This window comes from Microbispora rosea, from assembly GCF_044460045.1.
GTDB classification, from domain to species: Bacteria; Actinomycetota; Actinomycetes; order Streptosporangiales; family Streptosporangiaceae; genus Microbispora; species Microbispora rosea.
Map to the genome: position 1 here is coordinate 1 of NZ_JBITJO010000004.1, position 56869 is coordinate 56869.

Genomic DNA, 56869 nt, shown 5'->3' on the forward strand with positions numbered 1-56869 from the left:
CACCGGTAGACGGGGTCATGCATGATTTCATGCACTGGCTTTTAGCACACTGTTGAGTTCTCAAGAAACGGACGCGACCACCATCACCCGAAACCTCAGAAGGTCCCACGCTCCGGGGCGTTTCACCGTTTGTTTTTCTTTTGTCTTGCTGGTCTTAATTCTTCCCGACCGGCTCTTTCGTGTCAAATCCGCCCCACCGGGACTTCTTGACCCGAAACCCGCCGACCGACAGGAATTTCGACCCCCCGTTTCCGGGGCAACCCCTCTAACTTACCCGAACCCCCACCCCGGCGCAAAACCACCGAGAACCAGAAGATCGAAAAGTACGAGAAGCTCACCGGCAACCGCCGCGCACACACAAGACAACCACCGAAGTGATCGAAGAGGAGTGCGCCGAACCGCGCCGACACCACAAGATTACCAGGGCCTGCCGACGACTTGGCCCGGGTAGGCTCCAACGCACCCGCGCGGAAACCTATTCCCACAGGTCATCCTGTGGATGGAAGTTCCGCACGAATCCAACGGCGTCCGGCCCGGCTTCATTCCCGTCACGACTCGCCCGCGCGGACAAGGGTAGGGGCCAGGGCGTGCTACGACTGATCCACCTTGCACAGCCTTTCCACCAGGAGAAGGGGTAGGAACGGACGTGACTCGACAGGGGTTACCTCGCGCCCTGATCGTGCTGGTCTGTGCCGCGGCCGCGGTGATCACCCTTGCCGGCGTTCAAGCCGTGGGCTCGATCGTCGGCCCGGTCGTCCTGGCGCTGACCCTCGTCATCGCCGTCGCCCCGATACGCGGCTGGCTGGCCCGCCACAACTCTCCGGTGTGGTTGCAGGTGGCCGTTCCCCTCGCGGTGGTGCTGCTGGTCCTGCTCGGCATGGTCGCGGTGCTCAGCCTCGCCGCCGCACAGCTCGCCATCCTTGCTCCCACGTACGCGGTGCAGTTCAACGCGATGGTGGCCGACCTCCAGCACTGGGCGGCGGGTCTCGGCTACGGAAGTGAACAGCTCAACAAGGCGCTGTCGTCACTCGATTTCGGCAAGTTGATCGGCCTCGCCCAGAGCGTGTTGAGCAGCCTTCTGGGAGTGCTGTCGAGTCTGTTCCTGATCGTCGTGCTGCTGCTGGCCATGAGCCTCGACGCCCCCGTTTTCGCTCGGATCGTGGACGCCGCGTCGGCCGAACGGCCCGCCCTCGCCCGTGCGCTCAAGACCTTCACGTACAGGACTCGCCGCTACCTGATCGTTTCGACCGTCTTCGGCCTCATCTGCTCGATCCTGGACGTCATCGTGTTGTACGTGCTGAGCGTGCCGCTCCCACTGCTGTGGGGAGTGCTCGCCCTCATCACGAACTACATCCCGAACATCGGGTTCATTCTGGGCCTCATCCCGCCGGCGCTGCTCGGGCTGCTGGAAGGCGGGCCCAAGACGATGCTGCTGGTGATCGTCGCCTACATCGCCATCAACGTGGTGATCCAGTCGTTCATCCAGCCGAAGTTCCTGGGTGACGCCGTGGGGCTGTCCACCACGGCCACCTTCCTCTCGCTGATCGTCTGGGCGTGGGTGCTCGGCCCGCTGGGCGCGCTGCTGGCGATCCCGCTGAGCCTGCTCGTCCGCGCCCTGCTCGTCGACAGCGATCCGGACGGCGCCTGGGCCGCCGCGCTCATCTCGGGACGGTTACCGGAGCGCTCCCCCGGGTCCCGCCCCGACTCCCAGCCGGAACAGCCGGAACAGCCCGAACCTCGGTGACATCGTCCGTCCGGGTCGGCCCGACAGCCGTTCGACGCCGCGGAGCAGTCGGGCCGTTGTGCCCCTCCTCCAAGTGACCACACCTGCGGAGGGAGACGCTGATGGCCGTGGCCGACATTTCGGGTGGACGGCACGGAGCGTCTGCTGAGTGCGCCGCCGCGCTCCGGCTTAGGGTCTGATCATGCGGCGATGGGACAACGACGAGCGCTTCACCGGGATCGCGGACGCCTCGGCGATGGAGCCACAGGTCTCCGCCCTGCTGGGCGCGATGGCACGAGACGGGTGGGTGGCGGAGGAGCCCGAGGCGCATCTGCTCCCCCACCTGCGCCGGGCGTGCGGGTCGGAGTGGCTGCTGACCGGTGAGCACCTGCTCGATGACGGCGTGTACGAGGTGACGGTCTCGCTGGCCGGCGACAGGGAGGGCGTCCACGTGCAGCGCGACGTGATCCGGCTCCTGTCGGCGATCGCCGAGACCGTCTTCTTCGTACGGCAGGCCGCGCCGGGCGTGTTCGAGTGCGTGACCGGGATGCTCGACGGCGACACCGGCTTCGCGAGCCACGGCCACATGGTCCGCCTCATCGTGACCTGAGACCGGCAGGGGCCCGCCTCAGGCGGTGCGGATGCTCTCCCTCTCCCCCGGAAGCGACTCCGGCGTGATCTCCACGTACCTGCGCCGCCACGGGATCGCCGCGATCAGCACCGGGAACAGCACCAGCGAACCGATCGCCCAGGGCGCGTGCAGCTCGCCCCACTTGGGTCCGTGGAACTGGGTGAGCACGATGTATCCGATCGCCGACCAGAGCGAGCTGCCGATGATCGCCGGCCAGGCCCAGCGGGTGGGCCGGGCGACCAGGAACGGCATGAACCACAGCAGGTACTGCGCGCCGAGGCGCGGCGTGAAGATCATGAAAGAGAGCAGGATCGCGATCGTGACGTCGACCGGATCGGCCTTGCGCCACCAGACGAGGCAGGCGACGATCGCAGCGTAGATCATGTACTGGCCGATCCTCGCCGGGGTCGGATCGAGGTTCCAGTTGCCGCCGCTCACCAGGGCGGTCCAGCCCCAGTCACCCGTGATCGGGCGGACGTCGCTGGGCCGCAGCCCGATGGTGTTGAGCACCTCGGGCAGCTGCCGCCACTCCGTCCAGCCGCCGATCGGGAGCGTCAGCAGGAAGAACACCGGCGCGACGCCGGTCGCGACCAGCGTGACCAGGCGGCTGCGCAGCCCCGGCAGGAACATCAGCAGCGCCGGCACGAGGATCACCGGCCAGCTCTTCGCGCAGAGCGCGAGCCCCATGAGCAGACCCGCCCACACGGCCCGGCCGGTCGCCGCGCGGTCCTCCTCCGACGGGTGGACGACGCGCCGCACGATCTCGCCCGGCGAAATCCAGGGCAGCGGCAGGTCACGGTTCGCGAGCCGCATGTGGGCCCACGGCAGGGGGTCGGGCCGCCGCCAGTCTCCCGGGCCGCGCGCCACGACGTACGCCGCGACCCCGAAGACCAGGGAGACCGGCTCGACCTGGCCGTGCACGGAGGCGACGAGGATCGCGAGGGGGTTGCAGGCGTACTGGAAGGCGCGCAGCTTCTCGGTCCGCGACCCGGCCAGCTTGCCGACCAGCGGGATCAGCACGATGTCGGCGACCACGGTGACGATGCGACCGGCGTACTCCCAGGGGATGCCCAGCCACAGCAGCAGGCCGTACATGTACGGGATCGTCGGCAGGAAGTGCCATCCGCCGTTGCTCTCGAGCACCGGATCACGGTGGTCGAGGATCGCCACGCCGGCGGGCTGGAAGCTGTTGACGTAGTCGACGGGCTGCCAATGGGTGTCCCGGGCCGACAGAACCATGATCAGCACGCGTACGGCGACGCCGAGCGTGAGCGTGACGGCCAGGGACGGCCGCCAGCCCTTCCATTGGGCGACGATGGCGAGCACGACGCCCGCGACGAGGACGATGCTGGTGGGGATCGCGTATTCCATGACGTGCCAAGCCTGCCTGACGAATGGCGAACAGGCGACTTGTTCCCCGATTCGAGGCACCGGCCGTCGCGGTCCGTCACAATTCGGGGTATTGTGACCACGGAGCGTTACATCCGGGAGACTTCGATGAAAATTCGCCTGTGGATCACCGTAGCCGTGGCCGTGATCGTCGGGATGTTGATCGGCCTGCTCGCCCCCACGAACGGGGGCGACCGGCACGGCGGGTAAGGGGGGTCGTCCCCGCCGGGCCGGCCGCCTGCTCATGGGCGCCGGACTCGCATCGGTCCGCACTCACATCGGTCCGAGCTCGCATCTGGCCGAGCTCACATCGATCCGAGCTCGCATCGATCCGAGCTCGCATCTGAGCGAGCTCACATCGCGCGGGCGGCGAGGGATCCGGTCCGGCGGGCCGTGCCCGGATCCCTCTTGCCCTCGACGGGTGGACGGGTCAGAAGCCCGCGGTGATCCTCGTGAAGTCCCAGTCGTTCTGGGCGATGCCGCTGCAGTTCGACACCACGCCGCCGCCCGCGCAGCCGCGGTCGCGGTTGACCGCCCAGAAGGCGAGCCGGCCCAGGCCCTTGGACTTGGCCCAGTCGCGGATCTGGGTCCAGGTGGCCACAGAGGTGAGCTCCTGCTGGTCGGACAGGCCGTTCATGCCGGAGATGCCCATGTGCGCGTACGCCTGGGCGTCGGTCCAGCCCCAGGCCGCCTTGAGCGCGTTCTTCAGCCCCTCGGCCGCGTTGACGGTGTTCTGGTACATGTTCGCGCCGCCGCCGAAGTCGAACGGCATGATCGTGTAGTTGTCGATGTTCACGCCCAGCGCCTTGGACTGGTTGATCAGCCGGGTGCCCCACCAGCTCGGGCCGGTCGTGCTGGTGCCGAAGGTGACGACGACCTTGACGTTCGGGTTGTTCTGCTTGACGATCTTCAGTCCGCCGAGGATGCGGTCCTGGACGGCCTCGTTCTCGAACTCGTCGCTGTTCTCGATGTCGAAGTCGACCGCGGCCGGGTTGTAGGCGTTGATGACCTGCTGGACGGCCGAGGCGAAGGCGGACGAGCTGGAGCAGTTGGGGCCGAGCTTGTTGCCCGACCAGCCGCCGAAGGAGATCTGGACGTTGCCGCCCGCGGCCTTGATCTGCGAGATCGCGCTGGCGTCGGCGCTGCCGGACAGCGGGCGGGAGCCGTCCCAGGCCGGGGTGCAGCCGCCGCCGGAGAGCATGAAGGCCATCGTGAACTGCCTGACCCCGGTGGCGTTCATCACCGTCGCCGGGTTCGGCGGGTTGCCCCAGCCCTCGTACAGGTAGGGCGCGCCGGGGAGCTTCCCGCCGCTCGCGGGACAGCCCGTGGTGGTGCCGGTCACCGAGCCGCTCGCCGCGGACTCGCCGTTCGAGTTGTACGCCTTGACGGTGTACGTGTGGGTGGTGCAGGTGCCGAGGCCGGAGACCGTGGTGCTGGTGCCGCCGACGGTCGCCTTGACCGAGGTGCCCTCGTAGACGCGGTAGCCGGTCACCGTCCCGCTCGACGCGCCCCAGGACAGCGAGATCGACGAGTTCGTGGTGCCGGTGACCGACGGGTTACCGGGCTTGCCGGGCGCGCCCGACGGAGGCGTCGGCGACGGGCTCGGGGACGGGTTGCCGCCGCCGCTGACCGGCTTCCACAGGGCCGGGACGTTCGGCGGCTCCCAGCCGGTCAGGGACGTGTGCGCCTGGATGCACTCGTAGTCGACGCCGTTGTAGGTCACCCGGGCGCCGATGGCGTACCAGGTGTTCGGGGCCCATGCCGGGTAGGCCAGCATGACCACGCTGTTCGGGGCCGCCGAGGCGGACGCGGCCGTACCCGCGACCAGTCCGGCGACGGCCAGGAGGAGGGAGGCGAGCAGAGCGAGGGCCGTCCTCGCGCGCCGGCCCGTACCGAAGCGAAGCTGCATTTCTCCTCGCAAGGGGTGGGGGGTGGGTGGGGGATCACTTCAGGGCGTCGAGATACGCCCTGTGGGAACGGGAGAATTCGGAGCCCGAGTACCTGTCCCAGTTGACGGACCAGGCCATGAGGCCGCGCAGGCCGGGAAAGGTTCCGTGCGGCCGGTAGGAGCCGCAGCCCGTCCCCTTCGCCAGGCAGCCGAAGGCGCTCTGCACCTCGGCCGTGCTCGTGTAGCCGTTGCCGGCGTACGGCGCGGCCGGCAGGCCGATCGCGACCTGGTCGGGACGCAGCGGCGGGAAGGTTGCGCCACCGGCCACGGGGAAGCCGGTGAGCAGCATGTCGGTCATGGCGACGTGGAAGTCGGCCACGCCCATCGTGTGGTACTGGTTGTCGAGGCCCATGATCGGCCCGGAGTTGTAGTCCTGGACGTGCAGCAGCGTGAGGTCGTCACGCAGTGCGTGGATCACGGGCAGGTACGCCCCGGAGCGGGCGTCGGCCGTGCCGTTCCGGCCCGGGCCGTAGAACTGGTAGCCGAGCTGGACGAAGAACGTCTCCGGGGCCATGGTGAGCGTGAACGTCGCGCCGTACCTGGCCTTGAGCGCCTTGATCGCGGAGATGAGGTTCACGACCACCGGGGTGGTCGGGTTCCGGAAGTCGGTGTCGCCGGGGTTCAGCGACAGCGAGTGGCCCTCGAAGTCGATGTCGAGACCGTCCAGGCCGTATCTGTCGATGATCGCGGCGACCGACTGGACGAATTTGTCCCGGGCGGCGGTGGTGGTGAGCTGGACGACGCCGTTCTGACCGCCGATCGAGATCAGCACCTTCTTGCCGGCCGCCTGTTTGGCGCGGATGGCCGCGACGAACTCGGCGTCGCTCTCGACGTTCGGGCACTCGGTGGCCGGACAACGGGTGAACCGGACGTCGCCGGAGGTGGGCGAGGTCGGCTCGCCGAACGCCAGGTCGATGATGTCCCACGCGTCGGGGACGTCGGCCATCCGCACGTAGCCGGACCCGTTGGCGAACGAGGCGTGCAGGTAGCCGGCCATCAGCCGTTTGCCGCCCGGCGGCGGCGGGCTCGGCGAAGCCGAGGGTGAGGGCGACGGGGACGGTGATGGGGACGGCCTCGGGCTCGGGCTCACCGACGGGCTCACCGACGGCGACGCCGATGGAGAGGGCGAGGGCGAGGGCGGGGTGCCGGGGCCGTCGAGGACGATGTCGTCGGCGTAGTAGGCGCCCTGGCCGTACCAGCCGTTGACGTAGATCGTCACACTCGTCGTGGACGATCCCGTGGTGAACGACGTCGACAACTGTGACCACGACGAGCCCGGCGACCCCCACGTCTGGGTGTTCACCCCCGCGCCGGTCGCCCCGAGGAACACGTAGTTCCCCCGTACCCACGCCGACAGCGCGTACGTCGTGGACGGCTTGACGCTGATCGTCTGCTCACACCGGGCGTAGTCGCTGCCGGCCGGGGTCGCGGACAGAGCCCGGGACCCGCCGTGGACCGGGCTCGACACCGCCTGCGCCGTGGACGCGCACGTCCAGCCCGACAGACCCGACTCGAACCCCGCGTTGGCCGCGATGTTGGCGGCGAGGGCCGGGCCGGTGAATGTGGCCGTGAGCAGGCCGGCGAAGGCGACGGACGCCGCCGCGCCCAGGCCGATGAGCTTCTTCATGTGCCTCATCCCGTGTACGAAGCGAAGATCTTGGAGAACTCGTAGGGCGACTGGGCGATGTTGGTGCAGGAGTAGAGCGCGCCGGTGCAGGCGTTGCGGTCGCGGGTCGTCTCCCAGAAGGCCAGCAGCCCGAGGTGCTTGTCCTTGGCGAAGGCGACGAGTTGACGGGCGTCGTCCTGGTTGTAGATCCGGCCGTCGTCGTTCTGGCCGAGCATCGGCGTGACCCCGGCCATCCGCCACACCTGGGCGTCGGACAGGCTCGGATAAAGGCTCTTGAGCTGCGCGAATGTGCTGTTCGCCGCCTGGACCGCCGCGTCGCCGTAGTCGACGGACTGGTAGTAGTCCATGGCCATGACGTTGACGACGTCGAGCCTGACCCCGGCGTCGCGGGCCGACCGCACCACGTTGAGGCCGTCGGCGGTCAGGCCGCTCGGCAGCACGGGCAGCGTGAGCGAGATCTTCAGGTCGGGGTGGGCCTGCTGCAGCCGGGCGAGCGCCTGGGAGCGGCGGGCGATGGACGCGGGCTCGGCCGCCGCGGATCCCTCGATGTCGAGGTCGATGTATTTCAGGTCGTAGGCGGTGACGACGGCGTCGTACTCGCCGGTGAGCGCGTTCACGTCGGTGCACGCCTGGGCGAGCTCGATGCCGGTCGCGCCGCCGAAGGACACCTTGACGTCCCCGCCGCCGGCCCGGATCGCGTCGATCTGGTCCTTCGCCCACTTCTGCCGCGGGTCGTACGCGTTGAACCACATCGCCTTGCAGCCCGAGGCGGTGACGAACGCGAGGGTGAAGCTCTTCAGGCCGGAGGCCGAGGCCATCGCGCTCAGGCTCGGCGTGGGCCAGGCGCCCATGTCCACGTACGGCGCGGCGCGCAGGGCCCCGGGCGCGGGCGGCGGCGAACTCGGAGACGGGCTCGCGGATGTGCTGGAGGACGCGCTCGGCGAGGGGGACGGCGAGGTCGTCGCGCCGTCGCACGGGCCGCCGTTCAGGCGGCAGGCGACCGGCCTCCCGGGTCCGCCGTTCACCCAGCCGAACGTCGTCGAGGCGCCCGGAGCAAGGCCGCCGTTGTACTCGCGGTTCCTGAACGTGTAGTGGTCGCCGGAACGCGTCATGAGCGCGTCCCAGTAGGACCCGACCGTCGAGCCTGCGGGAAGGTCGAACTCGACCGTCCAGCCGGAGATCACGGCGGTCCCGGTGTTGGTGAGGGTGTAGCGGCCCTGGTAGCCGGAGCCCCAGTCGGAGTCGGCCGAGAAGACGGCCTTGACCGTGGCGGCCTCGGCGGGCAGCGCGACGAGAGCGAGCGCGAGTGCGGCCATCGCGGCGAGCGCACGCCAGACATGCCTGATCTGCATGGACACAACCTCAGTGGGGGGTGAACGGGGAGGTCATGGGAATCCGTACGGCCGGCGCCTGACGGAGGCGGCCGATCGGAACAGCACCGGCCGTACGGCACTCAAGGGCGTCTGGTGACGGGACGCGAGACGAGAACGCTAGGGGTGAGGAAGGGCCATTTTCGGCTCCCGATGTTACTTCTTTTAGGAAAGTTTCCTAAGAGTTGTACGGATCGTAGCTTCGCGGTCGCTGGTTCACAAGACCCAATTCGACAGCGTTCCTAACGAACCGTGTCATCGCCGGTCGAGGCGCGGGGCCGGGTTATGCGCGTGTTAAGGACCTACTTCTCGTCCCTTGAGGCGGGCACGTTGTGGCGGCTCAGCGCGCTCCGGCGAAGCGGGCCCGGCTCGGTGTGGCCTCGCTCGGTGTCGCCTGGCTTGGTGTTGGCGGCTTTCGAGGTGGGTGGCTCAGCGCAGGATCGCGCCCTCGCGGACGGCGTGCCGGCCGTCACGCTGCACGTTGACGAAGTCGACGAGGCCGACCAGCTTCTCCAGGTCGAACCCGGCGTCGATGCGATCGGCGTCGGCGGGGAGGTAGACCGTGAGCAGATAGTGGCGGCCGGTGGCCGCGCCGAGCGCGTCGAGTTGCACGCGGAACTCGGTCAGCAGGGCCGTCAGGTTCCGCCTGTCGCCGGCACCGGTGTGGTTGCCCAGGTGGCCCTCGCCACCGGGCCATTCCCAGTCGACGTCGATGCCGTCGAAGACGCCCACCGCGCTGCCCGGGCCGCCCCTGCCCCCGGCGCCCGGCAGGTCACCCCTGATGTAGGTGTCGAGACATGACTTCACGAACCTCTGCCGGGTGGCGGCGGTCCGCGCGACGTCCGAGAAGTATTTGGAGTAGGTCCAGCCGCCGATCGAGATGAGCGCCTTCAGGCCGGGATGCCGGGCCTTGAGCTTCTTGAGCTGGTTGAAGTTGCCGGCGAGCGGAGCGTCCGGAGGGTCGGCGACGCCGTCCAACGACTCGGCCGCCGTGAAACCGCGCTGGTAGTCGGCCCAGGCGTCGCCCGCGCCGTCGCCCTGGTCGGGGTCGTTGGGGTCGGGCGCGGGCGGCCGGGTGACCCCGCTGAGACAGGCCGGCGACTCGGGATCGATGTTCGCGAAGGCGTAGAGGACGTGGGTCAGCCTGCCCGCCAGCCCGCTGGCGTCGAGGTCGCGCACGGTGGACGTGGCGCCGTACGCGCCGCGCTGCGAGACGTAGCCGACCCGGATGCGGCCCGGCGAGGGGGACGGCGACGGCGTGACGGTGACGGTGACCGTGACCGTCACCTCGGGCACGGCAGCGGGAGCGACCGCATGTACCGGTGCCGCGTGTGCGGGAGCGACGGCCTGTACGGGAGCGGCCGCCTGCGCGGGAGCGACCGCGGCCCGCACCGGTGCGGGCTGTGCCGGTGCGGCGGCCCTGCGCACCACGACACGTGACCGGGCCTGCGTCTGGCCGACGGCCGTGGCGCCGGTCTCGGTGGCGCGGGCCGGGCCGTACCAGACCACGAACAATGAGGACAGCACGGCGCTCAGGACCACGACGGCGAAAGCGCCACGCATGATCGCTCCCATGGTGGCTCCGAACAGAGACGAGCCTCCGCGACGGGGCGCGGAGGCGTGAAGAGGAATGCCGCGGGAGCGTAGTGACGTCATCGCCGGACGGACAAGCGGCGCAGTCTTAAGCCCGGATTATGCGTGACTCATGTCGCAGGTGGGCGCGTTCCAGCGGCCCAGCCTGCGGTTACCCATGGTGCCGCCCTTCCCTGCAAGTTTCACCTTCGCCGCGATCAGCGAGACCGCCGGTCCCCTGCCGCGCCATGCGCTCCCGTGCCCTCCCATGCTCTCCCTTGCCAGCCCGCGCCCTCCCATGCGCTCCCTTGCCAGCACCGTGCCAGCGCTGCGCCAGCCCCCTGCCAGCGCGGGCGGAGACCGTCGGAGCATGACGTACGCGATTGAGGTCCGCGGCCTCGTGAAGAGATACGGCGACAAGGCCGCGCTGGCGGGGGTCGACTTCGCCGCGCCGCCGGGCACGGTGCTCGGCGTGCTCGGCCCGAACGGCGCGGGCAAGACCACCGCGGTCCGGATTCTCGCCACGCTCGTCTCCCCCGACGAAGGCCGCGCGGCGGTCGGCGGGCACGACGTGGTGAAGGCGCCGGCGGAGGTACGGAAGCTGATCGGGTTGACCGGCCAGTACGCGTCGGTGGACGAGAAGCTGACCGGGCGGCAGAACCTGGTGATGTGCGGGCGGCTGCTCGGCATGGGCCGGGCCGCGGCCCGGGGCAGGGCGGCGGCGCTGCTCGGGGAGTTCGGCCTGGAGGACGCCGCCGACCGGGCGGCGGGGTCCTACTCGGGTGGCATGCGGCGGCGGCTCGACCTGGCCGTCAGCCTCGTCGGCCGGCCGTCGATCGTCTTCATGGACGAGCCGACGACCGGGCTCGACCCGCGGGCCAGGGCGGACCTGTGGCGCATCGTGCGCGAGCAGGTGGCGGGCGGGGCGACCGTGCTGCTCACGACGCAGTACCTGGAAGAGGCCGACCAGCTCGCCGACGAGATCGTGCTCATCGACCACGGCGCGGTGGCCGCGAGGGGAACGCCGGGCGAGCTGAAGGCCAAGGCGGGCGACCGGCGCCTGGAGATACGGCCCGAGCACGACGTGGAGAAGGCGGAACTGATCCTCGCCGAGGTCACCGGGCTGACCCCGCACCGTGGCGAGAACGGCCTGCTCAGCGTGCCGCTGCTCAACCCGGCGATGAGCCTGGCCGTGTTCCTGCGGCTGGAGGATGCCGGTGTCTCCCTCGCCGAGCACGCCGTCCGCCGGCCCACGCTCGACGAGGCGTTCCTCGCCCTCACCGACACCACGACCTCCGGAAGGACGCCTTGACCGCCGCACCCACGACACGAGTGAGACCGACCGACGACAGCGGGGAGAACGCGATGACCGCCGTACCGTCCACGACCGGGCACCGGGGCGCGCTCGCGCAGGGCATGACCCTCGCCTGGCGGAGCCTGGTGCCGCTGCGGAACGAGCCCGGCCGGCTTGTCCAGCTCCTGCTTCAGCCGGTCTTCATGGTCGTGGTCTTCGTCCTGATGTTCGGGGCCATGTCCGGCGACACCGAGCACGCCGCGCGCTATCTGTTGCCCGGCGTGCTCACGCAGGTGGCCCTCATCTCGACGAACACCACGGGCATGAACCTCGCCGAGGACATCGTGAACGGCGTGTTCGACCGGTTCCGGAGCATGCCGATCGCCCGCTCGGCCCCGCTGATCGGGCGGGTGGCCGCGGACGCGCTGACGACGACGGTGATCATCGTGGTGGCCCTGGCCGCCGGGGTAGCGGCCGGGTTCCGGATCACCGCTTCACCCCTGGAGGCGCTGGCCGGCCTGGCCCTGCTGCTGCTGTTCACGCTGGCCCTGAGCTGGGTGTCGGCCTGGCTCGGGCTGAAGGCCAAGTCCGTCGCCTCGATGCAGGGAATGGCGACCGCCGTCCTGCTGCCACTGACGTTCGGCAGCAGCGCGTTCATCCCCCCGGCCAACCTGCCGGGCGTGCTGCGCTGGTGGTCGTCGCTCAACCCGATCTCGCACCTGGCCGACGCCGTCCGCGCGCTGCTCACCGGCACTCCCGTGGGACCGCACGTCTGGGTCACCCTGGCCTGGGCCGCCGCGGTCACCGCGTGTTTCGTCCCGCTCGCCGTACGCGCCTACGCCCGGAAGATCCGGTGAACGCCGTCCCCGTGCCGGCCTGGGCCGGTGACCTCCCCGACGGCCGGGACGTGTGGACCCGCATGCGCGACGGCGCACGGCTCGCCGCGACCGTCTGGCTGCCCGCGCCCAGTGGGCGGCACCCCGTCCTGCTGGCCCGGACCCCGTACGGCAGGGGGCCCTACGGCCCGGGCCTGCGGCTCGACGTCGCCCGGCTGCTGTCCGCGGGTTACGCGGTGATGGTGCAGGACGTCCGCGGCACCGGCGAGTCGGAGGGCGACCTGCGGTTCCTCACCGGCGAGGCCGCCGACGGATACGACACGGTGACCTGGGCCGCGCGCCAACTGTGGTGCGACGGGCAGGTCGGCATGTTCGGCGACTCCTATCTCGGCATCGCGCAGCTTCTCACCGCGAGCGAGCGGCCGGACGGACTGCGGGCCATCGCGCCCTCGGTCTCCCCCGCCGGGCTGCACGACGTGGTGTACGCCGGCGGCGTCCTCAGGCTGGGCATCGTCCTGCCGGTCCTGGCGGCCGTCATCGCGCCCCTGCACCTGGCACGCCGCGCCCGGCGCGGTCCCTGGGAAAACGGTCCTCCGGCCGCCCCGGCGGCCCGTCTCGGCGAGATGCTCCGGCGCCTGCCCGTCGGGGACCAGCCGGAGATCGCGGACCTCTTCCCCTTCTACGCCGACTGGCTCGCGCATCCCGATCCGTCCCACGAGCTGTGGCGGGACGCCGACCTGGGGGCGCGCTACGACAAGATCGAGGTGCCCGCGCTGCTGTCGACCGGGTGGTACGACTACTTCCGCGACAGCACCATCCACACCTACCGGGCTCTGCGCGACAGTGCCCGTCTCAGGGCCCGCCTCGTCGTCGGCCCGTGGACCCACGCGTTCCGCGAGCGGACGCTGGCCGGGCGCGACCACGGCCCGCACGCGAGCGGGGAGGCCCTCGACTGGACGGGCCTCCACCTCGACTGGTTCGGCCACTGGATGCGCGGCACGCCGCTGGGGGACGACGCGAGGGTCCGGGTGTTCGTCACCGGCACCTGCGAGTGGCGCGCGATGGGCGACTGGCCGCCGGAGGAGAGCGAGGCCGTCCGCTACCACCTGGGTGACGGCGGCACGCTCGGGCCCGAGGCGGCCCGCACACTCGTGCCCGAGGCAACGTTGCGGGTCTGCTTCCTGTCCGACCCCGGCGACCCCGTCCCGACGACGGGCGGCGACGTGATCGAGTTCCTCCCTCCTGGGCCGGGGCCCGTGGACCAGCGGCCGCTCGCCGGCCGGGCCGACGTGCTGCGCTACACGACCGCGCCGCTGCCGGCGCCGCTGGAGGTCATAGGTGCGGCCGAACTGGTGGTGACCGCCGAGTCAGACGCGAGGTGTTTCACGGTGACGGGCAAACTCGTGGACGTGCACCCCGACGGCCGGGAGGAGATCCTCGTGGACGGCATCGCCCGGGTCGAAGGCGGCGGCGCCCAGCCGGAGAGGGTGCGTGTCCTCCTCGGCAATCTGGCCCACGCCTTCGGGGCGGGACACCGGGTGCGGCTGGAGGTGGCGGGGTCGAACTTCCCCAAGTACGCCCGGCACCCGAGCTCGGCGCGGGTCACGATCAGCGCGCCGTCCTACCTGCTGCTCCCGGTGGCGGGCAGGCCGAGGTCCTCGGGCGACGCCGTGCGGCCGCGTTCGTAGGCGGCGTCGAAGTCCGGGCCCGCCGCCTCGCGCGCCGCCGTGAGCGCCTCGGCGGCCTCGGCGTCCGCCCGCCAGCCCTGGTGGGCGGCGTCGGCCGCGCCGAAGAGCGCCGCGGAACGCACAGCGTCGCCCCCGGCCAGGGCGATCATGGCCAGCCCGGCCAGCACGGTCGAGAGGACCGGCGGGTTGGGGGCGCCGCCGAGGGCGTCCAGCGCCTGGTGATGGCGCGCGAGCGCGCCGCCGAGGTCGCCCCTGGCCAGCAGCGTCCTGCCGTACTCGGCGTACGCCGACGCGAGCAGCTGCGGGATGGTGAGGTGTTCCCGCAGCACGGCCAGGGCCTTCTCGTACGCCGCCACCGCGCCGTCGAGATCGCCCCCGCTCCGCGCCACCTTCGCCTCGCCCATGCTCACCTGCACCAGCGCGTACGGCGAGACGCCGGCGGCCACGTGGGAGCGGGCGGCCGCCACGTCCGCCGCCGCGCCCTCGGCGTCGCCCGCCTGGAGGCGCAGCCCGGCCAGGCGGGTCAGCGTGGAGATCATGTCGTCCGCGCTGACCCATCCGGCGGTCAGCCCGGCGATCTCGCCGATCAGGTCGGTCGTCGGCGCGCCCCGGCGGGCGCGGAGGGCGGCCAGCGTGAGCAGCGCCTCGCTCAGCCCCCAACGCTCCCCCAGCGCCCGGAACCTGCGCACCGCCTCCGCGACGTCCTGTTCGCTGCCGCCGGGCGAGCCGAGCGACCCGCCCCTGATCATGAGCGCCGAGCCGGCCAGCCAGGGATCGTCCGAGCCGGCGTACGCGTCGAGCATCGCGGCCGCCTCCTCCCTGCGCCCGGCCATCGCCGTCACGACCGCCCGCAGGATCGGCAGCATCGGATGCACCCGGCCCTCGCGGAGGGCCTCCTCGATGAGGTCGCCGAGCTCCCGGCGGATCTCCTCGACCCGGACGGGCTCCGTCCAGATCGCGCCGAGCCGGGTGACCGTGACCGCGAACCGGCACCCGGCGTAGGCGCGCACCAGCCCGGCGGGCGGGCCCTCGGGGACGAGTTCGAGAACCTGCCCGGCCCAGGCGGCCGCCTGCCCGCGATGTCCGCGCAGCCACCAATACCAGCTCAGCGTGCCGCACAGGCGCAGCGCGGTCTCCGCCTCCCGGGAGTCGACGGCCCAGCGCAGGGCGGCGTTCAGGTTGTCCTGCTCGGCGGTCAGCCTGGCCATCCACTCCAGCTGCCCGGCTCCGCGCAGGCGCGGCTCGGCATCCTCGGCCAGCCGCAGGAAATGCGCCGCGTGCCGGCGCCGGTAGCGGTCGAGCTCACCGCTGTCCGTCAGCCGTCGCAGCGCGTACGCCCGGATCGTCTCCAGCATCCGGAACCGGCCGTCGCCCGGCGTCTCCAGCAGGGACTTGTCGACCAGGGACGGCAGCACCGCCACCACGTCGAGGCCGTCGCCCCCGCAGACCAGCTCCGCGTCGTCCAGCGTGGCGCCGCCGGCGAACACCGCGAGCCGCTCCGCCAGCGTCCTCTCCTCGGGCGCGAGCAGGTCCCAGCTCCACTCGACCACCGCGCTCAGCGTCCGGTGCCGCGGCAGGGCCGTACGGCTCCCGCCGGTCAGCAGGCGGAACCGGTCGTCGATGCGGGCCGCGAGCCGCTCGGGGCCGAGCGCCCTGATCCGTGCCGCGGCCAGTTCGATGGCCAGCGGCATCCCGTCGAGGCGGCGGCAGATCGTGACGACGTGCGGGGTCGTGTGCTCGTCGAGGGCGAAGCCGGGACTCACCGCGCGGGCGCGGTCCACGAGGAGGCGTACGGCGGGATACTCGCCCGCCTCGCGGGGGGTGACGCTGGTGACGCCCTCCGGGGGCAGGCCGAGGGGCGGGATCGGGGCGAGCGTCTCCCCCGGCACGCCGAGCGGCTCGCGGCTGGTGGCCAGCACGCGCACTCCCGGGCAGCGGCGCAGCACGAGCTCGGCCAGGCCCGCCGCGGCGTCGATCACGTGCTCGCAGTTGTCGAGGATGAGCAGCGGCTCGCGCCCGGAGAGGGCGGCGACCAGTCGTTCCGCCGGGTCCTGCGGGTCGCGCCGCCAGTCCCCGCCCACCCGCGGCTCGGCGTCGGCGCCCAGCGTTTCGAGCACGGCCCGCACGACGTCCGCGGGGTCCGTCAGAGGGGCCAGCTCGGCCAGCCACGCCCCCTCGCCCGTGAGGTCGGCGGCGCGCAGGGCGGTCTCGACCGCAAGGCGCGTCTTGCCCGCCCCGCCGGGGCCGACGACCGTGACCAGCCGGGAGTCGCGCAGCAGGGCCGCGAGACGGGTGACCTCCTCCTCGCGGCCCACGAACGTCGTCGGCGGCGCCCACACCCTGCCCGCCCGTGTGCCCGGGACGCCCGTGCCGGGGATGCCGGGGGTGCCGGGGATGCGCTTCAGCGGCGGGCTTGGCGCGATCGGATCCTGCTGCCCGCGCAGCACGTCGAGATGGGCGGCCCGCAGCTCCGGACCCGGATCGACGCCGAGTTCGTCCGCGAGCGCCCTTCGGACCCGCTCGTACAGGGCAAGGGCCGCTGCCTGCCTGCCCGAGTGGGCGAGCGCGCGCATCGCCAGGGCGGACAGCCGCTCGCGCAGCGGATGGGCGGCCACCTCGGCCGACAGGTCCACCTCACGGCCGAGCGCGAGGTGCGCGGCGGCGCGGGCCTCGACAGCGGCCAGCCGCCGCTCCTCCAGTCGCGCCGCCGCGGCCGCCAGATAGGACACCGCACGCAGATCGGCCAGGGCGGGTCCGCGCCACAACGCCAGCGCCTCGTCCAGTTCCGCGCACGCGTCGTCCAGCTCCGCGCCGGGAACCTCGCCGTCCGCCATCCGGTCCGGCAGCGCGCCCGTCGCGTACGGCAGGGTCAGTGCGGTGAACACGTGGGAGTCGACCTGCGCGGGCTCGACGCCGAGCACATAGCCGCCGTCGCGCCACAGCACCGCGCCCGGGCGCCCGAGCGCCGCGCGCAGGCGTTTCACCAGCGTCTGCAGCGCGTTCGAGGCGTTGGCGGGTGGGTCGTCCTCCCACAGCGCGTCCACGAGCCGGTCGGCCAGGACGAGGCGGCCGGGCCGCAGGGCCAGCACGGCCAGCAACGCGCGCACGCGCGTGCCCGCGACGGCGACCGGAGCCCCGTCGTCGTCGAGGACCTCGAGCGCGCCGAGGAGACGAACCCGCACGCCGGTCTATCCTGCCAGCCACCGGGCGGCCCGCGTCGCCCGCCCGTCGCGCGGTCGCTCAGACGGCGCCCACGAGGGTGACGACGCCGGCTCCCACCAGGGCGAACGCCCACATCCTGTCGAGGTTGAACCAGGCCCGGCGCAGGACGGCGACGCCGAGGAACTCGTACACCACGACGGCGACGACGGTCGCCGTGAGGAACATCGCGAGCGTGTGCACCCCGGCGACGAGCATGCCGCCCGACAGGGCGTGCCCGTGGTGGCTCGCCGGCATGCGGGTCAGCACGGGCAGCAGCATCAGGCCCGCGCCGTGCACCGACGACATCAGGAACGACCAGGCGGCCAGTTGCGGCAGCGACAGCCGCATGCCCACCCAGCGGAAGTGCCGCCGGGAGAGCAGGTGCCACAGGCCGAACCCGACGAGCACGACGCCCGCCCCGATCGAGAGGGCCGTGGCCGTCACGATCGACCCGGTCGCCGACACGGCGAGCACCACGAGGGCCACCGACGCGAGGTGGCCCAGCGCGATGACCGGCAGGGACTGCAGCAGCAGGTCGCGGCTGCGCTCCTGCAACCCACGGGCGACGGCGAACAGCCAGCCCATCGCGGGGTTGATCCCGTGGAAGGCGCCGAGCAGGATCACCGCGGTCAGTGTCACGGGTAGCAGTAGGAGTCGGAGGACGCGTCGCCGCCCTGCAGCCGGACCTGGTGCGGGCGCAGGCCGCGGAAGTCGTCGCCGTGCGGGAAGAACCCCTCGTCCAGCGTGAACGGCTCGGCGTCGATCTTCGCCATCCAGGCGCCTACACCGTCGGGGTAGAACTGGTCGTCCCAGGCGCCGTACAGCGAGTTGGTGACGTAGATCCGGCGGCCGTCGCGGCTCACCTCGACCATCTGCGGGCCGCCGGAGAGCCGCTCGTCCGGCGCGGCCGGGTGCGCCTGCCGCCGCACGATGCCGCCGAGACGGACCGAGCCGATCTCGACCGGTTTGAACGGGTCGGACACGTCATACTGCTTGAGCTCTCCGGTGCCCCAGCACGACACGTACAGGCGCTGGTCGTCCACCGACAGGTCGATGTCGGTCACCAGCGGCGGCACCGCGCCGAACGGCTTGAGCACGTCGGGCAGGTCGTCGGGCGAGGCGGGCTCGGCCGGGATGGTGATCACCTTCTGGGCCGCCCAGCGGGAGCCGTCCCCGTGCCTGACATCTCTGTGCCACACCCACACGGAGGCCGACAGGTCCTCGACGTTGGTCACGACGCCCACGAAGCCGTACGTCTTGGTCGGGTCGTGCGCGGGGCGGAGCTCCAGCGTCATCTGGTGCTGGTCGCCGAGGTCCACCTCCTGGACGTGCCTGCGCTTGCGCAGGTCCCAGAAGTGGATCTTGTGACCGTACCTGCGGCCGAGCAGCAGCTCGCCGACCACCCCGTTCTCGATCATGGACGGCGTGCCCCACTCGGATGTGATCATCACGTCGTGGTTGATGTGCCACCAGAAGTCGTACGCGAGGTACTGCGGGCCGCGGTCCACCTCCCACCGGCCCAGGACCTCGAAGGAGTTGTGGTCGAGGATCGCGATGCCGCCGGGCCCGTCGTCGCCGTAGCCGCCGAGCGCGCTGACGTACAGGCCCTCGGGACCGCAGTGCACGGTGTGCGGGCGGGAGTAGCCGGCCCGCTTGCCCAGCTCCTCGGCCTCGATGACCTTCACGAGCTCCGGGCTGACCCGATCCTTGGTGTCGTAGACGTAGATCCGCGACGACCGCAGGCCGGGGACGATGAGGTAGCGCCGCTCGACGTGGGGGTGCGGCGCGTACGGGCACAGCGCGCTGCTGCACGCGTTCCAGCCGAAGTGGTGCAGCTCGTCCCCCGTGTACGGCAGGTCGGTCCAGCCGACCACGGTCCCGTACGACGGGGAGCCGGGGTCGGTGTCGAGCACGGCGAGCGCGTCGGGCCGCTGGGCCGACCGGTCGAAGGCGGCGACATAGGCCAGCTTCTCCGGCGGCGCCTCGGCGGCGTCCCTGGGCGAGGGATAGAACGTGGGGTCAGGCTTCCACAACGTCATGCACCCCAGGATTCTCCCGAGTTCCCTACCAAGTCAATAGGAATCTACTGACTGTGACCGGCGCCTGGATAGGGCTATAACAGGACATGCGATTTCGTGACGGGAGCGAGCATGTTCTTCGGGATCACCAATATCTGGACCTACATCGCAGGATCGTTCCTGATCATCCTGCTGCCCGGGCCGAACTCGCTGTTCGTGCTGTCCACCGCGGCGCAGCGCGGCGTGCGGCAGGGCTACCGGGCGGCGGCCGGGGTCTTCGCCGGCGACTCGGTCCTCATGTTCCTGTCGGCCGCCGGGGTGGCGTCGCTGCTGAAGTCGACGCCCGTCCTGTTCTCGATCGTGAAGTACTCGGGCGCGATCTATCTGGCGTGGATCGGCTTCGGCATGCTCCGCGGCGCCTGGCGCTCCCTGCGCGCCTCCCGCGACGGGACCGCGGCCTCCCCGATGACGGAGGCGGCCCAGGTCACGGAGACGGCCCAGGCCACGGATGTGGCACAGGCCTACGAGCCGACAGAGGCCCCCGGGCCGGCACAGGTCGCCCCGGCGCCGGTGGGCAACCCGTTCCGGAAGGCGTTCACGATCAGTCTGCTCAACCCCAAGGCCATCTTGTTCTTCGTGGCGTTCTTCGTGCAGTTCGTGGACCCGTCGTACGGCGCGCCCGCGCTGTCGTTCCTGATCCTGGCGCTGATCGTGCAGGTCTTCAGCGTGACCTACCTGAGCACGCTCATCTTCGGCGGCACGTTGCTCGCGACCCACTTCCGGCGCCGTCGCAAACTGGCCGCCGGGCTCACCTCGGGGGTCGGCGCGCTCTTCCTCGGCTTCGGCGCCAAGCTGGCGACCGCGACGCTGACCTGACGCTTCCCGCGTCGCCGGCCGTGCTCATTCGCCGCGCATGTCGGCGAGGGCGTTCTCGAAGGCGTCCATCGACCGCTGGATCCGGTCCCAGCCGGCCGACGGCAGCCAGGCCATGACCCGGACGACCCCGGCCTTCTCGCACTGCTCCAGGGCGCCGGGGTCGGCCGGTGCGGACAGCATCACGACCTCGACGTCCCTGCCCGCCTCCTCGGCCCGCCGGAACAGCTCGGGGACGCGCTCCAGGATTCCGGGACCGTAGTTGGGGAGCCACCCGTCCCCGTAGGAGAGCACGCGGTCGAAGACACGCGGCCCGGCGCCGCCCACCAGGACCGGCGGGTAGGGCTTCTGCGCCGGTTTGGGCCACGACCAGACCGGGCCGAAGGACACGAAGTCGCCGTGGAACTCGGCCTCGTCATGGGTCCAGATCTCCTGCATCGCTCGCACGTGCTCCCGCATCACGGCGAAGCGCCGGGCCGGGTCGACACCGTGGTGGCGCAGTTCCTCGCGGTTCCATCCGGCGCCGATGCCGAACTCGAACCGCCCGCCGGTCAGGTTGTCCACGCTCGCCACCGTCTTCGCCAGGCCGAGGGGCTCGTGCTCGGGGACCAGGCAGATGCCCGTGCCCACACGCAGCCGGGTCGTCGCCGCGCCCGCGGCCATGGAGGCGACGAACGGGTCGTAGCTGTGCCAGTAGCGCCGGGGCAGTTCGCCTCCCCACTCGTCCTTCGGCGTCTGGCCGGCGGGCGGCACCGGGATGTGCGTGTGCTCGGTGAACAGCAGGGCCGTGTGGCCGCGCCGCTCGACGAGCCGGGCCAAGACATCAGGACGAACCGCATCATCCGTTGCGAAGTAGCCGAAACCCGAGTCCATGCCTCAACGTAACCCGCGCCCACCGCCCTCCGGGTAAAGCGCTCAGCAGCCTCCGGTAAAGCGCTGACCAGGGGTTTCCCATCCGCCGGGACGCCTGCGAGAGGTATGCCGTACCGTTATGAGGCGCGGGGGCGGTTCGCGCATTCGGCCCCCGCGGGCGTGACGGTCAGGTACGGTAAGCCACCGACGATGCCGCCCAGCCCGGGGGTTTCCACCCACTATGTCCGGGTAGGCGCGTTGCCCAACTACAGCGTCGGTCTCCCCCACCGGCCCGTTGGAGTCGCCATGAATCACACACCCTTCGCCTTGCCACGGCTCACCGCGCTGATCAAGCAGGCGGTGCCCAGGCTCCTCGAAGGCGTGGTGGCCCCCCTCGTGGTCTTCTACGCGGCCCTCGCGGTGCTCGGCCTGCGCGGCGCGCTGATGGCCGCGGTGTCGTGGGTCTACCTGGGCGTCCTGTGGCGGATCATCCGGCGTCAGCCGGTGCCGGGGACGATGATCATGGCGACGATCGCGATCACCTTCCGCACCGTGATCGGGTTGTGGACCGGCAGCCCCGTCCTCTACTTCATCCAGCCGGAGCTCGGCACGATCTGCATCAGCATGGTGCTCCTGGCGTCGGTGCGGATGCGCCGCCCGCTGGTCCAGCGGCTCACACTCGACTACATCCACCTGCCGTCGTTCGTGCTGCGGCACGAGCGCGTCCGCACCTTCTTCGCCCGGATCACCCTGCTGTGGGCGTTCGTCCTCCTGGCCAACTCGGCCATGAGCATCTGGCTGCTGCTGCACGAGTCGATCGGCGACTACCTGATCATCCGCACCGCCGCCGTCGCCGTCGTCACCGGGCTGGCCTTCGTGGCGTCCATCTGGGCGTTCCGCCGGGTCCTGCGGCGACTGCACACCGAGGTCCCGGCGATCACCCGTTAGCTGTCCAGCCGGTGCGTGCGCACCGCCTCGTCGCCGCGGGTGTGCCGGGCGTCGAACGCGAAGGCCGTCACCTTCCACCCCTCGGCCTGCCGTACGAGCCGGAGCCGGTAGACGCCCCACACCTCGAACATGCCGCCGCCGAGCGCCGCGTCGAGCAGGTTGTAGGAGTAGCCCTTGGTGGTCACGTGCGCCTCGGCGCCGTCCACCGTCACGGCGAAGTTGCTCACGGTGTGGAAGCTCTGCTTGCGGGCGTGCAGGCCGGTGCGCCACCCGTCCACGAGGGCGTCGGCGCTGATCCTGGCCGGTTCCCCGCCGTTGAGGCTGGTGAAGTCGGCGTCCACCTCGTCGTCGAACAGCTCCCGGCACACCGGCCAGTTCTTGGCGTCCACGGTGTCGAAGACGGCCGTGACGACGTCCACGATCTCGGCCCGGTCCACCAGAGCGGCGATCTCATCCATGCGCCCCATCCTGCCCTACGCGATCTGTGATAGGCACGCATGTCATGGGTACCGCACTGGTTACCGGCGCCTCACGAGGTCTGGGCGCCGTCATCGCCGAACGGCTCGCCGCGGACGGCTGGCACGTCGCCGTCAACTACGCCAACGACACGGCCGGGGCCTCCGCCGTCGTCGGCCGCATCACCGCCGCAGGCGGCTCGGCCGGCCTGGCCCGGTTCGACGTCACGGACGAGGAGTCCGTACGGGAGGGAGTGGCCGCGCTCGGGCAGGTCGGCGTGGTCGTCAACAACGCCACCGGCCCACAGCCGCTGATGCCGGTGGAGAAGCAGACCTGGGAGGACCACCTCGGCCAGCTCCGCTTCTTCGTCAAGGCCCCGCTGCTGATCCTGCAGGCCGTGCTGCCCGGCATGCGCGAGGCCGGTTCCGGCCGGATCGTCAACGTGGGCAGCGAGGTCGCCGACCTCGGCAACCCGGAGTTCGGGCACTACGTCGCCGCCAAGGCCGCGATGCACGGGCTCACCCGGTCGTGGGCCCGGGAGCTGGGGCCGTACGGGATCACGGTGAACACCGTCGAGCCCGGCTGGATCCCGGTGGAGCGGCACGCGGACGTCCCCCCGGAGGACTACACCGGCTACCTGCGCGACGTCCCGCTGGGGCACATGGGCGTGCCGATGGACGTGGCCGAGACGGTGGCGTTCCTCGCCTCCCCCGGCGCCCGGTTCGTCACCGGGCAGCGGCTCGCGGTCAACGGCGGCAAGACGATGAGTTGACCCCGCGCGGTCCGCCGTACGTTAAGAATCATGTGATTCGCGAGCTCTTTCGGCAAAAAATCGGTTAATGTCCGTTCATGTCCGGCGCATATTTTCCCCGTATCCAGACTGTCACGGGCGCCGTCCCCGTCTCCGAGATCGACGGGCCCGTGCTGCCGTACGAGCACCTGCGCACCGACACCCGCTGGGGGATCGGCGTGGACTCCGATCCCCATCGGTGGCTGGACGAGGAGCGATATGTGCTGGCCGAGGTCAAGCACCTCGGCAGGGAGCAGGCGCTGGGGCTCGTCGTGGAGCACAGCTGCATCGGGATGGCCCGCGACCCCGCGGCGCTCGCCCGGATCTCGATGGCCGCGCGGGTCCTCATCGTGGCCGCCACCGGCTTCGCCGCGCAGCCGTTCGCGGGTGAGGCCGTCACCCGCTATGGCGTGGAGGACCTGACCGCCGACCTGCTGCACGAGATCGGCGCCGGACTCGACGGGACGGGCGCGCGGCCGGGCGTCATCGTCGCCGCCGCGTGGGACGAGACGCCCACTCCCGCCGAGGAGCGGGCCGTCACCGCCGCCGCCCGCGCCTCGCTGCGCACCGACCTGCCGGTGGCGGCGGGCGGCCTGGAAGTGCTGGAACTCCTGCTCTCGCAGAACGTCCCCGCCCGGCGTCTGGCCGCCCGCGCGGGCGACCCGCTGGTCCAGCGCAAGATCGCCGAGACCGGCGCGTACGTGAGCGTGGACGACGCCGAGGACGTCCTCACCCTCCTCGACGGCGGGCACGCCGAGCGCGTCCTGGTCAGCAGCGGCGTACGGCTGCGGGAGCACCTGTCCGGCTACGGCGGGCAGGGCTACGGCCGGCTGTTCTCCACGGTCCTCCCCGCCCTGCGGGAGGCCGGCGTGGACGGCGACACCCTGCGTCTCATCACCCACGACAACCCCCTTCGCTGGCTCACCGCCTGACGAAACGGGCTCAGATCTTGGCGATCTCCACACCGTCACCGCAGAGCGGAGCGAGGTCCCCGGGATTGGAGGTCAGGACCGTGACGGGGCGGGCGGCCCGGCGCGCGCTCGCCGCCAGGACCGCGTCGATCGCGTGCTTGTGCCCGCGGAGGCGGTGGTCCCGCAGGAGTGCCGCCGCCTCGGCGGCCAGAGCCCGGGTGACGTCGAGGACGTCGATGCGCGAAAGAACCCAGCGGACACGTGCCGGATGCACCCGCTCGTCGTCGGCCTCCAGAGTGGTCATCACCGTCGTGACGACACGTACGCCCTCCTCCGCCGCCGCCGCGACGAGCGCGGTCGCGCCGCGGTCCTTGCGGTAGAGCCGGGACAGCCCCTCGCTGTCCAGCACAAGGGTGCCCGGCATCAGGCTGCCGCCCCACCGGTGCTCCGATCGTCACGGCGCAGGAGGGCCCGCGCCGCGTCGATCTCCTCCCGCGTCAGCGGATCGTTGTCGGTTTCGAAGTCGGCCACGATCTCGCGGAGCCTGTCCATAGCCATCCGCTGCTCCAGGGCCTCCGTCACGTAGGCGGAGAAACCGCCCGGCCCCACCTGCGCGCGGATGGCCTCGGCGAGCTGCTCGGGCAGGCTGACCGAGTACTTCTTACTACCGCTCATGCCCCGAATCCTACCGTTAGTAGCATCGCATGTCGTCCAGCGCCTCGCGTTGGATCACCGGCATGCCGTGGACCACGTCGTGATCCCGGCGTGCGGTCCGTTCAGGAGTCGAAGCCGACGCCGAAGGCGTCGAGGGTGCGCAGCCAGGCGTTGCGGCGGCCCTCGTGCTCGTCGGCCCGGGCGATGGCCCAGCGGGTGAGCTGGATGACGCCCGACCGCACCGGCTCCGGCGGGAAGGGCACCGGCTTCTGCCGCACCATGCGCAGGTCCGTACGCTCGGTCACCCGGCCCTGCAGCAGGTCGAGCATGACGTTGCCCCCGAAGCGGGTGGCGCCCACGCCGAGGCCGGTGTATCCGGCGGCGTAGGCGAGGCGTGAGCCGTACGCGGTGCCGAAGAAGGCGCTGAACCGGCTGCAGGTGTCGATGACCCCGCCCCACCTGTGCGTGAAGCGCAGGCCGTGGAGCTGCGGGAACGTCTCGAAGAAGTGCGTGGCGAGCTTCTCGAAGGTGGCGTCGCGCTGGTCGTACTCCTGCCTGACCAGGCCGCCGTTGTGATAGACGGCGTCGTAGCCGCCCCACAGGATCCGGTTGTCGTCGGTCAGGCGGTAGTAGTGGAACCGGTTGGCCGAGTCGCCGATGCCCTGGCGGTTCCGCCAGCCGATCTCCGCCAGCAGGGCGTCCGGCACCGGCTCGGTCATCAGCGCGTAGTCGTACACCGGCACGAGGAAGTGCCTGAGCCGGCGCAGCAGCGGAGGGAAGGCGCCGGTGCCGAGCGCCACCCGCCCGGCCCTGACCCGCCCCTTCGGCGTCTCCAGTTCGAGCGCGACGCCGTCGTCGTGCAGGGAGCGCACCGGCGTGTGCTCGAAGACGCGCACGCCGAGCCGCACGCAGACGTCGCGCAGCCCCCACGCCAGCCGCGCCGGGTCGACCATGGCGACGCCGTCGCGGTCCCACACGCCGCCGAGGTACGTCGGCGAGTCCACCTCGGCCCGCACCTGCTCGCGGTCGAGCCGCTCCAGCCTGAGGCCGAGCGAGGCCGCCCCGCCCACCTCGTCGTCGAGCCCGGCGAGCTGCCACTCCTCGGTGGCCACCCGCAGCTCGCCGGTCCGCTCGAATGAGCAGTCGACGCCATGGCGGGCGAGGGTCGCCTCGATCTCGTCGAGGTTCTCCCGGCCGAGCCGTTCCAGCGTCGCGATCTCCGCCGGCCAGCGGTCCTGCCCGTTGCCGAGCCCGTGGGTCAGGCTCGCGGCGCAGAACCCGCCGTTGCGGCCGGAGGCGGCCCACCCGACCGCGCGGCCCTCCAGGAGGACCACGTCGAGCGAGGGGTCGCGCTCCTTGGCCATCAGCGCGGTCCACAGGCCGGTGAACCCGCCGCCGACCACCGCCAGGTCCGCCGTGGCGTCTCCCGTCAGCGGGGGCAGCGGCTCGGGCGCGATCGGCCGGTCCAGCCAGTACGGCTTGCGCTCCGCGTCGGCGAGCGCCTTCGACGGAACCACGGTCTCACTTCCTCACGCGTTGGCGCGGCGGCGGGCCAGGAGGGCGTTGACCACGGCGATCAGCACACCGGCCGCGAAGATCAGCGTTCCCATGACGTTCACCTGCGGCGGGAGGCCCACGCGGGTGGCGCCCCAGATCCACAGCGGGAACGTCATGGTGCCGCCGGAGTTGAAGTTGGTGATGACGAAGTCGTCGATCGACAGCGCGAAGGCCAGCATCGAGCCCGCCATCACACCGGGAAAGATCATCGGCAGGGTGACCAGCCGGAACGTCGTCCACGGTCCCGCGCCGAGGTCGCGGGCGGCCTCTTCGAGGGAGGAGTCGAGCGTCATCACCCGGGCCCGCACGGTCACGGCCACGAACGAGATCGAGAACATGACGTGCGAGATCAGGATCGTCCAGAAGCCGAGCGGCACGGCGAGCGTGACGAACAGCGACAGCAGCGAAGCGCCCATCACGATCTCGGCGCAGGAGATCGCCGCGAACATCACGAGGTTCATCGCCCCGGAGCCGCGGAAGCGGTAGCGGCCGAGCGCCAGCCCGATCAGCGACCCGAGCACCCCGGCGATCAGCATCGTCAGCACGGCGATGAGCAGCGAGTTCACCAGCGCCTGGGTGAGGTCGCCGATCTCGAACAGCTTGCCGTACCACTTGAACGTGAAGCCCTGCCAGGCCGTGTTGTATCGGCCATGGGTGTCGTTGAAGCCGAACAGGATCATCACGGCGATCGGCAGCACGAGCCACGCGATCACCAGCCAGGTGTAGATCTGCAGGCCGCGGCCCCGCAGCAGGCCACCCTTCATCGGGCCGCCACCTCCAGCACGTCCTCGGTGCCGAGCGCCTTGGCGTACGCGAAGATGCCCACGAGCAGCAGGGCCATCAGCGTGAACGACAGCGCCGAGGCGGTCGGATAGTCCTGGTTGACCAGGAACTGGTTCTGGATGACGTTGCCGATCATCGTGTTGCTGGTGCCGCCGAGCACGGAGGCGTTGACGTAGTCCGACGTGGCCGGGACGAACGTCATCAGCACGCCGGCGAACACGCCCGGCAGCGACAGCGGCAGCACCACGCGCAGGAAGGTCTGCACCTTGCTGGCGTAGAGGTCCTGCGCGGCCTCCAGGACGCGCGGGTCGATCCGCTCCAGCGCCACGTACATCGGCAGGATCATGAACGGCAGGAAGTTGTAGGCCAGGCCGCCGATCACCGCCGCGCTCGTGGCGAGGATGTGGAAGTCCTGCGGCACCACGCCCAGTGACTTCAGCGGCCCGAGCAGCAGGCCGTTGTCGGACAGGAAGAACTGCCACGAGATGGTGCGCAGCACGAACGACACCAGGAAGGGCAGCAGCAGGAGGAACAGGTAGATCGACTTGCGGGTGCCGCCCTTGAAGGCGATCCAGTACGCCACGGGGAACCCGATGACGATCTGGATCACCGTCGAGACCAGGCCGTACACCAGGGACCTGACGATCTGGTCGTGGTAGGTGCTGATCCCGTCGACGTAGCTGTGCCAGTTGAAGGTGAACGCGTAGCCGTTGACGACGTCGCCCGACTGCAGCGACAGCGACAGCATGACGACCGTCGGGACGACGAAGAAGATCGCCAGCCAGAGCGTGCCGGGGAAGAGCAGCAGGTATGGCGTCAGCGCAGCCCTGAGCCTGCTCATGACGTCGTGATCGCCTGGAAGATGGACTCGAACTTCTTCTGCTCCTCCGGCGTCTTGCCGTTCACGTAGTTGCGGAGCCTGGCGGAGTCCTGCTCGCTCGGGAACACCAGCGGGCTGCTCGCCACCTCCTCGAGGAGCTTCTTGTCGTCGCCCGTGGCCTTGGCGGCGTCGGCGGCGATGACGTCCTTGGCGGCCGGGACCGGGGTCACGTAGTTGATGTACTCCGCGAGGTGCGCCGCGACGTTCACGTCGTAGAAGAAGTCCATCAGCATGATCGCGTCGACCGGGTTGGTCGCGGTCTTCGGGATCGTCATGTTGTCGGTCCAGATGGTGCCGCCCTCCTGCGGGACCACGAACTTGAGGTCCGTCCCGTCGGAGACGTTCTTCTGGAAGACGTCGCCCGACCACGCCATCGTGAGCCAGATGTCACCCTTGGCGAGCGGGTCGGTGTACGCCTGGTCGTAGTACTTGCGCACGATGCCGGCGTCGCGCTGCTCCTGGAGCTTGGCCGCGGCCTTCTCCCAGTCCGCCTCGGTGGACTTGTCGGGGTCCACGCCGATCGCGAACAGGCCGAAGTTGGCGATCTCCTGCGAGTCGGACATCATGCCGACCTTGCCCTTGTACTTGGGGTTCCACAGGTCGGCCATGCTGGTCGGCGGGGTGTCGACGTACTTCGGGTTGTACGCGATGCCGGTGATGCCGGAGGCCCACGGGATGCTGTAGACGTTGCCGGGGTCGAACGACTCCTGCTTGTACTCCGGCGCCGCGTTGGCCGCGAAGTTCGGCAGCTTGGAGTGATCGAGCGGCGCCAGGTAGCCGAGCTGCACGAGCCGCTGGAAGTGGAGGCCGTTGGTGACGACCATGAGGTCGTAGTCGATCGACTGCCCGGCGGCGAGCTGCGGCTGGATCTTGGCGAACCAGCTCGGCATCTCGAGGATGACCTCTTTGTAGTTCACCGTGATGCCGGTCTGCTGGGTGAACTGCTTGAGCTCGGGCAGCTTGGGGTCCATGTAGAGCGGCCAGTTGGCGAAGTCCACGTGGCCGTTCTTCGTCTTGCCGGACCAGAACTTCTCCACCTCGGACTGGGCCTGCGCGGAGGAGGACGGCCTGGCCGTGCCCTTGCCCTGCACGCCGCAGGCCGCCAGAGCGAGCCCGGCGGCCGACAGGCCCGCGAGCCGGAAGGCGTCGCGCCTGCCGAGCCGGCGCTGGGTCATGCCGCGGAGGAGGGCGGGGTCCTGCCTGTATGGGTCGTTCATAGGAGTTCGTGCTCCGGGTTCGCTGTACCGGGTTCGCTGTACCGGGTTCGCTGTACAGGGGGTTCGGGGATTCGTGGCGGGAATGCGTCGAGGGGATGCGTGGCGGGGATGTCGACGGATGGAGCAGGCGCGGGGATCTACCGCAGCGCGTAGGAGTGCCAGGGCTGCCAGGAGAGCCAGACCGCGTCGCCTCGCTCGGCGGTGATCGTGCTGTCGTTGGCGTTCTGCTCGAACACCGTGATCTCGGCGCCGTCGCCGAGCCTCACGACGTAGCTGTTGTAGGTGCCGAGGTAGACGACCTCGGAGACCGTCCCCCGCACCACGCTGAGGTCGCCTTCCGGCTGGTCCTTAGCGATCTTGATCTTCTCGGGCCGGACCGTGAGGTCGACCGAGGCGCCGGCCGCGAGCGCGCCGTCGGCGGGGACGAGGATCCGGTCGCTCGCGCCGAGCGCGAGCACGGCGGTGTCGCCGGTGATCTGCTGGACGGTGCCGCTCAGCAGGTTGGACGTGCCGATGAACCCCGCCACGAACTTGCTGGCGGGCCGCTCGTAGATCTCGCGCGGTTCCGCGAGCTGCTCCACGAGGCCGTCGTTCATGACCGCGATGCGGTCGCTCATCGTCAGCGCCTCGCTCTGGTCGTGCGTCACGTAGACGAACGTGATGCCGACCTCCCGCTGGATGCGCTTGAGCTCGATCTGCATGGCCTGGCGGAGCTTGAGGTCGAGCGCGCCGAGCGGCTCGTCGAGCAGGAGCGCGCGGGGCCGGTTGACCAGGGCCCGGGCGAGGGCGACGCGCTGCTGCTGACCTCCCGACATCTCCTTCGGCCGGCGCTTCTCGCGGCCGACCAGGTCCACGACCTCCAGGATCTCGCCGACGCGGCGCTTGATCTCCGCGTCGGGGACCTTCTTGCGCTTGAGCCCGAACGCGACGTTGTCCCAGACGTTCATGTGCGGGAACAGCGCGTAGGACTGGAACACCATGTTGATGTCACGCTTGTTCGGCGGGACGCTCGTGACGTCCTCCCCGTGGAGCCTGACGACCCCCTGTGTGGGGTCCTCGAACCCGGCGATCATCCGCATGCTGGTGGTTTTGCCACAGCCTGAGGGGCCGAGGAGGGAGAAGAACTCCCCCTCCGCAATGGCGAGGCTCACGCCCTTGACCGCCCGTACGACCTCGCCGTGCGAGACGTACTCCTTGACCACGTGGTCGAGTTCGATGGCGGGCACGTCTCCTGATACGGGGGCAGCCGCGACGGCTGCCCCCGGGCCCGCCTGGATCTCTGTCATTCCAGGCTTATCCCTCTTTTTCGCTAGGTACCCGGCCGGAGCCGGGAGCACCTATTCGCCGATGTAGTGCATGACGTGCTTGACTCGGGTGTAGTCGTGCAGGCCGAAGACGGACAGGTCCTTGCCGTAGCCCGAGTGCTTGAAGCCGCCGTGCGGCATCTCGGACACGAACGGGATGTGGGTGTTGACCCAGACGACGCCGAAGTCGAGCCGCTTGGACATCCGCATCGCGCGGCCGTGGTCGGAGGTCCACACCGAACCGGACAGGCCGTAGCGGACGCCGTTGGCCTTGGCCAGCGCGTCGGCCTCGTCGGTGAACGTCTGGACGGTCATGACAGGACCGAAGATCTCGTCCTGGACCATCTCGTCGTCCTGCTTCAGCCCGTCCACCACGGTCGGGGCGAAGAAGAAGCCCTTGTCGCCGACGCGGGCGCCGCCGGTGAGGACCTTCGCGTGCTCGGGCAGCCGCTGGAAGAAGCCCTCGACCCGGGTGAGCTGGTTCGCGTTGTTCAGCGGCCCGAAGTAGGCGTCCTCCACGTCGAGACCGCCCAGCTTGGTGGCGGCGGCGGCCTCGGCGAGCGCGGCGGCGAACTCGTCGTGGATGCTCTCCTGCACGAGCACGCGGCAGGCGGCGGTGCAGTCCTGGCCGGCGTTGTAGAGGCCCGCACCGGCGACGGCCTCGGCGACGGCCTTGATGTCCTTGACGTCCTCGAAGATCACGACCGGGGCCTTGCCGCCCAGCTCCAGGTGGACCCGCTTGACGTCGTCGGCGGCGGTCCTCGCGACCGCCATGCCCGCGCCCACCGAACCGGTGATCGCCACCATGCTCGCCGACGGGTGGCCGACGACCAGTGAGCCGGTCTCCCGGTCGCCGGTCACGACGTTGAAGACGCCGGCGGGCAGGACCTCACCGAGGATCTCGGCCATCTTCAGCGTGGAGGCCGGGGTGGTGTCGGACGGCTTGAGCACGATCGTGTTGCCGGCCGCGAGAGCGGGGGCGATCTTCCACACCGCCATCATCATCGGGTAGTTCCACGGCGTGACCTGGCCGATGACGCCGATCGGCTCGTGCCGGATCACCGAGGTGTGGTCGGCGAGGAACTCACCGGCGGTGGGACCCTCGAGTGTGCGGGCCGCACCGGCGAAGAACCGGAAGTGGTCGGCGGCGACCGGGGTCTCGTCCTCGGCCATGCGGGCGCGGGGCTTGCCGGTGTTGCGGCACTCGGCCTCGTTGATCTCGTCCGCGCGGGCCTCGATCGCGTCGGCGACCTTCAGCAGCAGCGCGGCGCGCTCACCCGGCGTCGTCTGTCCCCACGTCTCGAAGGCGGCCGTCGCGGCGGCGTACGCGGCGTCGACGTCCTCCTGGCCCGACACCGGCGCCTGGGCGTAGACCTCGCCCGTCGTAGGGTCTACGACATCGGAGAAACGGCCGCTCGCGGCGTCGACGAACTTCCCGTTCACGAAGTTCTGGAGACGGGTGGTCACCGTTGACCTCCTGGTGGTGGCTGAGTTGTCGCGACTCTGACAGAGGAAGGAGCCTACGACAAGGGATTTCGTCGCTAAGATACCAAATTGCTACGAAATCGCTTGACGCAAGCGATGGAGCTGACACCATGTCAGACCACGATCGCAACATGTCAAAAACGATGCTGTAACACCAGGTCGCTACGGCGATCGAAGCCCGCCAAGAGAGGACACCCCCCGAGGATGACGACTCCGCCTAAGGCTCGCGCGGCTGCCGCGAAGGGTGGGCCGGTGGTGCTCGACGAGATCTCCAAGCAGATCATCGAGCAGCTTCAGATGGACGGGCGAAAGCCGTACGCCGCCATCGGCAAGGCGGTGGGGCTGTCGGAGGCCGCCGTGCGCCAGCGCGTGCAGCGCCTGCTCGACCTCGGCGTCATGCAGATCGTCGCCGTCACCGACCCGCTCACCCTGGGCTTCCCCCGCCAGGCCATGATCGGCATCAAGTGCGAGGGCGACCTGGAGCAGGTCGCCGACGAACTGTCGCAGATCCCCGAGATCGACTACGTGGTGCTCACGGCCGGCTCGGTCGACATCATGGTCGAGGTGGTCTGCGAGGGCGACACCCACCTGCTGGAGATCCTGGGCAAGATCCGGGCGATCTCCAGCGTGCGTGCGACCGAGACGTTCGTCTATCTCAAGCTGCACAAGCAGACCTACTCCTGGGGCACCCACTAACGACGGCCACCGGCCCCGGACTTCCGGGGCCGACGCCCTCGCTCTCCAGCAGACTCAGCTCTCCAGCAGACGGCCCCCGGACAGCTCCAGCCACCGGTCGACCCCGACCTCCGTGAGGAAACGCTCGTCGTGGCTGACCACCACGAACGCCCCCTCGTACGCGGCGAGCGCGCTCTCCAACTGCCCCACGCTGACCAGGTCGAGGTTGTTGGTCGGCTCGTCGAGCAGCAGGAGCTGGGGTGCCGGTTCGGCGCACAGCACACAGGCCAGCGTGGCGCGCAGCCGCTCGCCGCCCGACAGCACGCCCACCGGCAGGTGCGCACGCGCGCCGCGGAACAGGAAGCGGGCGAGCAGGTTCATCCGCTCCGCCTCCTGCATGCCGGGGGCGAAGGCCGCCAGGTTCTCCGCCACCGTGCGATCCACGTCGAGCAGGTCGAGCCGCTGCGACAGGTAGGCGACCCTGCCGTCGACCCGCCTGGTCGTGCCGGCGTCCGGCTCCAGTTCTCCGCCGATCAGACGCAGCAGGGTGGACTTGCCCGCGCCGTTGGGGCCGGTCAGCGCGATGCGCTCGGGGCCGCGGATCGCCAGGTCGATGCCCGGCTCGGCGAACAGGCCACGGGCCCGCAGTCCCTCGCCGAGGAAGACCGTCCGCCCGGCGGGCACGTTCGTCCCCGGCAGCTCCAGCGTGATCTTCTGGTCGTCGCGTAGCGCCCGGCCGGCCTCGTCGAGCCTGGCCTTGGCGTCGCTGACGCGGGCGGCGTGCATCTGGCCCGCCCGACCGGCCGACTCCTGGGCGCCCCGCTTCATGTTCCCGGCGAAGATCCGCGCCAGTCCGGCGTTCTTGAGATTGCGTGCGGCGTTGCCCGCGCGGCGCTCGGCCCGCTCGCGCGCCTGCTGCATCTCCCGCTTCTCGCGCTTGAGCTCCTGCTCGGCGCTGCGCACGCTCCGTTCCGCGGCCTCCTGCTCCGCGCGTACGGCCGCCTCGTAGGCGGTGAAGCCGCCGCCGTAGAAGCGGACCTCCCCCCGGTCGAGCTCGGCGATGCGGTCCATGCGGTCGAGCAGGGCCCGGTCGTGGCTGACCACCAGCAGGCAGCCGTTCCAGTCCCCGAGCACGTCGTAGAGCCTGCGGCGCGCGCCGAGGTCGAGATTGTTCGTCGGCTCGTCCAGCAGCAGGACGTCCGGCCGTTTGAGGAGCTGGGCGGCCAGGCCGAGCGAGACGACCTGCCCGCCGCTCAGCGTGCCCAGTATGCGGCCGAACGCGAGGTCGCCGAGCCCGAGCCGGTCGAGCTGGGCACGGGTGCGTTCCTCGATGTCCCAGTCGTTGCCGATCGTGGCGAAGTGCTCCTCGGCGGCGTCGCCCGACTCGATGGCGTCGAGCGCGGCGATCACCGGGGCGATCCCGAGAACCTCGGCCACGGTCAGGTCGCCGGTGAGAGGCAGGCTCTGCGGCAGATAACCGAGCACGCCGCCGACGGACACGCTCCCGCCGCGGGGCCGGTACTCGCCGGCGATCAGCTTGAGCAGCGTGCTCTTGCCCGCACCGTTCGGAGCGACAAGGCCCGTACGGCCACCGCCCACGGTGAAGGACAGGTCGCTGAAGACGGGCGTGTCGTCAGGCCAGGAGAAGGACAGGCTGGAACAGATGATGAACGCATCGGACATGCGAGAGACCTCGTACGTGATCCGGGCGCAGCGGAGCGGCCCGGCAAGGGGACAGGGATCAGGGGACGACCGAGAGGGCCACATCGGCGGCGGTCATACGCGCCTGCCGGGGCCGGTCAACCTCCGGTATCACCCGGAGATGTCGTCCTCACCTGCCACGTCTGGTCTCCTAGCCTCGAATCACGAGCGCCCGACACCATAGCAGTTCGACGCCGCCGCCTGTCAATCCGAGGCGTTGGCCGAGGTCAGCCGATCCGGGCGACGGCACGCACGGGAGACCCGTCGGCGCCGTGGAGGCGCAGCGGCAGCAGGGAGACCTCGATCGGGCGGCCGGCGGCCTGGGCCTCCAGCAGCGGGCCGAGGTTGCGCAGGTTCTCCGCGATGACGGCCTGAGCCCCGCACAACACGCGGTGCGCCGGCAGATCGGCGGGAGCCGGGGTGGGGTCGACGCTGAGCGCGTCGACGCCGACGGTGCGCACGCCCGCGGCGACGATCAGGCGGGCGGTCTCGGCGTCCAGGTAAGGGTGGGCCAGGTATTCCGGAGTTCCCCAGTGCTCGTCCCAGCCGGTCGCGACCAGCAGGACGGTCCCCGGCCGCAGCAGTGCGGCCACCGGCTCCAGCATGGAGGGGCTGACCGGCGAGCGCGGCGGCAGGCCCCGGGCGTCGAGGACCGCCGCCGGACCGAGGAAGCGTTCCAGCGGCAGGTCGTCCAGCGTCGGCAGCGTGTCGTCGATGTGGAACGGCGCGTCCACGTGGGTGCCGGACTGCGACCCGAGGTGCAGGCCGAGGACGTTGACGCCCTCGGCCGCCACCGTGAGGGCGGGCGCGATCTCCACCTCCGGGTCGCCGGGGTAGACGGGCATGCCGCTCACGACCGGCACCGACAGGTCGACGATCACGGCTTCTCCCTCTGGCGTCAGGCCTTCCCCAGCGCGAGCAGGCCGATCAGATCGTAGGCCACGTGTGAGGCCGCGACCGAAGTGATCTCCGCGTGGTCGTACGCCGGGGCGACCTCGACCACGTCCGCGCCGACGATGTCGCACCCGGCCAGGCCGCGCAGGATCTCCAGCAGTTCCCGGCTGGTCAGGCCGCCGGCCTCGGGGGTGCCGGTGCCGGGCGCGTGCGCCGGGTCGAGCACGTCGATGTCGATCGACAGGTAGAGCGGCCGGCCGCCGATGCGCTGCCGCAACGCGTCGGCGACCTCGTCCACGCCCCGGCGCATCACATCCGCGCTGGTCACGATGCCGAAACCCAGCCGGCGATCGTCCTCCAGGTCCCTCTTGCCGTACAGCGGGCCGCGGGTGCCGACGTGGCAGACTGCCTCGGTGTCGAGGATGCCCTCCTCGACCGCTCGGCGGAACGGCGTGCCGTGCGTGTACTCGGCCCCGAAGTAGGTGTCCCAGGTGTCGAGGTGCGCGTCGAAGTGCAGCAGCGCGACCGGGCCGTGCCGCCGTGCGGCGGCACGCAGCAGCGGCAGCGCGATCGTGTGGTCGCCGCCGACGGTGACGAGCTTCGTGCCGTCCTCCATGAGGCCGGAGGCGGCCTCGTCCACGGTCTCGACGGCGTCGCGGATGTCGAACGGGTTGCACGCGATGTCCCCGGCGTCCGCCACCTGCATCTGCGCGAACGGCGAGACGTCCAGGCCCGGGTGGTACGGCCGGAGCAGACGGCTGGCCTCCCGGACGGCCGCGGGGCCGAACCGGGCGCCGGGACGGTAGGAGACCCCGCTGTCGAACGGCACCCCCACCACCGCGACGTCGGCGTGCCCGACCTCGTCCAGCCGCGGCAGCCGCGCGAAGGTTGCCGGTCCGGCGAATCGCGGGATCCGGGAGGAGTCGACGGGTCCCCGGGGCTCTGTCATGACGTGCGCTCTTCCTTCCAGTAGAGGTCGGTCCGCCGGTCACGATGGACGTCGTTGCGAGGGCCGCTGGCCTTGTCCCGCGCGTGCGTGAGGTCGCAGTCGGCGACCAGCACGGCGGGCCCGTCCCGCAGCACGGGACCCGCCAGAGGGTATCCGTCGGGACCGATCAGGGAGGTGCCGCGGACCCAGTCGACGCCGCGCTCCGCTCCGCACCTGTCGGCGACGGCGACGAACATGTGGTTGGCCGCAGCGGCGATCTGGGCGTAGGCGACCAGCACCGGGCGCTCCCCCTCCGGGACAGGAGAGGCGGGCCAGTTGGTGGAGACGGCGAGCAGGTCGGCCCCGGCGAGGCCCACGGACCGCACCCACTCGGGAAACTCCAGGTCGTAGCAGACCATCATGCCGATGCGGCCGAGCGCGGTCCCGACGACCGGGGCCGGCCCGTCGCCGGGGGTGAACACGTCCTGCTCGTCGTGCCACAGGTGGGCCTTGCGGTAGACGGCCCTGGTGCCGGTGGCGTCGACCATGACCTGGCTGTTGCGTACGGCCCCGCCGGCCAGCTCGCAGAACCCGCCGACGATCACGAGGTCGCGGTCGCGGGCCAGCCGCCGCCATGCGGTCACGGTCGGGCCGTCGGCGGGCTCGGCGAGGCTCCTGGCCTCCTCGGCGCCGGTGAAGACGTAGCCGCTGTTGACCAGCTCGGGCAGCACCACCAGCCGGGCGCCGGCCTCGGCCGCTTCCCTGATCGCCGCCTCGGCGGCGGCGCGGTTCGCCTCCGGCTCGCCCACCCGCAGCGGGAGCTGGGCCACGGCGACCCGCGTCACGGCCGCACCCCCGCGTTCGTCCCCGCGTTCGCCCTCGGGTTCGCCCCCACGTGCGCCCCCGGCCGCACCACCGTGCGCAGGCCGGTGCCGGCCCGCAGGCCGGCGAAGGCCGCGGGCAGGTCGGCGAGTCCGGCCTCGGCGCCGACCAGCCGGTCGAGCGGCAGGCGCCCGGACAGGTAGAGGCGGGCCAGCCGGGGGAAGTCGACCGCGGGCACGCTGGAGCCGTAGTTGCAGCCGAGGATGTTCTTGCCCTGGTCGGCGAGGTCGAACGGGTCGAAGGAGACCCGCGTGCCCAGCGCGGTCATGCCGACGAGGACCGCGTTGCCGCCCGCGCGCAGCAGCCCGGGCAGCGCCTCGATCGTGGCGGCCCGGCCGATGGCCTCGAACGCGTGATGCGCCCCGCCGGTGATCTCCAGCACCTTCTCCGCCAGCGCCGGGTCGTCGCCGCGCAGGGTGTGCGTGGCGCCGAGTTCCGCGGCCAGGTCGAGCCGCCGGTCCGACAGGTCGACGGCGACGACCGGCTGGGCGCCGGCCAGACCGAGGCCGAGCACGACCGCCTGCCCGACGCCGCCGCATCCGATGACGACGGCCGACTCCCCCGGCCGCACCCCCGCCGTGCGCACGGCGGCCCCGACCCCGGTCGTCACCGCGCACCCGATCAGCGCCCCCACCGGAAACGGCACCTCGTCGGGAACGACGATCGCTGCGGTCTCGGGCACCACGGCGTACTCGGAGAACGTGCCGAGCCCGAGGAAGGGCAGCACGGGCGTGCCGTCCTCGTCGGACAGCGGGGTCGAGCCGTCCGGCAGCGTGTTGGACACGGCCTTGGTGTTCGAGCACAGCCAGGCGCGGCCGGCGGCGCACGCCTCGCAGCGGCGGCACGGCGCGAACCACGACAGCACGACGTGGTCGCCGGGCTTGACGTCGCGCACGGCAGGGCCGACGGCCTCGACCACGCCCGCGCCCTCGTGTCCCAGGACGATCGGCTCCTCCACCGGCCAGTCCCCGTCGAGGACGTGCAGGTCGGAGTGGCAGACACCGCTCGCCTCGATGCGGACGAGAACCTGGTCGTCCCGGGGGCCGGCCAGGCGCAGCGCCCGGGTTCGCAGTCCCTGCCCCGGCACGAGGACGGCCGCGTTGGTGACGGTCATGTGATTCCTTCCTCAGGCGACACCCGGGGGTTCAGGACGCGACGAGCTCACGCTCACTGGCTACCACGACGTCCTCCTCGGACGAGACGTCGAGCGTGCGGCACAGCAGCAGGTAGACGCCGCCTCCCACGATCAGCCCGACGGCGAACGCGATGTCGACGCCGCCCATGGCCTCGGCCACCGGGCCGGTGAAGAAGCTGAGCACCACGAAGGGGACCATCGCGGCCAGGCCCAGCAGGTACGAGACCAGCCCGCGCCACGCCCACATGCCGTAGATGCCGTCCTTGCGGAACAGGTGCGTGATGGCGTAGTGGCCGCGCCGTACGAAGAAGTAGTCGACCAGGTTGACGGCCGTCCACGGCACGAGCACGTACAGCATGATCAGCTGCACGTTGGTGAAGGCGGTGGAGAAGTCGCCGATGAGCAGCATCCCCACGAGTGCCCACACCACGGCCAGCACGAGGACGGTGACGATCCTGATCGAGCGGGTCGGCCGCACCGGCCGCAGGGTGTCGACGGCGGTGACGACGGTCAGCATGCCGCTGTAGGCGTTGAGACCCATGGTCGCGACCAGCACGAGCACGGACACGACGGTGAGCACGCTGCCGAGGCCGGTGAACACGTTCTCACCCGCGTCGTGGATGCCGACGAGCGTGTCAGTGACGCCGAGCCGGGTGGCCATCCACGCACCGATCGGGATCAGCCACAGCGGCGCGGCCGAGGCGCCGCAGAAGACCGACCACACGATGTGCGAGGTCTTGGTGCGCCGGGGCAGGTAGCGCGAGTAGTCCGAGACGTACGGCGCGTACGTGATGTTGTACGAGGCAGCGACCGCGAACTGGACCATGAAGGCGACCCAGGTGAAGCCGCCGGAGGCGGGGGCCGCCTGCCCGCCCGCGCCCCCGAACAGGATGGCGGCGGTCAGCACGAGCCACAGCGGCAGCGAGATCCAGAACAGCACCTGGAACGCCCGGTGGAGCCAGTCGTAGCCGTAGATGGCCAGCACCGCGGCCACCACGGTGATGACGAGCCCGATCACCGGCTTGCCCCAGCCGAACACCGCGTTCAGGCCGTTGTCGATGATGACCGTGTCGATGACGTTGAAGCCGACGTACGTGAAGAGCGTGCCGCCGAGCGCCACGATGACGCCGCGATAGCCGAGCTGGGCCCGCGACTGCACCATCTGGGGCAGCCCGAGCCACGGGCCCTGCGAGGCGTGGAAGGCCATGAAGAAGGTGCCGAACAGAATGCCGAGCGCGCTCGCCAGCGAGGTCCAGCCGAGCGACAGCCCCATCGCCGGGCCGATGAAACCGATCGCGACGGTGTACGGCTGGAAGTTGCCGCAGAACCAGAACGGGCCCTGGTGCCAGACCTTGCCGTGCCGCTCGCTCTCGGGGACGTAGTCGATCGAGCGGACCTCGATGGCGCCGGTCGAGGCGGAGGGGGCAGCCGTCGTCATACATTCCTCCAGGTCAAGGGGGAGACGGCTTGAGTGTGCCTAATGGCTCCAAATCAGAACAATTGGGTCAATCACCGGAAATAGGCTAGGCGTTGTGGACGGGCACAACACGGTCGAGGACCTGCTGCGCTCCCCCGCGCTGCAGTTGCAAGTGCTGGCGGGCGAACGCGGGCTCGGCAGGTCGGTGTCCTGGGCCCACGTCAGCGAGCTGGAGGACCCCACGCCCTGGCTGCTCGGGGCCGAGGTCATCATGACGACCGGCATCGGGGTCCCGCGCGCCGCCGCCGCCCAGCGCGCGTACCTGGAGCGGCTCGACGACGCCGGGGTGGCCGCGCTCGCGCTCAGCGCGGGCCTGCACGTCCCCCCGCTGCGCCGGGCCTTCCTCGACGCAGCCGAGGACCGCGGATTCCCCGTGCTGGAGGTGCCGCTGGCCGTGCCGTTCATCGCGATCGCGCAGGAGGTCGCGGCCGCGGTCCAGGCGGACGCCCGGCAGCGGCTCGGGGCACAGCTGCAGGTGTTCGGCGCGCTGCGCTGGCTCGCCTCGGAGGGCCTGGACACGGCCGGACTGTTCCGGCGGCTCGAACGGCTGTCGGGCTACGAGATCTACCTGACCACGCCGCAGGGCCGCCCGCTGCTGCCCGGCGTGGCGGCGCCCCCGCCGGGCGTACGCCTGCCCGCCTCGATGGACGCCCCTCCGACGATCCCCGGCGGATTCGCGCTCCCGGTCCCCGCTCCCGGCGGCCCTGCCGGGTTCCTGGTCGCCTTCGAGCGGGAGGGCGCCAGGCCCGCCGGGCTCGCCGTCGTCCAGCACATCGCGACCGTCGCCGCCCTGCGGGTGGCCATGGTGCGCAGCGAACGCGAGACGCTGCGGCGGCAGGGCGCGGAGACACTGGCCGAGCTGCTGCAGGACGTGCTCGACCCGGAGACCGCGCGGCGCAGGCTCGCCCTGGCGGGCCTGGCGGCCGACCGTGACGTCGTGCTGCTCGTGGTGCGCGACGCCGCCGACGACGCCGTCGTACGGGCCCTCGGCGAGCATCCGCACCTCATGCTCCGCCGCCACCGGGACCTGTACGTGCTGACGGCGGCGGACGCCGGCACGGCGGAACTGGAGGCGGTGCCGGGGATCGCGGCCGGCGTCAGCCGCGCTCTCGCACCCGGGTCGTCGCTGCGCGTCGCCCAGCGCGAGGCGCTGTGGGCGGCCTCTCGCGCCGCCGAATCGGGCCGGCCGCTGGTCGCCTACGGCGCGGACACCACCGGCCGGTGGCTGCCCGGCGACGTGGGCGTGCTGGCCGCCCTCGTCGAGCACGTGCTCGGCGACGTCCTGCGGTATGACGCCGAGCACGGATCCGAACTGGTCACGTCGGTGCGGACCTGGATGGAGCGGGACCGCCGCGTCGACGACGCCGCGCGGGCCCTGCACGTGCACCCCAACACGCTGGCGTACCGGCTGCGCCGGTTCGGGGCGCTCACCGGGCGCGACCTGTCGGCGACAGGCGACTTCGCCGAGGTGTGGCTGGCCATCCGCGCGGCGTCCCAGCTCGGCGGCCTTTGACCTCCCGGGCGAGCGCGTGGGTCAGGGACACCGCTCCAGCACGCTCGCCATCTCGGCCAGGAAGCCGTCCACCTCGCCGATCGCGTAGCCGGGCCGGAACACGACGGTCGCGAACGTGGCCTTCCTGACCTGCTCCGCCGTGAGCGGCTCGGCCGCCGTCCCGCGCAGCGTCGCCACCATCCGGTCGAGGAAGACGTCGACCTCCTCCTCCCGGTAGCCCATGCCGAGCCGCCCGGGGCGGAAGGCCACGCGCTCCACCCGCGCCGCCTGCGCCTCCAGCCAGCTCGGGGACCCCGGCTCCGGCGGCGGCGCGGCCCGGGCGGTGACATGGGCGGAGGTGGCACGGGCGGAGGTGGCACGGGCAGGTGCGGACGGGGCGATCGTGCCGGCGGCGCCGCCGGACCCCGGCCGGCCCGTGCTCGGCGCACGGTCATCGAAGCGCTTCGCCTCGGGCGCTCCCGCCGGGTCCTTCGTGGCCACGAGCCCGTCGGACGCTCCCGCGGCGGCCTGGCCGCCCCTGGCCTCGACCGCCACGATGAACGCGTCGAGCGCGAAGTCCACCGCCGTCTCGTTGTAACCCCCGAGCTTGACGGCGAACCTGGCGTTCCTGATCTCGTCGGCGGTCACCGGCGGCCCGTCGAGCGGGCCGAGCCCGAGCGTCCGCTCGATCCTGCGCACGAAGGCGTCGACCTGGCCGGGGTCATAGCCCAGGCGCACGGCCATGACGTGGGGAAAGCGGTTCACACCACACCTCCCTGCCCGTTGCCGACGCCCGTCCATTTTGGCGGGAGTCCCAACAGAAAGGCGAGACCCAAAGATCGCCCGATGCTCGCACGCAGGGAGGAACATCCCGATAGGCTCAGAAAACTATGCGGATCGCCAGCCTCTCCTTCCGATATGGACGGCGGGACCCCTGGATCCTGTCCGACGCCGGCCTGGTCCTGAACGCCGGAGACGTGATCGAGGTCACCGGGCCCAACGGCACCGGCAAGTCGACCCTCCTGCGACTGGTCGCCGGACTGCTCCGGCCCGTACGCGGAAGCGTCGAGGACCGCCCCCGGGTCGTCGGCTACGCCCCCGAGCGGTTCCCCGCCGACCAGCCGTTCACCGTGGCCTCCTACCTGCGGCACATGGCGGCGGTCCGGAGGGTGGGCACGGAGTCGATCGGCCGATGGAGCGAGCGGCTCGGCATGGACCACCTGCTCGGGCAGCGTCTGCCCGACCTGTCCAAGGGCAGCGCCCACAAGGTGGGTCTCGCGCAGGCGCTGCTCGCCGAGCCGGGGCTGCTCGTGCTCGACGAGCCCTTCGCCGGTCTCGACACCGCCACCCGGGCCGAACTCCCCAGGATCATCGGGGAGATCAGCGCGCGCGGCGGCATCGTCGTGGTGAGCGACCACCAGGGTGATCTGCGTTCCTTCCCGGGCCTGCGCCGCTGCGAGGTCCGCGACCGGGCCCTGCGGGAAGTCGACCCGGTCGAGGAGACCGGCGAGGCGGCCCTGACCGTGCTGGAGGTGACGGTGGCCGCGTCGAGGGCCTCGGACCTGGCCGACCGCCTGCGCGCCGAGGGCTGCACGGTGAATATCACGGGACACACCACGGCCCGCTTCGCCGGGGAGGCCGCCGAATGACACCAGTGATCGCGCTGGCGAGGTTCCGCCTGGCCGGGTACGTCGCCTCACACCGGGCGCTGCAACCGCTGATCGCGTTGCTGGCACTGCTGGCGGTCCTCTACGCCGGTGCCATTCCCGCCGGTCAGGAGATCGGGGCCACCGCGGACTCGGCGGCCATGCTCGTGCCGGTGCTCGCCTGGGCCGCGCGCGGCCTGCTCGACACCGAACCCGACGAGCAGCGCAGCGTCGCCCTGTCCGCGCTGGGGGCGAAGGAGCTGCTGAGCGGCCTCCTGGCGGCGTTCGCGTCGCTGCTCGTCCTGGCCGCGATCGCCGAGGCCGCGCTGCTCCTCCGCCTCGCCGCCTCCCCCACCCTCACCGTGCTGCTGGTCGGCGTGTGGCTGCACCTGCTGTCCGCGACGGCGGGCCTCGCGCTCGGGGCGCTGACGAGCCGCCCCATCCTGCCCTCCCCGGCGGTGTCCACGATCGCCCTGATCCTCGGCTACCTGTCGATGCTGGTGCTCAGCATGGCCGGCGCCCACTGGCTCACCGTGCCGGTGATGGGCTGGATGCGGGACGCGCATCACGGGGTGCTGCTGTCCGGGCTGCCCCTGATCACCGTGCAGTCGCTGCTGTGGCCCGCGATCGGCCTGGCGGCCTACACGTGGCTGCGCCGCACGCGACCCTAGGACACCACTGCGCCGGTTGGCGACGCGCCGATGGTCGGCGCGCCGGTCATCGGAAGGCCGGTTTTGGGAAGGCTAGTTATTGGGGCGCCGCGGCGAGCTGCCCGCACGCCCCGTCGATCTCCCGCCCCCGGGTGTCCCGTACGGTGACGGCGACGCCGTGCGACTCCAGGCGGCGTACGAACGCCCGCTCGTCCTCCGGACGCGAAGCGGTCCACTTCGAGCCGGGCGTAGGGTTGAGCGGGATCAGGTTGACGTGCACGAGCTTGTTCTTGAGCAGGCGGCCGAGCAGGTCGGCCCGCCACTCCTGGTCGTTGATGTCCTTGATCAGGGCGTACTCGATGGACACGCGGCGCTTGGTCTTGGCCGCGTAGCTCCAGGCCGCGTCGAGCACCTCGGAGACCTTCCACCGGGTGTTGATCGGCACGAGCGTGTCCCTGAGCTCGTCGTCCGGGGCGTGCAGGGAGACCGCGAGCGTCACCGGCAGGCCCTCGTCGGCGAGCTTGCCGATCGCCGGCACCAGGCCGACCGTCGAGACCGTGATCCCACGCGCCGAGATGCCCAGACCCTCCGGCGCGGGGTCGACCAGGCGGCGGACGGCGCCGATGACGGCCTTGTAGTTGGCCATCGGCTCGCCCATGCCCATGAAGACCACGTTGGTCACCCGCCCGGGCCCGCCGGGGACCTCGCCGCGCGCCAGCGCCCGCGCGCCAGCGACGACCTGCTCGACGATCTCGGCGGTGGACATGTTGCGGGTGAGCCCGGCCTGGCCCGTCGCACAGAACGGGCAGTTCATGCCACATCCGGCCTGGGAGGAGACGCACATGGTGACGCGGTCGGGGTAACGCATCAGGACCGACTCGACCAGCGAGCCGTCGAACAGCTTCCACAGCGTCTTGCGCGTCGTGCCGCCGTCACAGGTGATCTCGCGTACGGAGGTCAGCAGCGGAGGCATGAGCTGCTCGATCAGCCGCTCGCGCAGCGCGCCCGGCAGGTCGGTCATCTGCTCGGGAGAGCCGGTCAGCCGGGTGAAGTAGTGGCGGGAGAGCTGGTCGGCGCGGAACGGCTTCTCCCCCAGCTCCGCCACCGCCGCCCTGCGTTCGGCCATGGTCAGGTCGGCGAGGTGGCGCTGCGGCTTGGCCCTGCGGGGCGCCACGAAGGTCAGCTGCCCGGTCTTCGGCTGCTCGCTCACGCAAAACCCTTTCCATCATCCGCGGCAGTGGTCTTAACGACTGGCGCGCGCGGCTTTACATTCTGTCTGGCGGTCGAATCCCGGAGGCGTACGAGAGGTGAGGTGTGGACACCACTGTCGTGCTCACCAGCACCAACCCCTACGGGAGCCGCACACTGACGATCGAAGCCGACCGGACCTCCTCCGTAGCTTACCTTCGTGACGCGAAGGGGATCGTCCACGGAGCGGTCTGGCTGGCCAACCACGTCCCCGCACCCGCCGAGGCCGATGTGGGCCGGGCGACCTCCGGGCTGCCGCCGGTGATGCCCGAGGCGCACACCGCGCGCCCCTCCGGCCGGCCGCCCCTGCACGCGGAGTCGCTGTCGGTGCTGTGGTTCGAGGAGGGCGACGGCGTCGCCCTGTACGAGAACGACGCGCTTCTGGCGGTCATTCCGGCGTGGGCCGACCTGGAGCGGGGCATGCCCGGATACGCGCGGGACGCCGTCGGGGAGTCGCCCTATGCCTGGCCGCTCGGCGAGGCGCTGGAGGGCCTGTCCCCCCGGGTTGCCAAGGCCCGCGCGTACTGGCAGTGGCGGCAGGCGGACGGCAGCTGGGCCACCTACCAGCAGTTCGTGCTCGGGCATCTGGACAGCAGGCTCGGGCCGCCCGGCCGTTACTGGGACGTCTCCGGCGACCGGTTCCCGCTGGTGGGCGTCAGCGAGCGCCCGCCCACGTTCACCCGGGACTACACCGTGCTGTCCACGGTCGGCATGAGCTGCCAGCGAATGCCCGCCGCGGAGATGTACGACACGGCGTGCCGGGTGGAACTCGCGCTGGCGACCAGGCAGGATCCGAGGACCGCCGCACGACTGTTCGCCTGGCTGGGGCAGTATCCGTGGCGGTCGGTCACCTGGCTGGGGCACGGGCACACGGCCCGCTGGTTCCAGAACCCGGTCACGTTTCCCCTGGACGGCGGGCACCAGGGCGTGCTCATGCTGATGGACCCGCCCGGACTACCGGACATGTCGGGATTCACCTTCGGCGGCGACGCCGTACGGTGGCTGTGGCTGCTTCCGCTCACCGAGTCGGAACTCCGGCTCGTGGCCGATCATGGCCATCGTGCGATCAGCGAGCGGTTGGCGATGACCAGCCGGATCTGACGCGTTCCGCGCGCTGGGCCGGGAACGCGGACCGGGAACGCGGGCCGGGCGGCGGTCAGGCGACCGGGACCAGGAGCGTGAGCAGCAGCCACACGGGGACGAGCGTGAACAGCAGCGAGTCGAGGCGGTCCATGGCCCCGCCGTGCCCCGGCAGCAGCGTGCCCATGTCCTTGACGCCGATGTCACGTTTGATCACCGACTCGACCAGGTCGCCGAGCGTCGCGCACACGACTCCGGCCAGGCCGACGACGGCGCCCTCCCAGTACTCGCCCTGCAGCAGGAAGTGGACCAGTAACGCGCCGCCCACGACGCAGGCGAGGGTGGACCCGGCGAAGCCCTCCCAGGTCTTCTTCGGGCTGATGAGCGGCGACATCCGGTGCTTGCCGAAGAAGATCCCCGCGAAGTATCCGCCGATGTCGCTGCAGACGGTGACCGCGACGAAGACGATCACACGATCCGGCCCGTCCTCGGGGGCCAGCAGCAACGGCACGAACCCCGCGAGCAGCGCCGGGTAGACCGCGACGAACACCGCGGCGGTCGCGTCCCTGACGAAGCCTTCCGCGCCCTGGAACATGCGCCAGGCCAGCAGCACCATCACGGTCACGCCGAACGCGCCGACCAGGAACGTCGTGCCGCCCCAGAACGGTCCGAGCACCATGGCCGCCATTCCGGCCAGCAGAGGCGGCAGCGGCACCCGGATGCCGAACCCGTCGAACGCCTTGACGATCTCGTGGATGCCGACGCCGACGGCCACCAGGACCACGACGAGGAAGGCGACCTTGACAAAGTAGAGCGAGCCGATGACCACCGCGCCGAGCGCGACGCCGACCCCCACCGCGGCGGGGAGGTTGCGGCCCGTGCGGCCCGAGGGCTTCTTGGCGGCATCGCCGGACGCGCCGCCAGGGGCGCCGGTGCCCGCCGGGTTCCGGTCGCCGGCGGCAGCAGTTCCGTCCACAGCGTCCCACTCTCTATATGCGTGTGATCCTTGCGCCGTCCCGCTCTCGCGGGTGCGGCGCAAGGATCACGGTCGTGCCGTACGGCCCGCTTTCCGGGCCGCGACGTCAGACCTCGAGCAGCTCGGCTTCCTTGTGCTTCAGCAGCTCGTCGATCTTCGCGACGTGCTTCTGGGTGAGGTCGTCGAGCTCCTTGACCGCACGATGGACCTCGTCCTCGCCGGCCTCGCCGTCCTTGACGAGCTTGTCGAGGATCTCCTTGGCGTGCCGGCGGATGTTCCGCACGGACACCCGGCCGTGCTCCGCCTTGTTGCGGGCGACCTTGATGTACTCCTTGCGGCGCTCCTCCGACAGCTCGGGGAACACCACGCGGATCACGATGCCGTCGTTGCTCGGGTTGACGCCGAGGTCGCTGTCGCGGATGGCCCTCTCGACCGCGCTCAGCGAGCCCTTGTCGTACGGCTGCACGAGCACCATGCGCGCCTCGGGGACGTGGAACGACGCGAGCTGCTGGATCGGCGTCTGCGATCCGTAGTAGTCAACGCTGATCTTGTTGAACATCGAGGGCGTCACACGGCCGGTGCGGATGCTCGCGAAGTCGTCCTTGGCGACCGTCACCGCCTTGTCCATCTTCTCCTCGGCCTCGAGGAGGGTTTCGTCGATCACTGCGGCTCCCTACTTCCCTGCCGGACTCACCAGCGTGCCGATCTTCTCACCACGGACCGCCCGGAGGATGTTGCCCTCGCCCATGAGATCGAAGACCACGATGGGCAGGCCGTTGTCCATGCACAGGCTGATCGCGGTGGCGTCCATGACCCCGAGGCCCCGCGTCAGCACCTCACCGTAATCAAGCTGGTCGAATCGGACCGCATCGGGGTTCTTGCGCGGGTCCGAGTCGTACACGCCGTCGACCTGGGTGCCCTTGAGCAATGCCTCGGCGCCGATTTCCAGTGCGCGCTGCGCGGCACAGGTGTCGGTCGAGAAGAACGGCGAGCCGAGCCCCGCGCCGAAGATGACCACGCGGCCCTTCTCCAGGTGGCGGATCGCGCGGCGCGGCAGGAAGGGCTCGGCCACCTGCTGCATCGTGATCGCGGTCTGCACACGGGTGTCGATGCCGCGCTTCTCCAGGAAGTCCTGCAGGGCGAGACAGTTGATGACGGTCCCGAGCATGCCCATGTAGTCGGCACGGGCGCGGTCCATGCCCCCCTGCGACAGGGCGGCTCCGCGGAACATGTTGCCGCCGCCGACGACGACGGCAACCTGCACGCCCTCACGGACCGCTTCGGCGACCGAGTCCGCCAGCTGGGCGACGACGCGCGGGTCGATCCCGAGGGACTCCCCGCCCGCGAACGCCTCACCCGACAGCTTCAGCATCACCCGCTTCCAGCGCAGCGGCCCGTCGTACGACGAAGCCGCCGGCGTGGCGGGTCTGGTGTTCTCCTGCACGGCGGCGGCCTCCTCGGATGTAGCGCGGGTCGAAAAGCTCCTGGCAGTAAGCCTAAGCCTGGCCGACCTTGTAGCGGGTGAAGGCCAGGACCTTGACGCCGGCCTCGTCCGCGACCTTCGCGATCGTCTTCTTGTTGTCCTTCACGAACGCCTGCTCCAGCAGAGTGAAGTCCTTGTACCAGCCGTTGACCCGGCCGTCGACGATCTTCGGGATGGCGGCCTCGGGCTTGCCCTCCTCGCGGGTCATCTGCTCGAACAGCGACCGCTCCTTCTCGACGACCTCGGCGGGCACCTCGGCGGGGCTGAGGTACTTCGGGGCCATCGCGGCGGCGTGCTGGGCGATGTCCTTGGCGATCTCGGCGTTCGGCGTGTCGAGCTGCACGAGCACGCCCACGGCCGGCGGGAGCTGCGGGTCGGTCTTGTGCATGTAGGAGGTGATGAAGCCACCCTCCAGCAGCGCGAACCGGCGGATCTCGATCTTCTCGCCGAGCGCCGCGTTGGCCTCGTCGAGCAGCTCCTTGACGGTCTTGCCGTTCAGCTCGGACTCGAGCAGGGTCGGCACGTCGGCGGGCTTGGTCGCGACGATGTGCGCGACGATGTCGGCGGCGAGCTCCTGGAAACGCTCGTTCTTGGCGACGAAGTCGGTCTCGCAGTTGAGCTCAAGCAGCGCCGCGAGGGAGTCGCCCTCGTGCTTGACGGCGACCAGGCCGTTCGACGCGGTGCGGGCCTCGCGCTTGCCGACGTCCTTGGCGCCCTTCAGACGCAGGATGTCGACGGCCTTGTCGAAGTCGCCCTCAGACTCCTCGAGCGCCTTCTTGCAGTCCATCATGCCGGCGGCGGTCAGCTCGCGAAGCCGCTTGACGTCGGCCATGTTTACGGAAGCCATTGTCCAATTTCCTCTTCGGGACCCGGATGCGAATCGTCTGGGGGGTGGGCACCCGTGCCGAGTGCCCACCCGGTGAAGCCCTCAGCGCGGCGGGCGTCGCCCTACCGCACCGGAACCAGGTCGCTGCCTGGGAGATTCCCGCCGTCGCGGCCGGCATGAGGCGCCGCGCCCGGCGGGAATCCGTGGTCGTTCGTCAGGCCTGCTCGCCCTGCTCGGCGGCCGGGGCCTCGGTGGCCTCGGTGGCCTCGGCGGCCGGAGCCTCGACGGTCTCTGCGGCCGGAGCCTCAGCGGTCTCGGCGGCCGGGGCAGCCTCGGCAGCCGGAGCGGCCTCGCCACCCTCGAGGAGCTCACGCTCCCACTCGGCCAGCGGCTCGGCGGCGGCGACGCCCGCGGGCTTCTCGTCACCGCGGCCGGCGCCCGCACGGGTCATGAGACCGTCGGCGACGGCGTCGGCGATCACGCGAGTGAGGAGGCTGACGGCGCGGATGGCGTCGTCGTTGCCCGGGATCGGGTAGTCGACCTCGTCCGGGTCGCAGTTGGTGTCCAGGATCGCGACGACCGGGATGCCGAGCTTCTTGGCCTCGTTGATCGCGATGTGCTCCTTCTTGGTGTCCACGACCCAGACCGCGCTCGGGACGCGGGCCATGTCACGGATACCGCCGAGGGTGCGCTCCAGCTTCTCCTTCTCGCGGCGGCGCATCAGGAGCTCCTTCTTGGTGAGCCCGGAGCCGGCCACGTTGTCGAAGTCGAGCTCCTCGAGCTCCTTCAGCCGCTGGAGCCTCTTGTGCACGGTGGAGAAGTTGGTGAGCATGCCGCCCAGCCAGCGCTGGTTCACGTACGGCATGCCGACGCGCGACGCCTGCTCGACGATCGACTCCTGCGCCTGCTTCTTCGTGCCGATGAACATGATGGTGCCGCCGTGCGCGACGGTCTCCTTCACGAAGTCGTAGGCACGGTCGATGAACGACAGCGACTTCTGCAGGTCGATGATGTAAATGCCGTTGCGCTCGGTGAAGATGAAGCGCTTCATCTTCGGGTTCCACCGGCGCGTCTGGTGGCCGAAGTGGACGCCGCTCTCCAGCAGCTGCCGCATGGTTACGACAGGGGCCATGGTGATGGTCCTCCATGGTCGTGTGCCCTCGGGCACGGTCTCGGTTGGTCACGCGGGCGTCTTGCCCGCGCCCTGACGCCCCGGGCCGCTTTCGCCGGACGTGGTCCGGACCGAGAAGGCGGCTCGTGAGTGGGCGTGCGAATTCGGCCCGCCTAGCAGGCCGTCGAACAGTCTACCCGGATCCGCCCGTTCAGTTGACCCTTGCCGGATCAGCACGCCGCCACACCACCACGCCCACCGCCGGCCCCCCCGCCTTCGAGAGCCGCCCCACCCAGCACCCCACCGAGCCCCTCAGCCAGCGCCCCGCCCAGCACCGCGGTCAGGAGCCGCATCACCTCCCGGCCTTCCACAACCAGCGCCACCCCCAGCACCGCGGTCAGGAGCGAGCACCGCAACAGCAGGGCCCGGCCGGCGGCGGCCGTCAGGAGGACGGAGCCCACGCCGCGGGGTGCTCCCCCTGGCGGGGCGGCGGGCTCGTCCAGCGCGGACGCGTCCCGTCGATGGCGCCGGGCGGCATGACATAGGTGAGCGTGCCGAAGGGACTGTCCATCGTCGCCAGCAGATCCTCCACCCGGGGCTGCGGCACCCCCGCCCCATCGATCCTGCCGAGGTCGTCGAGCCAGGCGGCGGTCCTCGCCAACGACACCTCGACGTGCCAGGAGCCGCCCTCGGCCGCCCGCCGCAGCAGAGCCGCGACCGCGCCGAACGCGGCCAGGTAGCCGGTGCCGTGATCGAGGGCCTGTGCGGGCAGCGGGCTCGGCCGCAGCCCGTCGCCGTTCTCGTGCGCGATCCCGCACGCCATCTGGACGAGGCTGTCGAATCCCCTCCTCGAAGCCCACGGCCCGCGCGCGCCATAGGCGGAGATGTCGACGCAGACGATGCCGGGCCGCAGGGCGGCGAGGTCGTCCGGCCCGAAGCCCCTGGCCCGCAGGGCCCCGGGCCGGTATGCCTGGATGACCACGTCGGCCTGACGGACCAGCTCCCTCAGCCTGTCCGCCTCCGAACGCAGGTCGATGTGGCACGACCGCTTGCCGAACGCGGTCTCCACCACGAGCCCCGGCACCTCGGGCAGATGCGCGGCGCCCACACGCAGCACGTCCGCGCCGTACGCCGCGAGCGCCCGTGCGGCCACCGGCCCGGCGATCACGCGGGTCAGGTCGAGCACCCGCACGCCGCCGAGAGGCCTCTCGATCCCGGCCGGAAGCCCAGTCCCGAGGTCGCCGAGCACGCCGCCCCTAACGGACAGCCTGGAGACGCCGACGAGCGGAAGGCCGGCCAGCGCCCGCGCCTGGGGGTGCGCGAGCCATTCGGCCCTGCTCCGCATCGCCGCCGCGCAGCCCCCCTCGCGAATCACCGCGTCCTCGATCTCCACCGCCGTACGGCCGGCGCACGCCCTGCCGACGTCCTCCTTGCCCGAGCCGGGCGGCAGCCCGAGCGCGCGCACGGCGGCATCACGGTGATGGTCGAAGTTGCAGTGGAGCCGGACCCAGCCGTCCGAGGTGCGGTAGTCCCCCGACAACTCGGCCCAGACATCCATGGCCTTCCCGTCGGTGCGGAAATGCCTCTCGCTCTGGAAGGCCACGGCGGCGTGCCGGACATCGATCGTCACGTCCGGATCGCCGTGCGCCCCGCGAACCGGTTGCCGGCCGCCGGACCCTTCCTCGTCGCTCCTCCCGATGCGGCGGGCGTACGCCGCGACGGCGGCGGTCAGGGCACCGGCCGAGGCCGCGGCCATCGTGCCGAGGGGGAAGACGGACGGCAGGACGGGGTCCTCGCCGACGACCCGGACCTCGGGCAGGGCGATTCCGACGCCCGCGCCCAAATCCCTGATCAGTTTCGCGGTCACTGCCGGCTCCTCACTGCCGATGCCCTGCGGCGCCCGATGCCCGGCCGCGTGCTCCGCAGCGGCAGAGCCGCCTCCGGGAACCGGGGAAAGTATCCATGCCGGTCGCAGTTCACTCGCGGCCGACCTCCCATCTCCCCTCCCAGCCCCGGCTGTGCACCCCGGCCGTGGACCCCGGCTGTGGACGACGAGAGCCTTGTTCGCAGTCGTGCGAGCGGGCCGGCGGCAGGCCGGGGACAGGCCGCGCGAGAGCCCCGCCGGATGGGCCGTGACGACGCATGCTGCCGTTCATCCGCGCGCGGCAGGCCGCAGCCGCCACCCTCGGTCCACGTTCTCGACGAATCCCGCGGCGGCCAGAGCGCCGAGGCAGGCGAGCGCCGTCCCGATGTCCACACCGGCGGCGACGGCGATGACGGCGGGGCCGGTGGCGCCGCGTGCGGGGATCGCTTCGAGCACACGTCTGGTCTCGTCGTTCAACCCGTCGCGAGGCCGGACGGGCCCGCGTTGCTCCGGTGCGAGATCGTCACCGATGGAGCCGACCAACTCGACGATCTCCTCAGCCGAGGTGACGCAGACGGCCTTGCCCTGGCGGATCAGGACGTGGCAGCCCGCGGAGACCTCCGTGGTGATCGGACCGGGCACGGCCATCAGATGCCGGTTCAGGCCCCAGGCATGCGTCGCCGTGTTGAGTGCACCGCTGCGCGCGGCCGCCTGCACGACGACGGTCCCCCGGGACAGAGCGGCGATCACCCGGTTGCGGATGAGGAACCGCAGCCGGGTGGGGTGCGCCCCCGGCGGCCACTCGCTGATCACCACGCCCTGCCGGCGCACGGCGGCGAACAGGTCCTCGTGCGCGCTGGGGTAACACACGTCCGTCCCGCAGGCGAGCACGACGACCGTCGGCGTTCCGGACGCCAGCGCGCCCCGATGGGCGGCGCCGTCGATCCCGTAGGCGCCACCGCTGATCACCGTCCACCCGCGCCCGCCGAGACTCATGGCGAACTCGGCCGCCACCGTCGTGCCGTACGCGGTCGCGGCCCTGGCCCCGACGACGGAGACCGAGCGCAGACAGGAGAAGCGCAGGTTCGCCTGTCCATCCACCCACAGTCCGAACGGCCGTGCCTGCCCGAGGTCGTCGAGCTGCGTGGGCCATTCGACGTCGCCCGGGACGACGAGCCGGGCTCCTCGCCGCATGCCTTGCTCCAGGTCGCCCGCCGGGTCCGTGTATCGGGCCGCCCAGGCCGCCGCATGCCGGCCGAGATCCAGGTGGCGCCTGGAAGCCTCGGCGCGCTCCTTCTCCTCACGGGCGAAGTCAGGGTCGAGCACGCCGCGCCTCGCCTGCTCCATCGCGCCGACCGGACCAAAGCGGGCGATCAGCCGGCTCATCACCGCGTCGCCCGCCTCGGCCATCCGCATGATCGCCACCCGGGCCAGCCGATCCGCCCTTCCCGGACCGGTCGCGCCGCCGGCGTCCCCGTTCGCGCCCTCGGCGTCCCCGATGGGGGTCGAGGTGCCCGCTGCCTGCGAGATGGCATCGCGGGCCGGCGCTTCGCCGCCGGTGGGGAACTCAGTCGTTTCCATCAATCCACTCCGAGCCACAGTGCGAGGGCGGCCGACGTCTCGGCCTGATCCGGACGGTCCTTGAAAGAGAGATCCGCGAGTGTCCAGGAGACGCGGAGCACACGATCCAGACCGCGTGCGCTGAGCGTGCCCACGTCGAGACCTCGATGGAGCGGGGCCATCGCGGCGTCGGGCAGGCGGAAGTCACGGTGCAACACAGATGACGGCACCTCCGCGTTGGTGCGCCAGGGAGTGCCGGCCAACCGTCTGGCGGCCCGCTCGCGCGCCAGTCTCACCCGCTCGGCCACGGTCGCGCTGGTCTCCATGAAGTGCCGGTCCGCGAGCAACTCGGCGCGGGTGGCCCGGCCGATCTTCACCTTCACGTCGACGCGATCCAGCAGCGGCCCGGAGAGCCGGTCGAGATAACGGCGCCGGCCCGCGGGGGTGCACTTGCAGGGGTGCCCGACCGTTCCCTGCAGACCGCACGGACACGGATTGGCCGCCATGACGAGCATGAACCGGGCGGGGAAGGTGACCGCGCCGACAGCACGCGCGATGGTCACCGTGCCCGACTCGAGGGGTTGCCGCAGGGAGTCGAGCACGGTCGTCGCGAACTCCGGTGCCTCGTCGAGGAAGAGCACGCCTCGGTGTGCCAGCGACACCGCTCCGGGTCTCACGACGCCTCCGCTCCCGCCGCCCACGACGGCCGCCATCGTGGCGCTGTGATGCGGGGCCATGAAAGGCGGCCGGGTGAGCAGCGGACGCCCCGGCGGCAGCGTTCCCGCCACCGAGTGGATGGCCGACACCTCCAGGGCCTTCTCCTGGTCCAGTGGGGGCAGAAGGGTCGGCAGGCGCTCGGCGAGCATGGTCTTGCCGCTCCCCGGCGGGCCCAGCATCCAGAGGTTGTGCCCTCCGGCGGCGCACACCTCCAGTGCCTTGCGGCCCATCGGCTGCCCGGCCACGTCGCACAGGTCCGGTCCCGGCACCCTCCGGTCGCCGGCGTACGGGCCTGCCGGACGCGACGCGTCCTCGACGCGACGAGCGTCACCGCCATGCTCGGCGTAAGCGCCATGGCCGACCTGCCCGCCCTGCCCGGCCTGCCGGCCACACTCGCCGCGCTCGGCCTGTTCATCGTGCTCGGCCTGTTCGCGGGGCTCGCCGTGCTCGGTGTGCTCTATGTGCCCGCTGCGTCCGGTGTGCTCGGCATCCTGGGCGAGCGAGGCGGCGTCGTCCACCACCGGAAGCCGGTGCAGGTCGCCCGAGCGCAGCCACCCGACCAGCTCGCCGAGAGTGGCGACGGGAACCACGGTGAGATCGGGCACGAGAGCGGCCTCGGCGGCGTTGAGCGCGGGCACCACGACCGTGCGCACGCCCGCCTCCGCGGCGGCGAGCGCGGCCGGCAGCACGCCTCTGATCGGCCGGACCCGCCCGTCGAGACCGAGCTCGCCGACGAACATCGGCGCCGCGATCCGCTGCGCGGGGACGGCGCCGGCCGCACCGAGCACCGCGATCGCGATGGCCAAGTCGAAGATCGATCCTCGCTTGGGCAAGGTGGCCGGGAACAGGCTCACGGTGACCCGTGCGTCGGGCCAGGCGAACCTGCTGTTGATCAGCGCGGATCTCACGCGGCCCCGCGCCTCGCTGATCGCGGTGTCGAGAAGCCCGATGAAGTGCGTTCCGGCGATGCCGGGGCCCACATCGGCCTCGACCTCCACGAGGCGTCCGGTGACGCCCACGAGGCCGACGCAATGGGTCCGGGCGACGGGCATCTCAGACCACCCCGCGTTCGTGCCTGAGCGAGAAGTCGCCCGCGAACCGCTCGATGGCGATCACGTCTATCCGTATGGTGTCGAAACGCTCCGTGTGCATGGTGAGCCACTTGACGGCCAGCGTCCGCAGGCGCAGCAGCTTCTCCCCGGTCACCGCCTCGTAGGCGGTGCCGTGGCTGCGCCCGGAGCGGGTCTTCACCTCCACGATCACCAGCGCGTCGCCGTCGCGGGCGACGATGTCGATCTCGCCCTCCGCGCAGCGCCAGTTGCGGTCGAGTATTCGAATGCCCTTCGCCGTCAGAAAGGTCACGGCGAGTTGCTCACCCTGTCTGCCCAGCCGATCTTTCGCCGCCATGGGACCACCTCCGCCGCAGACATTCGCCGAAGCGGCCCCCGGCCCGTGCCGCCGAACCTTTTTCTGTGGATAAGCCCGCCGCATCATTCGACGGCTGTGGACGGACGAGGGAGATCGCAGAAACGGGCCTGGTGAGGTGCGCACCGCGCTGGTGACCGGGTCGCCACGCCGTCCCTCCGGCGAAGGGCCCCTACGCCGGGCGGTACGGCGCGCGCCCCGCCCGGGCGCCGTCCCGTGAGTGCCACCACACCCCCGGGCGGCCCGGCCTACCGGCATGAGACCGCGTACCGGAAGGAGACCGGTGGGTAGCATGCGGATCGTGGCAGCGGGCGAAGAGCGGGGAGCCGAGGAATTCGGCACCGTCCTTGAGCAGTTCGAGCGGCATCTGCGTCTCGAACGGGACCTGTCGCCCCACACGCTGAGGGCGTATCTCGGCGACGTTTCCTCGCTGTTCGCGCACATGAAGGCCGCCGGGCACGACGACCTGTCCGGTCTTGACGTCGTCGTCCTGCGCGACTGGCTGGGGGACCAGCACCAGGCCGGACGATCGAGGGCGACGCTGGCCCGCCGGTCCGCCTGCGCCCGCGTCTTCACCGCCTTCTGCCATCGGCGCGGATGGCTGGCGAGCGACCCCGGGCTGCTCCTCGGCACGGCGAAGGCAGAACGGCGGCTGCCGAAGGTGCTGGACCAGGCCGAGGCCGAGGCCGTCCTGTCCGCGCAGGGGCCGGGCGACGCCAGGGACCTGCGCGATCGGGCGATGCTGGAGCTGCTGTACGCGACCGGCATGCGGGTGGGCGAGTTGTGCGGCCTCGACGTGGACGACGTGGACCGGGATCGCCGGACGGTCCGCGTGCTGGGCAAGGGACGCAAGGAGCGGACCGTCCCCTTCGGGCTGCCCGCCCTGCACGCTTTGGACGCGTGGTGCGTGCGCGGCAGGCCCCTGTGGATCCGCGAAGGAAGCGGCCCCGCGCTGTTCCTCGGCGTCCGGGGAGGCCGGATCGACCAGGGCACCGTCCGGCGTGTGGTGCACGCCCACCTGGCCCAGGTCGAGGGAACCCCCGACATGGGCCCGCACGGGCTGCGTCACACCGCCGCCACCCATCTCCTCGA

General features: G+C 71.2%; 51 protein-coding genes (1 of these 51 cut by a window edge). 15 read left to right on the plus strand and 36 right to left on the minus strand.

From position 1 onward, the window contains the following. Window positions 1–646: 646 nt before the first annotated feature. Window positions 647–1744, plus strand: a complete 1098-nt coding sequence (locus ACIBK1_RS17285) for an AI-2E family transporter (protein WP_051762588.1) — start codon at window positions 647–649, stop codon at window positions 1742–1744. A gap of 181 nt (window positions 1745–1925) precedes the next feature. Beyond that, window positions 1926–2333 carry a hypothetical protein gene (locus ACIBK1_RS17290; protein WP_396736021.1) on the plus strand — a complete coding sequence of 136 codons (408 nt, stop codon included), beginning with the start codon at window positions 1926–1928 and terminating at the stop codon, window positions 2331–2333. A gap of 18 nt (window positions 2334–2351) precedes the next feature. Here ACIBK1_RS17290 and ACIBK1_RS17295 read toward each other — a convergent pair whose 3' ends face one another. The 5 genes from ACIBK1_RS17295 to ACIBK1_RS17315 all read right to left on the minus strand — a co-directional run bounded on the left by ACIBK1_RS17295 (window position 2352) and on the right by ACIBK1_RS17315 (window position 10251). After that, the gene (locus ACIBK1_RS17295; RefSeq protein ID WP_396736024.1) at window positions 2352–3725 is read right to left on the minus strand and encodes a glycosyltransferase 87 family protein; all 1374 of its coding nucleotides are present in this window, start codon (window positions 3723–3725) and stop codon (window positions 2352–2354) included. Window positions 3726–4173: 448 nt separating this feature from the next. Further along, the gene (locus tag ACIBK1_RS17300) at window positions 4174–5652 is read right to left on the minus strand and encodes a carbohydrate-binding protein (RefSeq protein WP_396736027.1); all 1479 of its coding nucleotides are present in this window, start codon (window positions 5650–5652) and stop codon (window positions 4174–4176) included. 34 nt (window positions 5653–5686) lie between these two features. After that, the gene (locus tag ACIBK1_RS17305) at window positions 5687–7318 is read right to left on the minus strand and encodes a chitinase (RefSeq protein ID WP_396736030.1); all 1632 of its coding nucleotides are present in this window, start codon (window positions 7316–7318) and stop codon (window positions 5687–5689) included. A gap of 5 nt (window positions 7319–7323) precedes the next feature. Beyond that, window positions 7324–8670, minus strand: a complete 1347-nt coding sequence (locus ACIBK1_RS17310) for a cellulose binding domain-containing protein (RefSeq protein WP_396736033.1) — start codon at window positions 8668–8670, stop codon at window positions 7324–7326. A gap of 447 nt (window positions 8671–9117) precedes the next feature. Continuing rightward, on the minus strand, window positions 9118–10251 hold the full coding sequence (locus ACIBK1_RS17315; RefSeq protein ID WP_396736036.1) for a glycoside hydrolase family 18 protein: 1134 nt from the start codon (window positions 10249–10251) through the stop codon (window positions 9118–9120). Between the two features lie 379 nt (window positions 10252–10630). On the opposite strand from ACIBK1_RS17315, the gene ACIBK1_RS17320 reads away from it, so the two are divergent. Genes ACIBK1_RS17320 through ACIBK1_RS17330 form a run of 3 tightly spaced genes read left to right on the plus strand, consistent with a single transcriptional unit; the run spans window position 10631 to window position 14078 of the window. Beyond that, the gene (locus tag ACIBK1_RS17320; protein WP_396736039.1) at window positions 10631–11572 is read left to right on the plus strand and encodes an ATP-binding cassette domain-containing protein; all 942 of its coding nucleotides are present in this window, start codon (window positions 10631–10633) and stop codon (window positions 11570–11572) included. Window positions 11573–11625: 53 nt separating this feature from the next. Then, window positions 11626–12411 (plus strand): ABC transporter permease, encoded by a 786-nt coding sequence (locus ACIBK1_RS17325; RefSeq protein WP_396736043.1) that lies wholly within the window; start codon window positions 11626–11628, stop codon window positions 12409–12411. Continuing rightward, complete coding sequence (locus tag ACIBK1_RS17330) at window positions 12408–14078, plus strand: CocE/NonD family hydrolase (RefSeq protein WP_396736046.1); 1671 nt, start codon at window positions 12408–12410, stop codon at window positions 14076–14078. Before ACIBK1_RS17325 ends, ACIBK1_RS17330 begins: the two co-directional genes overlap by 4 nt. On the opposite strand, the gene ACIBK1_RS17335 is transcribed toward ACIBK1_RS17330, so the two are convergent. Genes ACIBK1_RS17335 through ACIBK1_RS17345 form a run of 3 tightly spaced genes read right to left on the minus strand, consistent with a single transcriptional unit; the run spans window position 14012 to window position 19318 of the window. Continuing rightward, window positions 14012–17260 (minus strand): AfsR/SARP family transcriptional regulator, encoded by a 3249-nt coding sequence (locus ACIBK1_RS17335; RefSeq protein WP_396736049.1) that lies wholly within the window; start codon window positions 17258–17260, stop codon window positions 14012–14014. The genes ACIBK1_RS17330 and ACIBK1_RS17335 overlap by 67 nt on opposite strands. Before the next feature lie 58 nt (window positions 17261–17318). Then, the gene (locus ACIBK1_RS17340) at window positions 17319–17918 is read right to left on the minus strand and encodes a hypothetical protein (protein WP_076434942.1); all 600 of its coding nucleotides are present in this window, start codon (window positions 17916–17918) and stop codon (window positions 17319–17321) included. Continuing rightward, complete coding sequence (locus tag ACIBK1_RS17345) at window positions 17915–19318, minus strand: selenium-binding protein SBP56-related protein (protein ID WP_396736052.1); 1404 nt, start codon at window positions 19316–19318, stop codon at window positions 17915–17917. The genes ACIBK1_RS17340 and ACIBK1_RS17345 overlap by 4 nt, the downstream gene beginning before the upstream one ends. A 111-nt stretch (window positions 19319–19429) precedes the next feature. Between ACIBK1_RS17345 and leuE the strand changes: the two genes are divergently transcribed. Next, window positions 19430–20173 (plus strand): leucine efflux protein LeuE, encoded by a 744-nt coding sequence (gene leuE, locus ACIBK1_RS17350; protein WP_030511685.1) that lies wholly within the window; start codon window positions 19430–19432, stop codon window positions 20171–20173. A 24-nt stretch (window positions 20174–20197) separates the two neighbouring features. Here leuE and ACIBK1_RS17355 read toward each other — a convergent pair whose 3' ends face one another. Then, entirely contained in the window at window positions 20198–20989 is a 792-nt protein-coding gene (locus ACIBK1_RS17355) for an LLM class F420-dependent oxidoreductase (RefSeq protein WP_357318545.1), read from the minus strand. 339 nt (window positions 20990–21328) lie between these two features. On the opposite strand from ACIBK1_RS17355, the gene ACIBK1_RS17360 reads away from it, so the two are divergent. After that, on the plus strand, window positions 21329–21970 hold the full coding sequence (locus tag ACIBK1_RS17360; protein ID WP_030511687.1) for a VC0807 family protein: 642 nt from the start codon (window positions 21329–21331) through the stop codon (window positions 21968–21970). Here ACIBK1_RS17360 and ACIBK1_RS17365 read toward each other — a convergent pair. Next, the gene (locus ACIBK1_RS17365; RefSeq protein WP_051762595.1) at window positions 21967–22428 is read right to left on the minus strand and encodes a nuclear transport factor 2 family protein; all 462 of its coding nucleotides are present in this window, start codon (window positions 22426–22428) and stop codon (window positions 21967–21969) included. The two genes, ACIBK1_RS17360 and ACIBK1_RS17365, sit on opposite strands and share 4 nt — an antisense overlap. Before the next feature lie 44 nt (window positions 22429–22472). On the opposite strand from ACIBK1_RS17365, the gene ACIBK1_RS17370 reads away from it, so the two are divergent. Next, window positions 22473–23198 (plus strand): SDR family oxidoreductase, encoded by a 726-nt coding sequence (locus tag ACIBK1_RS17370; protein ID WP_357318549.1) that lies wholly within the window; start codon window positions 22473–22475, stop codon window positions 23196–23198. Between the two features lie 77 nt (window positions 23199–23275). Further along, the gene (locus ACIBK1_RS17375) at window positions 23276–24148 is read left to right on the plus strand and encodes a phosphotriesterase family protein (protein ID WP_396736057.1); all 873 of its coding nucleotides are present in this window, start codon (window positions 23276–23278) and stop codon (window positions 24146–24148) included. A gap of 10 nt (window positions 24149–24158) precedes the next feature. Here the strand turns inward: ACIBK1_RS17375 and ACIBK1_RS17380 are convergent, their stop codons facing one another. The 8 genes from ACIBK1_RS17380 to ACIBK1_RS17415 form a co-directional block, all read right to left on the minus strand. Continuing rightward, window positions 24159–24551, minus strand: coding sequence for a DNA-binding protein (locus ACIBK1_RS17380; RefSeq protein WP_396736060.1), 393 nt, complete (start codon window positions 24549–24551; stop codon window positions 24159–24161). Continuing rightward, a complete protein-coding gene (locus tag ACIBK1_RS17385; protein ID WP_030511692.1) occupies window positions 24551–24802 on the minus strand; it encodes a hypothetical protein in 252 nt (83 codons plus the stop codon). The genes ACIBK1_RS17380 and ACIBK1_RS17385 overlap by 1 nt, the downstream gene beginning before the upstream one ends. A gap of 101 nt (window positions 24803–24903) precedes the next feature. Continuing rightward, window positions 24904–26298: an NAD(P)/FAD-dependent oxidoreductase gene (locus ACIBK1_RS17390; protein WP_030511693.1), complete on the minus strand. Its 1395-nt coding sequence runs from the start codon at window positions 26296–26298 to the stop codon at window positions 24904–24906. Window positions 26299–26310: 12 nt separating this feature from the next. Beyond that, complete coding sequence (locus tag ACIBK1_RS17395) at window positions 26311–27102, minus strand: ABC transporter permease (protein WP_036408848.1); 792 nt, start codon at window positions 27100–27102, stop codon at window positions 26311–26313. Further along, window positions 27099–27962 carry an ABC transporter permease gene (locus ACIBK1_RS17400; RefSeq protein ID WP_030511694.1) on the minus strand — a complete coding sequence of 288 codons (864 nt, stop codon included), beginning with the start codon at window positions 27960–27962 and terminating at the stop codon, window positions 27099–27101. Before ACIBK1_RS17400 ends, ACIBK1_RS17395 begins: the two co-directional genes overlap by 4 nt. Further along, window positions 27959–29218 (minus strand): polyamine ABC transporter substrate-binding protein, encoded by a 1260-nt coding sequence (locus ACIBK1_RS17405; RefSeq protein ID WP_030511695.1) that lies wholly within the window; start codon window positions 29216–29218, stop codon window positions 27959–27961. The genes ACIBK1_RS17400 and ACIBK1_RS17405 overlap by 4 nt, the downstream gene beginning before the upstream one ends. A gap of 137 nt (window positions 29219–29355) precedes the next feature. Next, window positions 29356–30504 (minus strand): ABC transporter ATP-binding protein, encoded by a 1149-nt coding sequence (locus ACIBK1_RS17410; RefSeq protein WP_076434930.1) that lies wholly within the window; start codon window positions 30502–30504, stop codon window positions 29356–29358. Between the two features lie 51 nt (window positions 30505–30555). Then, window positions 30556–31989: a gamma-aminobutyraldehyde dehydrogenase gene (locus tag ACIBK1_RS17415; RefSeq protein ID WP_030511697.1), complete on the minus strand. Its 1434-nt coding sequence runs from the start codon at window positions 31987–31989 to the stop codon at window positions 30556–30558. 222 nt (window positions 31990–32211) lie between these two features. Between ACIBK1_RS17415 and ACIBK1_RS17420 the strand changes: the two genes are divergently transcribed. Beyond that, window positions 32212–32703 (plus strand): Lrp/AsnC family transcriptional regulator, encoded by a 492-nt coding sequence (locus ACIBK1_RS17420; protein WP_030511698.1) that lies wholly within the window; start codon window positions 32212–32214, stop codon window positions 32701–32703. Window positions 32704–32757: 54 nt separating this feature from the next. Here ACIBK1_RS17420 and ACIBK1_RS17425 read toward each other — a convergent pair whose 3' ends face one another. The 6 genes from ACIBK1_RS17425 to ACIBK1_RS17450 all read right to left on the minus strand — a co-directional run bounded on the left by ACIBK1_RS17425 (window position 32758) and on the right by ACIBK1_RS17450 (window position 39660). Further along, a complete protein-coding gene (locus ACIBK1_RS17425) occupies window positions 32758–34365 on the minus strand; it encodes an ABC-F family ATP-binding cassette domain-containing protein (RefSeq protein ID WP_396736066.1) in 1608 nt (535 codons plus the stop codon). 245 nt (window positions 34366–34610) lie between these two features. Continuing rightward, window positions 34611–35264 (minus strand): cyclase family protein, encoded by a 654-nt coding sequence (locus ACIBK1_RS17430; protein ID WP_396736069.1) that lies wholly within the window; start codon window positions 35262–35264, stop codon window positions 34611–34613. A gap of 17 nt (window positions 35265–35281) precedes the next feature. Beyond that, window positions 35282–36226 (minus strand): agmatinase, encoded by a 945-nt coding sequence (speB, locus tag ACIBK1_RS17435; RefSeq protein WP_030511701.1) that lies wholly within the window; start codon window positions 36224–36226, stop codon window positions 35282–35284. Next, window positions 36223–37050 carry a nitrilase-related carbon-nitrogen hydrolase gene (locus tag ACIBK1_RS17440; RefSeq protein ID WP_030511702.1) on the minus strand — a complete coding sequence of 276 codons (828 nt, stop codon included), beginning with the start codon at window positions 37048–37050 and terminating at the stop codon, window positions 36223–36225. Before ACIBK1_RS17440 ends, speB begins: the two co-directional genes overlap by 4 nt. Then, window positions 37047–38201 carry an alcohol dehydrogenase catalytic domain-containing protein gene (locus ACIBK1_RS17445; protein ID WP_396736073.1) on the minus strand — a complete coding sequence of 385 codons (1155 nt, stop codon included), beginning with the start codon at window positions 38199–38201 and terminating at the stop codon, window positions 37047–37049. The genes ACIBK1_RS17440 and ACIBK1_RS17445 overlap by 4 nt, the downstream gene beginning before the upstream one ends. 31 nt (window positions 38202–38232) lie before the next feature. Continuing rightward, window positions 38233–39660, minus strand: a complete 1428-nt coding sequence (locus tag ACIBK1_RS17450; RefSeq protein ID WP_030511704.1) for a purine-cytosine permease family protein — start codon at window positions 39658–39660, stop codon at window positions 38233–38235. 94 nt (window positions 39661–39754) lie between these two features. On the opposite strand from ACIBK1_RS17450, the gene ACIBK1_RS17455 reads away from it, so the two are divergent. Further along, window positions 39755–41212 (plus strand): PucR family transcriptional regulator, encoded by a 1458-nt coding sequence (locus tag ACIBK1_RS17455; RefSeq protein ID WP_030511705.1) that lies wholly within the window; start codon window positions 39755–39757, stop codon window positions 41210–41212. Window positions 41213–41233: 21 nt separating this feature from the next. On the opposite strand, the gene ACIBK1_RS17460 is transcribed toward ACIBK1_RS17455, so the two are convergent. After that, window positions 41234–41956 (minus strand): DivIVA domain-containing protein, encoded by a 723-nt coding sequence (locus ACIBK1_RS17460; protein ID WP_396736077.1) that lies wholly within the window; start codon window positions 41954–41956, stop codon window positions 41234–41236. A 125-nt stretch (window positions 41957–42081) separates the two neighbouring features. On the opposite strand from ACIBK1_RS17460, the gene ACIBK1_RS17465 reads away from it, so the two are divergent. Both ACIBK1_RS17465 and ACIBK1_RS17470 read left to right on the plus strand, forming a co-directional pair. Then, the gene (locus ACIBK1_RS17465; RefSeq protein WP_051762598.1) at window positions 42082–42840 is read left to right on the plus strand and encodes an ABC transporter ATP-binding protein; all 759 of its coding nucleotides are present in this window, start codon (window positions 42082–42084) and stop codon (window positions 42838–42840) included. After that, window positions 42837–43508, plus strand: a complete 672-nt coding sequence (locus ACIBK1_RS17470; RefSeq protein WP_387077778.1) for a hypothetical protein — start codon at window positions 42837–42839, stop codon at window positions 43506–43508. The genes ACIBK1_RS17465 and ACIBK1_RS17470 overlap by 4 nt, the downstream gene beginning before the upstream one ends. 76 nt (window positions 43509–43584) lie before the next feature. Here the strand turns inward: ACIBK1_RS17470 and rlmN are convergent, their stop codons facing one another. Next, the gene (rlmN, locus tag ACIBK1_RS17475; protein ID WP_396736081.1) at window positions 43585–44697 is read right to left on the minus strand and encodes a 23S rRNA (adenine(2503)-C(2))-methyltransferase RlmN; all 1113 of its coding nucleotides are present in this window, start codon (window positions 44695–44697) and stop codon (window positions 43585–43587) included. 104 nt (window positions 44698–44801) lie between these two features. Between rlmN and ACIBK1_RS17480 the strand changes: the two genes are divergently transcribed. Then, window positions 44802–45836 (plus strand): suppressor of fused domain protein, encoded by a 1035-nt coding sequence (locus tag ACIBK1_RS17480; RefSeq protein WP_396736084.1) that lies wholly within the window; start codon window positions 44802–44804, stop codon window positions 45834–45836. A gap of 55 nt (window positions 45837–45891) precedes the next feature. On the opposite strand, the gene ACIBK1_RS17485 is transcribed toward ACIBK1_RS17480, so the two are convergent. From ACIBK1_RS17485 to ACIBK1_RS17530, 10 genes are all read right to left on the minus strand, one after another. Beyond that, window positions 45892–46791, minus strand: coding sequence for a phosphatidate cytidylyltransferase (locus tag ACIBK1_RS17485; protein WP_081903967.1), 900 nt, complete (start codon window positions 46789–46791; stop codon window positions 45892–45894). A gap of 106 nt (window positions 46792–46897) precedes the next feature. Continuing rightward, on the minus strand, window positions 46898–47455 hold the full coding sequence (frr, locus tag ACIBK1_RS17490; protein ID WP_030511712.1) for a ribosome recycling factor: 558 nt from the start codon (window positions 47453–47455) through the stop codon (window positions 46898–46900). 9 nt (window positions 47456–47464) lie between these two features. Next, window positions 47465–48235: a UMP kinase gene (gene pyrH / locus ACIBK1_RS17495; RefSeq protein WP_030511713.1), complete on the minus strand. Its 771-nt coding sequence runs from the start codon at window positions 48233–48235 to the stop codon at window positions 47465–47467. A gap of 52 nt (window positions 48236–48287) precedes the next feature. Then, window positions 48288–49121 (minus strand): translation elongation factor Ts, encoded by an 834-nt coding sequence (gene tsf / locus ACIBK1_RS17500; protein WP_030511714.1) that lies wholly within the window; start codon window positions 49119–49121, stop codon window positions 48288–48290. A gap of 193 nt (window positions 49122–49314) precedes the next feature. Beyond that, window positions 49315–50232, minus strand: a complete 918-nt coding sequence (gene rpsB, locus ACIBK1_RS17505; RefSeq protein WP_030511715.1) for a 30S ribosomal protein S2 — start codon at window positions 50230–50232, stop codon at window positions 49315–49317. A gap of 209 nt (window positions 50233–50441) precedes the next feature. Then, window positions 50442–50672: a hypothetical protein gene (locus ACIBK1_RS17510; RefSeq protein WP_396736089.1), complete on the minus strand. Its 231-nt coding sequence runs from the start codon at window positions 50670–50672 to the stop codon at window positions 50442–50444. Continuing rightward, entirely contained in the window at window positions 50654–52078 is a 1425-nt protein-coding gene (locus tag ACIBK1_RS17515; RefSeq protein WP_396736092.1) for a CoA transferase, read from the minus strand. Before ACIBK1_RS17515 ends, ACIBK1_RS17510 begins: the two co-directional genes overlap by 19 nt. Window positions 52079–52363: 285 nt before the next feature. After that, on the minus strand, window positions 52364–53656 hold the full coding sequence (dprA, locus tag ACIBK1_RS17520) for a DNA-processing protein DprA (protein ID WP_396736095.1): 1293 nt from the start codon (window positions 53654–53656) through the stop codon (window positions 52364–52366). Next, window positions 53656–55404, minus strand: a complete 1749-nt coding sequence (locus ACIBK1_RS17525) for a YifB family Mg chelatase-like AAA ATPase (protein WP_396736098.1) — start codon at window positions 55402–55404, stop codon at window positions 53656–53658. Before ACIBK1_RS17525 ends, dprA begins: the two co-directional genes overlap by 1 nt. A 1-nt stretch (window position 55405) precedes the next feature. After that, window positions 55406–55759: a YraN family protein gene (locus ACIBK1_RS17530; protein ID WP_396736101.1), complete on the minus strand. Its 354-nt coding sequence runs from the start codon at window positions 55757–55759 to the stop codon at window positions 55406–55408. Window positions 55760–56069: 310 nt separating this feature from the next. Between ACIBK1_RS17530 and ACIBK1_RS17535 the strand changes: the two genes are divergently transcribed. Further along, window positions 56070–56869: the 5' portion of a tyrosine recombinase XerC gene (locus ACIBK1_RS17535; RefSeq protein ID WP_396736104.1), read on the plus strand. 130 nt of this gene lie beyond the right edge of the window; 800 of the gene's 930 nt are visible here — the first part of the coding sequence; it begins with the start codon at window positions 56070–56072; its stop codon lies off the right edge, out of view.

Coding starts and splice junctions, on each gene's coding strand:
- tsf (WP_030511714.1), bottom strand. CDS start 49,121: ATGGCTTCCGTAAACATGGCCGACGTCAAGCGGCTTCGCGAGCTGACC.
- leuE (WP_030511685.1), top strand. CDS start 19,430: ATGTTCTTCGGGATCACCAATATCTGGACCTACATCGCAGGATCGTTC.
- ACIBK1_RS17320 (WP_396736039.1), top strand. CDS start 10,631: ATGACGTACGCGATTGAGGTCCGCGGCCTCGTGAAGAGATACGGCGAC.
- rpsB (WP_030511715.1), bottom strand. CDS start 50,232: ATGGCCCCTGTCGTAACCATGCGGCAGCTGCTGGAGAGCGGCGTCCAC.
- ACIBK1_RS17445 (WP_396736073.1), bottom strand. CDS start 38,201: ATGACCGTCACCAACGCGGCCGTCCTCGTGCCGGGGCAGGGACTGCGA.
- ACIBK1_RS17525 (WP_396736098.1), bottom strand. CDS start 55,404: ATGCCCGTCGCCCGGACCCATTGCGTCGGCCTCGTGGGCGTCACCGGA.
- ACIBK1_RS17370 (WP_357318549.1), top strand. CDS start 22,473: ATGGGTACCGCACTGGTTACCGGCGCCTCACGAGGTCTGGGCGCCGTC.
- ACIBK1_RS17380 (WP_396736060.1), bottom strand. CDS start 24,551: ATGCCGGGCACCCTTGTGCTGGACAGCGAGGGGCTGTCCCGGCTCTAC.
- ACIBK1_RS17405 (WP_030511695.1), bottom strand. CDS start 29,218: ATGAACGACCCATACAGGCAGGACCCCGCCCTCCTCCGCGGCATGACC.
- ACIBK1_RS17365 (WP_051762595.1), bottom strand. CDS start 22,428: ATGGATGAGATCGCCGCTCTGGTGGACCGGGCCGAGATCGTGGACGTC.
- ACIBK1_RS17375 (WP_396736057.1), top strand. CDS start 23,276: ATGTCCGGCGCATATTTTCCCCGTATCCAGACTGTCACGGGCGCCGTC.
- ACIBK1_RS17325 (WP_396736043.1), top strand. CDS start 11,626: ATGACCGCCGTACCGTCCACGACCGGGCACCGGGGCGCGCTCGCGCAG.
- speB (WP_030511701.1), bottom strand. CDS start 36,226: ATGACAGAGCCCCGGGGACCCGTCGACTCCTCCCGGATCCCGCGATTC.
- dprA (WP_396736095.1), bottom strand. CDS start 53,656: ATGGAAACGACTGAGTTCCCCACCGGCGGCGAAGCGCCGGCCCGCGAT.
- ACIBK1_RS17305 (WP_396736030.1), bottom strand. CDS start 7,318: ATGAAGAAGCTCATCGGCCTGGGCGCGGCGGCGTCCGTCGCCTTCGCC.
- ACIBK1_RS17300 (WP_396736027.1), bottom strand. CDS start 5,652: ATGCAGCTTCGCTTCGGTACGGGCCGGCGCGCGAGGACGGCCCTCGCT.
- ACIBK1_RS17465 (WP_051762598.1), top strand. CDS start 42,082: ATGCGGATCGCCAGCCTCTCCTTCCGATATGGACGGCGGGACCCCTGG.
- ACIBK1_RS17345 (WP_396736052.1), bottom strand. CDS start 19,318: ATGACGTTGTGGAAGCCTGACCCCACGTTCTATCCCTCGCCCAGGGAC.
- ACIBK1_RS17450 (WP_030511704.1), bottom strand. CDS start 39,660: ATGACGACGGCTGCCCCCTCCGCCTCGACCGGCGCCATCGAGGTCCGC.
- ACIBK1_RS17290 (WP_396736021.1), top strand. CDS start 1,926: ATGCGGCGATGGGACAACGACGAGCGCTTCACCGGGATCGCGGACGCC.
- ACIBK1_RS17395 (WP_036408848.1), bottom strand. CDS start 27,102: ATGAAGGGTGGCCTGCTGCGGGGCCGCGGCCTGCAGATCTACACCTGG.
- ACIBK1_RS17410 (WP_076434930.1), bottom strand. CDS start 30,504: ATGACAGAGATCCAGGCGGGCCCGGGGGCAGCCGTCGCGGCTGCCCCC.
- ACIBK1_RS17310 (WP_396736033.1), bottom strand. CDS start 8,670: ATGCAGATCAGGCATGTCTGGCGTGCGCTCGCCGCGATGGCCGCACTC.
- ACIBK1_RS17315 (WP_396736036.1), bottom strand. CDS start 10,251: ATGCGTGGCGCTTTCGCCGTCGTGGTCCTGAGCGCCGTGCTGTCCTCA.
- ACIBK1_RS17385 (WP_030511692.1), bottom strand. CDS start 24,802: ATGAGCGGTAGTAAGAAGTACTCGGTCAGCCTGCCCGAGCAGCTCGCC.
- ACIBK1_RS17425 (WP_396736066.1), bottom strand. CDS start 34,365: ATGTCCGATGCGTTCATCATCTGTTCCAGCCTGTCCTTCTCCTGGCCT.
- ACIBK1_RS17400 (WP_030511694.1), bottom strand. CDS start 27,962: ATGAGCAGGCTCAGGGCTGCGCTGACGCCATACCTGCTGCTCTTCCCC.
- ACIBK1_RS17360 (WP_030511687.1), top strand. CDS start 21,329: ATGAATCACACACCCTTCGCCTTGCCACGGCTCACCGCGCTGATCAAG.
- ACIBK1_RS17530 (WP_396736101.1), bottom strand. CDS start 55,759: ATGGCGGCGAAAGATCGGCTGGGCAGACAGGGTGAGCAACTCGCCGTG.
- ACIBK1_RS17420 (WP_030511698.1), top strand. CDS start 32,212: ATGACGACTCCGCCTAAGGCTCGCGCGGCTGCCGCGAAGGGTGGGCCG.
- ACIBK1_RS17470 (WP_387077778.1), top strand. CDS start 42,837: ATGACACCAGTGATCGCGCTGGCGAGGTTCCGCCTGGCCGGGTACGTC.
- ACIBK1_RS17295 (WP_396736024.1), bottom strand. CDS start 3,725: ATGGAATACGCGATCCCCACCAGCATCGTCCTCGTCGCGGGCGTCGTG.